Origin of the sequence: Rheinheimera fenheensis (assembly GCF_039871805.1) — a bacterium.
Classification (GTDB): Bacteria; Pseudomonadota; Gammaproteobacteria; order Enterobacterales; family Alteromonadaceae; genus Alishewanella; species Alishewanella fenheensis.
In genome coordinates this window covers 115344-160198 of record NZ_JBDPJM010000007.1, presented here as the reverse complement: position 1 = coordinate 160198, position 44855 = coordinate 115344, and the positions used below count along the sequence as shown (strand labels likewise).

The following is a 44855-nucleotide window of genomic DNA, read 5'->3' as shown; positions in this document are numbered from 1 at the left end:
CAACACTCAACACTCAACACTCAACACTCAACACTCAACACTCAACACTCAACACTCAACACTCAACACTCAACACTCAACACTTTTCGGCTCATCCCTGAGCACGTCGCTTATGGCGTTGGCAATTCATCCAACAGTTTCTCTACAAACACACTGATCTGCGGTTGCGCCCTGGTGTTGGGATGAATGCCATCTTGCATCATCAGGTCACTGTTGACCGCTATCTCGTCCATAAAAAATGGCCATAACGTTATGGCAAATTTTTCCGCCAGCGCCGGATAGATTGCGCTGAATTGTTGTCCATAACGTGGTCCATAGTTCGGCGGTATGCGTATTTGCATTAGTACTGGCATGGCATTATGCTGCTGCACTAAGGTAATGATTTGGCTTAAATTTGATTTAATGGTGTCGATGGCAAAGCCGCGCAGACCGTCATTGCCTCCCAGTTCAATTAATACAGCGTCTGGCTGGTGTTGTTTTAACAGTTGGGGTAAACGGGCCAAGCCGCCGGCGGTGGTTTCACCGCTGATACTGGCATTAACTAACTGCCAGTCGGTACGTTGCTGCAGCAGATGAGGCCAGCCTTCGTGCTGCTGCATGCCATAGGCTGCACTTAAACTGTCGCCCAGGATCAGCATTTTTTGCGCTAAGGCAGACTGGTTGAATAACACGATTAACAACAAGAAGATAATACGCATAATGAATACACCTGAAGTTCATATCAACGCGGTTCGGTTGGCTAAGAGTGTCAAACTGACCGAAGGTTCCTTAACTATCCTGCACGATATTAGCCTGACGATCAATCGTGGTGAGACGGTAGCTATTGTTGGCGCCTCAGGCTCGGGTAAATCAACGCTGCTCAGCTTACTGGCTGGGCTCGATGTCCCCAGCAGGGGGGAAGTGCACCTGGCAGGGCAAGCGCTGCACCGGTTATCAGAAGATGAACGCGCGGCCATCCGTGCTGAGCATGTCGGTTTTGTGTTTCAGTCGTTTTTGTTATTGCCCAGCTTGACAGCACTTGAAAACATTACGCTACCAGCTGAGCTTGCTGGCGTGAAAGACGCGCGCGAGCGGGCAATGACGTTACTGGCACAAGTTGGTTTGTCAGAGCGGGCCGATTTTTATCCGGCACAGTTATCCGGTGGGGAGCAGCAGCGGGTTGCTATAGCGCGCGCCTTTATTACCCGTCCGGCAGTGCTATTTGCTGATGAGCCCTCTGCCAACCTGGATGCGGCGACCGGGCAGAAAATAGAAGATTTACTTTTTCGGCTAAATGCCGAGCAGGGCACAACCTTAGTATTGGTGACCCATAATGATGAACTGGCCCGTCGTTGTCAGCGCCAATACCGGATGCAGGCCGGCCGTTTTATCGACACAACAACACAGGATTTAGCAGATGTGGGCTAGTATTGCATGGCGCTTGTTCTGGCGTGAGCTTAGCCGAGGTGAGCTGTGGGTAATCGCTTTTGCGTTATTTTTGGCGGTTGGTTCTGTGGTCAGTTTAAGTGGCATCACCGAAGGGGTTAAAAGCGCCCTGTTGCAGCGCAGTGCCCAGTTTAACGCCGCCGATAAAGTGCTGCGCTCCAGCCAGCCGTTTGATGAGCAATTGTTTGAGCTTGCCGAGCAGCAACACCAGCTTAGTACAGCCAGACAAATGCAGTTTGACTCTATGCTGTTTGCGGGTGATGCCATGCAGCTGGCGACCATTAAAGCCGTCAGTAGCAGTTACCCGCTGCGTGGAGATTTAGTGCTCTACCGCTCAGAGTTGGTAACAGCTGGCGAAACTGCTGAGTTAAAGCCTGGGCAGGTATTTTTTGAGGCGCGTCTATTCGACCTGCTGGGCGTTGAAGTAGGCGATGAGGTGGAGCTTGGCCTGGCCAAATTACAGGTGGGTGGGGTTATTGTTAATGAGCCAGATGCGCCGCTCAGCGTATTTGGTGGCTCGCCGCGGGTGATTATGCACCTGGATGATGTGCCGGCCACTGAGATAGTGCAACCCGGTAGTCGCATTGGTTATCGCTATCTGTTTGCCGGCGATACCGCCAGCCTGGCGCAGTTTGAGGCTGAGGTTAACGATAAACTGACAGTGCATCAGCGCTGGCAAAAAATGGACCGTGAGTCAGCCATTGGCGGCGCTTTGGAGCGGGCAGAGCGGTTTTTATTGTTAGCGGGCTTGCTGGGAATTGTACTGGCCGCGTGTGCTGCTGCGGTTGCAGCCAGCCGCTACAGTCAGCGCCATACGCAGGCAGTTGCCGTCATCAAAGCACTGGGCGCGACAACAGCGCAAATCAGACTGATCTACGGCAGCCATTTACTGTTAGTGGTGCTGTTTAGCCTGCTGTGTGGCCTAGTTGCCGGACAACTGGCGATTGCTGCCGTGCAGTGGGGTATTAATCTGTATATGCCGGACTACCGGGCCCAGTTCAGTATCCGGCCACTGTGGCTGGGCACGTTAACCTGTGTTATCTGTGCACTGCTGTTTGCCGCACGGCCAATGTGGCGCTTATCAAATACGGCGGCGATAGAGGTATTAAAACAGCCTGCAGCGCAATTTGTGCTGGATAAACTGCAATGGCTAACCGGTGCTGTCGCTATCTGGGCACTGATGTGGTTATTCAGTGGCGAGCTGGTACTGAGTATCGGGCTATTTTTACTGTGTGCTGGCTTCGCTGCGTTGTTAATAGCAACAGCAGCAGTGATTGTCCGACTAGTAAAACCTGCTGCCGCGGGGCAGGCCAGTGCGCCTAAACTCGCTATTGCCAATTTACGCCGGCGCTTGTGGGCTAACAGCTTTCAGCTGATTACCTTTAGCCTGGCCATTTTTCTGGCATTATTGCTGTACTTCTTGCGCGCTGAGCTTATCGGCCAATGGCAGCGGCAAATTCCACAAGGCGCCCCTAACCAATTTTTGGTGAATATTAATCAGCAGCAGCGCACCGTGCTTAATAACTTTGCCGATGAGCAGCAGCTGCAGCTGGATCAATATTATCCGGTCGTGCGCGGGCGCCTGATGTCGATTAACGATGAACAGTTACAGCAAGAGGCCACGAAAGAAGATCGCAGCCAGCAGCGGGTCGGTGTGGGGCGTGAGCTTAATTTAACCTGGCTGTCGGCGCTGCCAAAAAATAATCACATTTTACAGGGTGATTGGTTTGCTGAAGGCGCGACTGCGCAAGTGTCGGTAGAAGAAGAGATAGCTGAGCGACTGGAGCTTAAACTGGGCGACAGCTTGGCGTTTTCGATTGGCGGGCAGCAGGTAAGTGCAGTAGTGAGCAGCATACGTAAAGTAGATTGGAATAGCCTGCAGCCCAACTTTTACATGATTTTAAGCCCGGACCTGCTGGCGGAATTCCCGGCCACCTTTATCACAGCGTTTTATCTGTCGCCAGAGCGAAATGCCTTATTGAACCAACTGGCGCGCTTGCTGCCGACGGTCAGTGTGATTAGCGTAGATAATATCATCGCGCAGGTAAACGACATTATCGATCAGGTAACGGTAGCGCTGAGTTTTATTTTGCTGATCATTTGTCTGGCTGCTGCGCTGGTGTTGGTGGCTCAGGTGCAGGCAACGCTGGAGCAGCGCGAGCAAGAGCTGGCAATCTTGCGCACGCTGGGCGCGCGCTATGCGCTGCTGCGTAATGCCTTGTTGTTGGAGTTTGCGTTGCTGGGCGCGATGGCGGGCGGTTTTGCCACCATTTTGGCAGAGCTAATGTTGCTGTTGGTGCAACAACGGGTGTTTGAATTGCCCTTTACACCACATTACAGCCTGTGGTGGATGGGGCCGACGCTGGGTATCAGCATGGTAACCTTACTGGGTTGGTGGCAGCTGCGGCGTTTATTAAGCATTCCGGGCGCGCAGCTCATGCGCCGGGTTTTGCAAGGCTAGTTAAAAAGATGAGGAATGCAGAGCCTAGCCCTGCAAATCCCGTAGAGCAGGTTCAAGCGTTGTAAACTGAAACTCAAAGCCGGCTTTGAGCAAATTTGCTGGTAATATCCGCTGGCCGGTTAACAGTAAGTCGGCCATTTCACCCAATAACAACGTTAGTACAAAGGCCGGTACAGGAAACACTGCAGGACGGTGCAACACCTTAGCCAGTGTCTGGCTAAATTCTGTATTAGTCACCGGCGTAGGCGCCGTAGCATTGAAGGGGCCTGTTAGCGTAGGGTGCAGTAGTAAAAACTCTATTAATCGCAACATATCGCCTAAATGGATCCACGACATATACTGCTCACCACTACCGATCCGGCCGCCCAGCCCCAGTTTAAACGCCGGCAACATCTTAGCCAGGGCGCCACCTTTGGCAGAGAGCACTATGCCGGTGCGAAGCAGGCAAACGCGCGTTTTATCATTTTGCGCCTTAAGGGCAATGTGCTCCCAACGCTGACAAAGCAAATGGGTAAACTCACTGTGATAATGCGTGAAATCTTCATTGATTAAACTGGCGTCCTGCCGGCCATAGATGCCAATAGCTGAGCCGCTGATCAGCACTGAAGGAGGTGTATCAGCAGCGTTAATGGCCTGCACCAGCTGTTCGGTTAACTGCCAGCGGCTATCACAAAGCCGCTGTTTTTGGCGCTCAGTCCAGCGTTTATCGGCAATAGGTTCGCCTGCCAGATTAATTACTGCATCAAGTTGGTTAAAATCTACCTCGTTAAGGCTGCTTATCACCTTAACATGCTGGCCGAGTAGTTTTGCCGCTTTAGCGCAATCGCGGCTTAGCACCCAAAGCTGATGTTGATTAAGCCAGCGTTTTACTAATGCTGACCCTATCAGACCGGTACCGCCGGTGAGCAAAATATTCATTGTGATTACCGTTTGCTGTCAGACGCCTAACTCAGTATAGAAGTTATTTGTTTACCGACAGTGTCAATGAGACTGAATCGGCAAAGCGCAGCGCATGCGGTTTATCTATTTCGACTTCGGCATAACGCACACTGGGATGCTCACTGGCAATAGCCAGTACCTCAGCAGTAAGTTTTTCCAGTAACGAAAAGCGCTGATGCTCTACCAGGGCGATGATTTTCTTGGTGATAGTACGGTAGTTCAATGCTTTATCCATATCATCGGTATTCGCCGCGTCAGCTGCGCTGTAGTGGATCCTGGCGTTTATCACCACATCTTGCTTGTTATTAATTTCATCTTCTTTAATACCAATAAAGGTACGCAGGCGCAGGTTTTTTATTCTGATAATGGCGGGGTTTTCCAATTGCATAAAGCAGATTCCAATTTAGTTAATTTACAGCTAGATAATACGCCGCTTGCCGGGGGCAGGATCAATGGTCCTCGTTGCTCAGAGCGACAATTTAAAACGGGCACCACCGAGTTCACTGTCGTCCAGATTGAGTTTGCCGGAGTACGACTGTACCAATTCAGCAACAATCGCCAGACCAACGCCATGCCCATCTTTATAGGTGTCTAACCTGGCACCGCGCTCAAACAGCTGCTGACGTTTTTCAGCCGGTACACCGGGGCCATCATCTTCAATAGTAAGAAGTAAATGCTGATGCTCGGTTTGCACTGTCAGCTGTACCTGATGGTGACAGGCTTTACAGGCGTTATCCAATAAATTACCCAGTATTTCCATCAGGTCCGTCTCATCGCCACGAAACACGGCGTTGGTGGGGCAGTGTAATGAAATGCGCAGATCTTTGTGACGGTAAATTTTATTCAGCGCCGCGATCAATTTGTCTGCTACTGGCCTGATCTCAATTTGTTTTTTCCAGATATCCTGACCCGAGCTGGCCGCGCGTTTTAACTGGTGCTCAATCATCGAGGTAATGCGATCAAGCTGCTCTTTTAACTCAGGCTGTTGGCTAAGTGCTGAGGTATTAAGCACAGCTACCGGCGTTTTTAACGCGTGTGCCAGGTCACTTAAATGATTGCGATAGCGCTGCTTTTGCCGATTCTGATTGGCGAGCAGGAGGTTCAGGTCTTCTTTAATAATACAAAGCTCAGCAGGATAACGGCCGGTTAATTGTTCCTGACTGCCATTTTCTACCCGGCGGATTTCATGGTCCAGCCGTGACAGTGGTTTGGTGGTCCAGTAGTACGCCAGTAACATAATCAGTAGTAATACCAGGCCTATACCAATAAACCATTGCAGCAAGGTGGCGCGAAACGCCAACTGCGGCGCCATCAGGCGCTCATTTGTTTGGACAATATGCAGGGTGAGCGGCCGGGTGTATTCTTCGGCATCGAATAGCAATGACAACGATAATACCCAGAACTCACCGCCGGTTTGGCTAAGCGGCCTGAACAGATGTTCGCCCGGCGGCAGATCTTGCCCAGGAGGGCTAAATTGCTGGTTTAGTGAGGAGTCACTTTGCCAAACCAAATTTTGCTGATCGGTAATATAGGCACTTAAGCCAGAATCCGGTCGGTAGAAATCGGGTGCCAGTGCGTTATTGAGCAGTTCTACTTTGTCCTGCGACACACTAAGCTCTGAAAGCACCGAATACAGATGCACTTCCAGCTTTTGCTCAGTGTTGGTAACAAGTTGAGTAAAAAAGGCTCTATCAATAGCCACGAAGGAGCTGGGCAACAGGAACAGCAGTAAAAATATACTGACCAAAAGTTGCCGCAGCTTTAGCGATAAGGACATATCAGGCGACGGTCAGGGTAAAACGATAACCGCGTCCGCGCAGCGTTTCGATAGGCTTAATGTCACCCTCCGGGTCCAATTTCTTTCTCAGCCGCAGGACAAATACCTCTATCACATTGCTATCCAGATCAAAGTCCTGATCATAAATATGTTCGGTCAGCTCAGTTTTGGAAATCACTTTAGTTGGGTTCAACATAAAGTATTCCAGCACCTTGTACTCATATGCTGTCAGACTGACTTCTTCATCATGCAGCCATACCTGTTGTGTGCGACTATTTAGCGAAATAGGGCCGGCGGCCAGGGTTGGCTCTGGTTGGCCAGCTGCACGGCGGATCAGGGCATTACAACGGGCCAGGAGCTCTTCAGTGTGAAAAGGTTTAGTTAAATAATCATCGGCGCCTGCGTCCAGGCCTTCTACCTTCTCTTGCCAGCTACCGCGCGCAGTTAACACAATAATCGGCGTTTTTAAGGCTTGCTGCCGGGCTTTTCTAATCAGTGTCAAGCCATCCATTTTTGGCAAGCCAATATCGATAATGGCTAAATCATAGGGGTACTCTGATAATTTAAACCAGCCATCATCACCATCGCTTGCAACATCAACACTGAACTGCTGCTGTTGTAACTGTTCTTTTATCTGCTGCGCCAGCAGATGTTCATCTTCCACAACCAGTAGACGCATTAATTTCCATCCTTTTTGATACGGCCAGTCTTGCCATCGACCAAAACAGTAATGACCCGGCCGTCAGGTTGAACCAGTCTTATACGGTAAAATTCCCGCTCGGCTTTTACCTTAACAATACGTCCGGGATATTGCTGCTGGGCCAGAGCCGCAGCCTGTTCACGGCTTAGCTGCTTGCTATCATGCATGGTATTTGCAAAACAAGGGGCAGTGAGAACAAGTACAGCTGTTAGCAGTAATACTCGGGTGCCAAACATGGTTATCTCCATCGTTACAAGCGGTACTTTACCGGACAATTTTAGCAGCAGCAATGCTTTACATCGGCTACTACATAGCGCGGTAGGGCACGGCATCTTGCTATTGGCAGTAAGAGTAGGGGGTAGTGTCTTAATTAACGCTGAATATTAATTGCATTTAAAATGTGTCAAAAGTTGCAAAAATATTGCAAAAGTAAATTTGGTTGCTACTTTTATTGGGTTGGCAGTAAAACTTCCGAACACTGATAGTGTGACTTGCATTTTGGTTATCGCGCCAACCCAAAATTGCAGCTTGCAGTACAGAGTGTCGTCAGGGACCGGAAGCTACTTAAGGATGAAAGACCATGAAACCATTTTATTTTGCCGTTGGCATGACGTTGCTGAGTTTAACGGCCAATCTTTGTGCTGCTGAAACATCGCCAGATAAAATAACCAAGGCCAGTGCCCAAGCTCATGCGGCACAGAAAATATCGATTAACAGTGCGTCGTTAGAGCAACTGGACGCCATACCGGGCTTAGGACAGAAAAAAGCGCAGGCCGTTTTGGATTATATTGCGGCCAATGGCCCGATTAAAGACGAGGCACAGCTGACCCAGGTAAAAGGCATTGGCGAGAAGTTGGCAGCGAAAATCAGCCCATATCTGAGTTTTAATTAGGCGTTGGCCCTGGGTTAGTCACCCAGGGCTTTCATTTGCTCGTTAGCCCATTGCACAGCGGTATGATAAGCATCAGGTACTTTATCATTGGCTAATTGCAGCGTATTAATGGCCGTTGAGGCCTCTTGCCACTGGGCGGTCTCGTAAAACTGAATTAACTTGATGTAATCTGCCAAAGCGCCTTTTTTCTCTACCAGGGCTTCTTTAATTTCTTTAGCCAGCGGCAGCTTACTCATAACGCTGTCGATAGGCTCATCTAAAATCGCGTCCATCAACGACATTAATCCGGTAAGAAAGGCTTTGTCGGTATCAACTTTACCATGCAGCTGTGCCAGGCCTTCAGCAAAGCGGGCGCGGGTCATTGACATGCGCATAAGCTCAGCCGGTTTGTCACTACTGATTTGTGCAGTAAACAGCAGCGATAGAAACTTCTTCAGCTCAGCCTGACCAAGCACAATTAACGCTTGTTTAATGGTTTCTATTTCGGTGCGGCGTTTAAAAATGGCTGAGTTACTGTAGCGCAACAGCTTATAAGATAAATGCACGTCGCGCTGAAATACCTGCGTAATTTTATTCAGATCCATGTCTGATTTAGACGTTTCGTATAACAGCTCTGCCAGTGTCATCTGTGCCGGAGACAGGGCTTTTGATTGCATCATCTCGGGTTTAGAGAAAAAGTAACCCTGAAAATAGCTAAAGCCTAAATCCATTGCCAGCTGAAACTCTTCATTAGTTTCAACCTTCTCAGCTAACAGTTTGATATGACTAAAATCGGCGATCGCCGCTTTTATCTGGTTAATGGTGTCAGTAGAGGTAGAGCGAAAATCAATTTTAATAATATCGACAAAAGGGTAAAAATGGCGCCAAACCGGCTGATGAATATAATCATCCAGCGCTATGACATAACCTTTTTCTTTTAGCGCCTGACACTCTGCCAGCAAACGTTTGCCGGGCTGTATAGTTTCCAGTATTTCTACGACTACCTGCTCTTTTGGCAGCATAGAGGGATATTTTTTGGTCAGCGTGTCTAAAGTGAAATTGATAAAACCAGGCTTGTCGCCCAGAAAGTCTTCCAGACCAAAGCTAAGCTGGCTGCCCTCTACCATTCGTGAAGTTGCTTCATCGCCGTCAATATCCGGGAAGGCATTTTCCAGGCCGTCACGAAACAGTAACTCGTAGGCATAAAGTTCTTTGTTACGATCCAGAATGGGTTGGCGCGCAGCGTAGAAATACATAAATCATCTATCTCAAAAAGGCACACTAAAACCGTAATTTAGCAAAGTTATTGCGGCGGGGCACATAGTTTTTTATGCGCCCCGGCTAATTTTACGCAGGTACGAGCAGTCAGCTTTGTTTAAGCTGCTGCTGCATGTCGTCAAACAATGCCGTAACATCTTCTGCCGGCGCTTTGCTCAGCTTGCTCACCACAAGGATGCAAAGGGTACTGACAATGACGCCAGGGACAATCTCATACACCAGCGAGCTTAAACTCTGGCCATTGTCCAGCACGGGCGCATAGATCCAAAATAACACTGTTGCCGCACCACTGATGATACCACTTAAGGCGCCGGCAAACGTCATCCGCTTCCAGTACAGGCTCAGCACAATCAGCGGGCCAAAAGCGGCACCAAAACCGGCCCAAGCGTTGCTGACTAACGATAAGATGGTGCTGTTTCTGTCGTAGGCCAGTGCAATAGCTACCATTGCCACCACTAATACCGCTATGCGCCCGACCAATACCAGCTCTTTTTGGCTGGCATTGCGCTTAACGAAGGCTTTATAGAAGTCTTCGGTCAGTGAGCTTGAGGTCACCAGCAGCTGAGATGAGATGGTGCTCATGATGGCGGCTAAAATGGCCGCCAGTAAAAAGCCGGAGATCAGTGGGTGAAATAAAAACTGTGAAAAGACAATAAAGATGGTTTCGGCATCGTTCAGTGTCATTTTGGTGTTTTCCACGTAGGCAATGCCCACCAGGCCGGTCATCACCGCACCAATAATGGTAATTAACATCCAGCTCATACCGATACGGCGTGCAGTTTTAATATCTGCCACTGAGCGAATTGCCATAAAGCGCACGATAATATGTGGCTGGCCAAAGTAGCCAAAACCCCAGGATAACAACGAGATAATGCCCAGAACTGACATGGCTTGTGCAGTGTTAGCGTCGGTGAAGGGATCGATAAAGTTGCTGTCTATGGCTTTAACCTGCTCAAATACTGAACCTAAGCCACCCAGATGATCAATGGCTACCACTGGCACCAACACCAGGGCAACAAACATAATGCACCCCTGCACAAAGTCGGTGATGCTTACCGCCATAAAGCCGCCAAACAGGGTATAAGCTACCACCACACCGGCGGTAACATACAAGCCCAATTCGTAACTTAAGCCAAACGAGCTTTCGAACAACTTGCCGCCACCGACCACGCCAGAGGAGGTATAAAGCGTGAAGAAAATCACAATAACAATTGACGATACCACCCGTAGCAATCGTGTTTTATCTGCAAAGCGTTTTTCAAAGTAATCCGGAATGGTAATCGCATCATGAGCTACTTCGGTGTATACCCGTAGCCTGGGAGCGACAATCAGATAGTTGACATAAGCGCCAATCAGCAAGCCAACAGCTATCCAGGCACTGCTAAGACCTGACAAATACATAGCGCCTGGCACACCTAATAACATCCAGCCGCTCATATCAGATGCGCCGGCCGACAGAGCAGTAACGCCCGGGCCTAGTTTACGTCCGCCCAGCATATAACCAGATACATCGTCAGTAGAGGTTTTATAGCCGTAAAGACCAATAGCCAACATAACGAGAAAATACACAGCCAGCGAGATAATGGTACCTGTTTCCAAACCTGTTTCTCCTTTAGCAGATGTCTCTGTGCTTTGCTTAAGCCTGTCCTAAGCAAAACACAGGATAAAAAAATACCTGATGTGACATCAGGTTACAAAACAGCTTTATGCTAACAATTTGCAGCAGTTGATACCAGTGCTTCGCGCTGGTTCGTCTTTAGTAGGGGATAGCCAGCTACAACGCTAGGTGTTGGCAGGCTTGCGTTTTAGTTGGGGTAGAGCGGTTTTAACGTGCTCGCAGGTGCATCCTCCGGTTGGTTTCTTCGGTATTGCTGCCAGCATTGCCACAAGGCTTGCCCTTGCCAAGCTTCTGGCGTCTCGCCATACAGCGCCTGATTTAACTGCAAGATCTCATGTCTGAGCGCAGTATCGTGAATAAGTTGGCTAAGCGGCGTTAACGCCGATAAACGTTGATCGAGCTGTTGATGAGCAAAGCGCAGTAGCTCCGCTTTGGCTGCACGAGCATCATTTTGCTGACAGGCCTGTTGCAGCTTACTGGCATTAAACCGCACCCTGCTAGGTGCAGTGGCTGCAGGTTCATTGTGTTTGCTACGCTGCCACAATAAAAGCAGCAGCACGCTGCTGCATAGCCATAGCGCTGACAGTAGACTGCTAAGATAATTCCATGCCCAGGGCGAGGTGGCATTGATGCCAGTGCTAACTGAGGCTACAGCCTTATTACCGGCAGCAATCGTTGCCGGGCTGGCAGGCGCTGGGACCGAAGCCTGCGGCGCACCAGCGACTTTCAGGGTGCGGGCCGGTAGCGTGGCATAATCCAGCTGATTGGTTTGGCTGTTCCACCAGGGCAGGCGCACTTCGGGGAGCTCCAGCTCGCCGGCTTTATTGGCCACCACCGCGCTGGTAAAGATTTTTTGCGCCACTAAGCGGCCATTGCGCTCAGCGCTTTTGCTTTGCGGTTGTTCCTGATACAAGCGTAAGCCGTCAGGGAACTGCTGATTAAGCTCTGGCAATTGGTTCTCGGCCACATCAACGGCTGAAAGCGTAATAGTGCGGGTAACTGGTTCGCCTTGTTTTAGCTCACTTAGCTCTGGTGTCCATTCTTCTGTTAATGTCACCAGGCCTGCTACCAGCCAGCTGCCAGGAAAGTTAGCGGGTATGGCATTGACGCTAATATCAAGCGGCTGGCCTTGCGCTACCACGGTTTTCGTGCGGGCAAAGTAGTTATAGCGGGCGCTATCGCGGTCAACCATTTCGCCGTTAAAGGTGGGCGGGCTAATGCTAAAGTTGCCGCTACGCTGTGGGGTAATGGCATAACGGCGGGTAATGGTGCGATAGCGTATACCGTTTACCAGCTCTGTGCCCTCAACATCCTGCCCCACCTGGCTGATACTGGCGCCCTCTAATTGCGGCTCCGACAGTGAGCCGCGCTGTAAGTCGCCGTTAAAGTAAATAGTGACCTGATAATACGTCAGTTGCTGCACGTACAGTTTTTGCTGGTCGATACTGGCTTGTAAAAACAGCTCCTGGTTCTGTCCTCTGTTGGTCGGGGCTTCATCCAGCACTTCGAGCGTCATCGGTTCAGTTGACAGCCCCTGCACACTGAATGCCGGTATATTCAGGCGCCCGGTTTTTTTGGGTAATAGCACCACGTTCCAACGTGTACTTTGGCTGGCCTGGCCATTAATCACCTGCGAAGAGGTACTAACAGAAGGCAGCATCACGGTAAAGTCCGCTTCGAGCACACGAAAATTAATGGCATCTGCAGGCAGGCGCGCATCGGCTGTAACCTGCAGGGTGACCGATTCACCCCGCAGCGCCGGGTTTTTATCTAATTGTGCGCTTAACTGGCTTAAGGCGAAAACCGGCAAACTCGCCAGTAGAACTGTAAAAAACACAGCAGCTTTTACCATTGTTCATCAACTCCCACAGGCAAACGTTGTTGCTGGCGTTTTAAATATTCAAGATACATTTTATTGCGTAGTAGCAGTGCCGGGTCATCCTGCACTTTGCGCAGCAGGTTATCCAACTGCTGCTGCTCTTCAGGTGTGGCATTTGGCCAGGCTTCACGAATGGCCTGCTGTTCCGCCTCTGTTTGTTCAGCTTGCTGCTCTTCAGCAATGGCAGATTGGGGTTCTTCCTCTTGCGGCGTGTCCTGCGCTTCACTTTGCTGCTGCGCATCCTCTGGCTGTGCGGATGCGTCATTATCGCTTGCTTGCTGGTTATCGCCTTGCTCGGATTGACTGTCGGACTGCTGTTGTTCACCCTCTTGCTGCGGGTTGTTCTGCTGCTCGCTGTTTTGCTGATCTTTGCTTTGCTGATTTTGCTGCTGCTTTTGTTGCTGCTTTTGTTGCTGCTGTTGTTGCAGCAGCTGCTGCATTAATTCGGCATTTTTTTGTGCCGGGGTAAAGTCTGGTGTATGTTGCAGCGCCTGGTTATAGGCATTGAGCGCATCCTGATAACGGCCCTGCTGCGCCAGGCTGTTGCCCAGGTTGTGCCAGCTGTGCTGATTGGGCGCAGCTTCAACAGCGCGGCGAAAATCCTGCTCGGCGCCGGCATAATCGCCACTGCGATAGGCCGCATTACCTTGCCATAATGGTTGGCTGAATTTCTGCCGGGCGCTGTCAAACTCACCGTTGGCATAGTCCTGCCGCGCCTGTTGTTGCTTACTTTGCCAAAGATCGCGCCATTCAATAGCGTCAGCCTGATAGGGCAGCATTAGCACCAATCCAAGGCCAAGCAGCTGGCCGAACTTACGTTGTAGCAGCACCAGCGGCAGTAGCAGCCACACCAGATACACAGCATTATCCTGCCACTGATCGCCCTGAATTTGCCGGCTGGCGTCGGCTTCATTGAGTGCAGTGAGCGCTGGCTGTGCAATCAGGCTGGCGACAGCGTTGGGGTTGTTGTGCGCATCCAGATAGACACCGCCACTCTGGCGCGCTAGTTGGGCTAATTGTGCTTTGGGTAGACGGGGTAATACCACAGCGCCGGTGGCAGATTTTAGCAGCTCACCGTTTTCCAGTTGTACCGGAGCACCGTCGCTGCTGCCAAACCCGAGGATAGATAAGCGGTGCGGCCAGTTGTTCAGTTTATCCTGCATCTCGCGCAGGCTGTTGTTGTCAAAGCCATCGGTAAAGACGACGACATCGCCCCTTGGGTAGCCGGCCTGACGCAGCAGGTTATCGGCTTGCTGTAATGCCGCCAGCAGGTTTGAGCCTTGTGCGGGCATAATTTCGGGCTTTAAGTCCGGTATCAACAGGCGGATATTGTTATGATCCGGCGTTAGCGGCGATATAACAAAAGCATCGCCGGCAAAGCTGAGTAGGGCCAGCTCGCCTTCTTTTAACTGCTCGGTAAAATCCAGTGCGGCAAAACGCTGCTGCGTCAGCCGGTTTGGCGCCATGTCGGTCGCACGCATCGACATCGACATATCCATTACCAGTACAGTGGCTTTTTTTAGCGCAAACGCCGGCTGCGGTAACTTCTGCCAGGTGGGACCTGCCAGTGCCAGCGTGGTTAACAGCCAGCACAGTGCCAACAGTGGTAGCGCCAGTGGCTGTTTTTTCCGTAGTAAACGAGCGCCTAATAAGACCGGTTGCAGATGACTGGCAATAAGCTGGTGCCAGGGGCTATTAGCCTTACGATGCAGAAACAGTAGCACTAATAACAGTGCCACCGGCACCAGCGCCAGTAGCCACCAGGGGCGAAGAAAATGAAAGTCAGTCAGCATTAATTCGCACTCCGCGCCAGTGAATGTTAGATGCTGCCAGCACAAACGACAGTAGCAGAGCCAAACCCAGCGGCCAGTGTAACAAGCTGCGCTGCGGCCGGTAGCTAAGGGCATCGCGCTCAATCGGCTCTAACTGATCAATCAGCTGATAAATTTGGTTTAATTCGTTTAAATCGCGGGCACGGAAATAGCGGCCGCCGGTATCTTCGGCCAGTTGGGTTAGCAGACGCTCGTCCAGATCCTGTGACGGGTTTACCATGCGCCGGCCAAACACGCTTTGTTGCAGCATTTGCTCAGCGCCTACACCGACAGTATGTATTTTCACGCCGGCCGCTTTGGCAAGTTGCAGCGCTTCAAGCGGCTGAATATTACCGGCAGTATTGGCGCCGTCACTAAGTAGAATCAATACCTTATTAGAGCTGTCATAGGTGTTAAGCCGCTTTACGGCCAGGCCAATAGCTTCGCCTATTGCAGTGCGGGTGCCGACTAAGCGCAGTACACTGTCATCCAGCATTTTTTGTACGGTGACCAAGTCGAAAGTCAGTGGAGTTTGCTGATAGGCTGCATCGGCAAACAGGATCAGGCCAATACGGTCGCCCTGACGGCGCTTAATAAAATCACTGACCACCAGCTTCACCGCATCCAGCCGGTTTATACTCTGGCCCTGGTACTGCATATCGGCAATTTCCATCGAGCCGGATAAATCCAGTGCCAGCATCAGATCGCGGCCTTGCTGCGGCAGATTAACCGGCTCGCCCAGCCAGCGTGGTTGGGTGGCACTTAACACTAACAGCAACCAAATCAGCAGCGCCAGCAGCGATGACAGGCTGAATTGTCGTCCTGGCTGCTGCTCAGTTTGCTGCGCCAGTTTTGCCAGGGCAGGTAAGGTTAGGGCGCTGTCAGACGGAGCCTGGCGTTTTAACCTCAGTAACAACGGCGCTAGTGCCAGCAAACCAAGCCAGGGATAACTAAACTCCAGCATGCGTGCCCTCCGGCCAGCTGTTGATAGCGGCTTTACCCTTATAGGCCTTAAGCCAACCACGGGCGAACTGATAAAATTGCTCGCGCGCGGCGCTGTCTACTTTGCTATCAGGCGTATTGCCATACAACAGCGTGGTTAAATCCGGCAGCGGCAAGCTGTGCTGCTCAGACAGCCAGTGTTGCCAGTCGCGGCTATTGTAGCTGAGCGCCGGGTGAGTACTTTGATAGTGTTGCAGCACCTGTTTAATCAGTTGGTTAATTCGCGCCGGTGCATCCTGCTCAGTAGATAATGCTTCCAGTACACGCAGCGCCTGGCGTTTGGCGGCAAAGCGGCGCCAGTGCAGATAGGCTTTTAACAGGAAGAATATCGCAGCGCCCAGTAACATCAGCAGTAACCCAGCCATCGCCGGTGTAAAAGCAAACGTAGCGGGTTGCAGCGGTTCACTGATATCAGCAAGCTGCGCTAAGGATGCGGTGATTTGCGGCTGCGGTGTTGTCATAGTCCGCGCTCCTTCACGGTGCGGGCGAGTTGATTAAGCACCGGCTCTGCCGCGCTGACACTCAGCCATTTGCAACCGAGCTGACTGACTAATTGCTGTTTTTGCTGCAAGCTGTCACTTTGTTGCCGGGCATAGCGCTGCTGCAGGCTGCGGCTACCCAGTTCAATATAACCTGTACGGCTGCCATCGCTGACCGCGGCACTGCCATGGCCATTGGCCGGTAAGGCCAGATCCAGCGGATCGGTAACACAGCAACAGGTCACTTCGTTGTGCTGGCGTATCGCGCGAATATGACGCAGACCATGCTCATCAAAATCACTAAAGTCAGACAGGATATAAACCAGACTACCCGGGCGTACCAAGCGGCGTAACTGGCTTAGCGCTTCGGTTAAACTCAGGCCGCGCTGCGAATCGCTAGCCTGATGCACACTGGTGAGCGCATGGAAATAACGCAGCACGCCGTGGCTGCGGCTTTGAGGTTTAAGTTCCAGATGTTGTTGCTGGCTAAACACCAGGCCACCCAGTTTGTCACCGCGCTGTTTTACATGCCAGGCAATGAGCGCGGCTAAATGCGCTGCCTGCACCGACTTAAACAGCAGTGCCGAACCAAAACGCATACTGCTGCCCAGATCGGTTAGAATAAACACCGGCCGCTCTTTTTCTTCGCGAAACAGTTTGGTGTGCACCTTGCCGCTACGCGCGGTAACGCGCCAGTCGATGGTTCGCACGTCATCACCGCTTTGGTAATGGCGCACTTCATCAAACTCCATACCCCGGCCTTTACTTTTTGCCAGGTAAGTACCGGCCAGTTTGCTGTGTATAGCCATAGTGGGGGTTAAGTCCAGCACCTTGGTGTAGCGCTGATACCACAATAGTTCGCTAAGCCCCGGGCTTATACCATTGCTGCCGTTTTGTGCCAGCCACTCACTGGCGCTAAAGCCCTGGCTCATATCAGGCAGCAGGTACCAGGCGCAGAATCTCGGCCAGCACATCATCAGTGCTGATGCCTTCAGCTTCGGCGGCGTAGGTTAAAATTAAGCGGTGGCGCAGCGCATTATGAAACACCGCCTGCACATCATCCGGTGTAACAAAATCACGGCCGTCCAGCCAGGCTTTGGCTCTGGCACAGCGCTCTACTGCTATGGTGGCGCGCGGGCTGGCGCCGTAACCAATCCAGCTGGCCAGCTTGTCGCTGTAAGCTTTGGCGTTACGGGTCGCCATAATAAGCTGCACAATGTACTGCTCCACGCTGGGGGCCATATGCAGCGCCAGAATGGCTTTGCGCGCCGCAAAAATATCGCTTTGGCTAATCGGTGTCACGTCGACTTTTGCATCGCTTAAGGCTTCGCCACGGGTTAATCTGAGAATTTGCAGTTCGGTTTCAGCGCTGGGGTAATCGACCTTTAAATGCAATAAAAACCGGTCTAACTGGGCTTCGGGCAGTGGGTAAGTGCCTTCCTGCTCTAACGGGTTTTGTGTTGCCATCACCAAAAACAGCTCAGGCAGCGGGTAGGTATGGCGCCCTACCGTCACTTGTTTTTCTGCCATCGCTTCAAGCAGCGCCGATTGCACCTTGGCCGGCGCCCGGTTTATTTCATCCGCCAGAATAATATGATGAAACAGTGGCCCGCTTTGAAACTCAAACTGGCCGGTCTCGGGCCGGTAAATGTCGGTGCCGGTTAAATCGGCTGGCAGTAAATCGGGCGTAAACTGAATACGATGAAAACGGCCTTCCACACCCTGGGCTAACGCGTTTACCGCACGGGTCTTCGCCAGCCCCGGAGGGCCTTCTACTAACAAGTGACCGTTAGCCAGCAGCGCCAGCAAAATACCTTCGGTCAGTGCAGCCTGGCCTAACACCTGGCTGTCGAGATAGGCTTTTAAAGCAGAAAACGCGTTTACCATAATCTTATCAGTCTTAATTAATTGGATTTATTGATTGTTTTATCGCCATTCGCCACTAAAACGGGCTAGGCTAAGACGTTATAACCTAAATATGGTTCCGTTTGCATTAAAACAAGTGTTTTAATTTTCAACGACTGTCGTTACAATCGGGCGCACTGATACAGGTCAGACCTGTAATTTAAATAAGAGGAACGCTATGAGCTCGCCAATTAATCTTACTACCCGCAGCGGTGATCGCATCGCCATTGTTTCCGGATTGCGTACGCCTTTTGCCAAGCAGGCTACTGAGTTTCATGGCGTATCAGCGCTGGATTTGGGCAAGTTGGTGGTCAATGAACTGCTTATCCGCAGTGAGCTGGAGCCAAAATTAGTTGAGCAAGTGGTATATGGCCAGGTTGTGCAAATGCCAGAAGCGCCGAATATTGCCCGCGAAATTGTGCTGGGTACCGGGATGAACGTACATACCGATGCGTACAGTGTTACCCGCGCCTGTGCTACCAGTTTTCAGTCTGTGGTCAGTGTGGCTGAATCCATGATGGCCGGTATTACCCAAATTGGTATTGCCGGTGGTGCCGACTCCAGCTCAGTGTTGCCGATTGGCGTAAGCAAAAAACTGGCCCGCGCCTTGGTGGATTTAAACAAGGCCCGTACTTTTGGCCAGAAACTGGCAATATTCCGCCGGCTGGGGCTAAAAGATTTATTGCCGGTACCGCCGGCAGTGGCAGAGTACAGCACCGGTTTGTCGATGGGCGATACCGCCGAACAAATGGCAAAAACCCACAGCATCAGCCGTGCCGATCAGGACGCGTTGGCGCATCGCTCGCACACGTTGGCCACCCAGGCCTGGCAAAGCGGCGTAATGAAACAGGAAGTCATGACCGCGCATGTCGAGCCTTACTCCCGCTATCTGGATATCGATAACAATATTCGTCAGGATTCAAAGCTTGAGTCGTACGCTAAATTAAAACCGGTATTTGACCGCGTGCACGGCTCGGTGACTGCAGCTAACGCGACACCACTGACCGATGGCGCCTCAGCCGTACTGATGATGACGGAAAGCCGTGCTAAGGCACTGGGTTATGAAGTGTTAGGCTATATTCGCAGTTACGCTTTTGCCGCTATTGATGTCTATGACGATATGTTGATGGGGCCGTCTTATGCCACCCCAATCGCACTGGATCGTGCGGGCATGACGCTAAACGATCTGACCCTGATTGAAATGCACGAAGCTTTTGCGGCGCAAACCCTGGCCAACGTAAAAATGTTTGCCAGCAAAAAGTTTGCCGAAGAAAAACTGGGCCGCGCAAGTGCTATTGGCGACATTGATATGAGCAAATTTAACGTACAGGGCGGCTCTTTGGCTTATGGCCACCCGTTTGCCGCTACCGGTACACGCTTAATTGTACAAACGCTGAATGAATTAAAACGTCGTGGAGGTGGTGTTGGCCTGACTACCGCCTGTGCTGCCGGTGGCTTAGGCGCAGCGATGATCCTGGAGACCGAATAATGACAACAACGAATAGTTTCAGCCTGCAAATCCGTGACGACAATGTTGGTGTTATCACCATGGACATCGCCGGCGAGTCGATGAATGTGTTAAAAGCTGCCTTCGCTGATGAAATCAGCCAGCTGTTAAGCGAGATAAAGGCCAACAACCAGCTGAAAGGTCTGGTGTTTATTAGCGGCAAGCCAGACTCTTTTATTGCCGGTGCTGACATCAGTATGCTCGATGGCTGCAAAACGGCAGAAGAGGCGCAGGCCATTGGCCGTATGGGCCAGCAAATGTTCGACCAGCTGGAGCAGCTGCCTATTCCGTTAGTCGCAGCTATTCATGGCCCTTGTTTAGGCGGTGGTTTAGAGTTAGCCATGGCATGTCATGCCCGTATTGCTACCTCAGATAATAAAACCGTACTGGGCTTGCCCGAGGTACAGCTTGGCTTACTGCCAGGCAGTGGTGGCACGCAGCGTTTGCCTAAGCTGGTTGGCCTGCAAAAAGCGCTGGATATGATATTAACCGGCAAGCAACTGCGCGCCAAACAGGCGAAAAAAGCCGGCTTAGTTGATGATGTGGTACCAAAAAGTATTTTACTCGAAGCGGCGGTTAAGCTGGCACTGAAAGGCAAGCCTAAGCGCGACCCGATAAAACTCAATCTGGTAGGTAAGGTGCTGGAACGCACGCCGTTTGGCCGCAATATTCTGTTTAGCCAGGCGCGCAAACAAACGCTGAGCAAAACCCAAGGCAATTACCCGGCACCACTGAAAATTCTCGATGTGATTAAAACCGGGGTAGACAGCGGCATACAGGCGGGCCTTGCAGCTGAAGCGAAAGCCTTTGGTGAGCTTTGTATGACAAAAGAGTCGGCTGCACTGCGTAGCCTGTTTTTTGCCACTACCCAAATGAAAAAGGAAACCGGTGCCGGTGAGACCAAACCTAATAAGGTGCGTAAAGCGGCGGTATTAGGTGGCGGCCTGATGGGCGGCGGTATTGCGAATGTTACTGCGACAAAAGCAGGCATCGCCGTGCGCATTAAAGATATCAACGAGCAGGGCATTAGTAACGCGCTGAAATACAGCTACTCGTTGCTGGAGAAAAAGTTTAAACGCCGCTTTATCAGCAAAGCAGAAATGCAAAAACAATTGCTGCTTATTACCGGTACCACCGATTACAGTGGCTTTCATGATGCTGATATCGTGGTGGAGGCGGTGTTTGAAGATTTAGCGCTCAAGCAGCAGATGGTCGCTGATATCGAGCAGCACTGTAGCGAAAATACTATTTTTGCCAGCAACACCAGCTCATTACCGATTAAGCAAATCGCCGCCAAAGCGCAGCGGCCAGAGAACGTGATTGGCCTGCATTATTTCTCACCTGTAGATAAAATGCCGCTGGTGGAGGTGATTGCCCATGAAGGCACTTCAGCGCAAACCATCGCAACCACAGTGGCCTTTGCCCGTAAACAGGGTAAAACACCGATAGTGGTTAAAGATGGCGCGGGTTTTTACGTCAACCGGATTTTGGCGCTTTACATGAATGAAGCGGCTAACGTGTTGCTGGAAGGCGAACCGGTGGAAAAAATTGACAAAGCCCTGGTCAAGTTTGGCTTCCCGGTGGGCCCTGTTACCTTACTGGATGAAGTGGGGATTGATGTGGGGGCTAAAATTTCACCCATTTTAACCCAGGAGCTGGGCGAGCGCTTTGCCGCCCCAGCTGCCTTTGACAAGCTGTTGGCAGATGGCCGTAAGGGCAAGAAAACCGAAAAAGGCTTTTACCTTTATGGCAAGACAGCGAAAAAAGGCAAAAAGCAGGTGGATGACAGCGTGTATAACGTGCTGGGCGTAACCCCGGCACCACGGTTAAACAGCGATGAAATCAGCAGCCGCTGCGTGGTGCAAATGTTAAACGAAGCCGTGCGCTGCCTGGAAGAGGGTATTATTGCCAGTGCCCGTGATGGTGACATTGGAGCTATCTTCGGTATTGGTTTCCCACCGTTTTTGGGGGGGCCTTTCCGTTATATCGACCAACTGGGTGCCGATAAGCTGGTCGCACAGCTTCGCAATCTGGAAAGCCGCTTTGGCAGCCGTTTTGCACCTGCCAACCTGTTACTGCAAATGGCGGAACAACAGCAGCGGTTTTATCCGTAACGGTGTTAACCCTGGTTGGTGAAAATACAACCAAAGGTTAACAGTAATCTGCTTGTCAGGCCGGTATAATAACCGGCCTGATGTTTTATATGCGTTGTAAAGAGGATAACACGTGGTCGTATTACCGCTGATTTGGTTAGTTACTGCAATTGGTGTCTATATTGCCGCACTGCGCAGCGGTATGACTGCAGTGAAATGGGCGTTGGCGGCGGTGTTTACCGGCCCTCTGGTGTTGCCGCTGTTTAGCAGCCATAAACGGCTGACGTTACACAAAGCGCATGGCCGTGCTGCGGTGCTGTTCCGTCCCTGAGCAGGCACCGGTAGCAAGGTTTAGTTATGCGCCGCCTTAAGCATTTGGCTAAGCTGGGTAATCATGTCATTTAACTGCTGACGCTGCGCCGATTTTGGCAGCGACACCGCAAACACCTCCCGGCTCATTACCGGCGCATCCGTCATTAACTGCAAGCGCTGGCTGGCCAATAACTCTTTCACCATAGTATCAGGCAAGTACGCCGAACCGCCACATTGCTGAATAAGCTCCAGTGCAATACGAGCACTGCCGGTACGCAACTGTGGCGGCGGTAGGTCGCTAAAGCAGCGCGCGTGCTGCATATCAAAGGCTGTGCCCCAATCAACCAGAATATACTGTTGCTGCATAGCCTCCAGCGCGGTTTTGCCGCTAAAACTGGTCACCGGCAGTAGTCGAATATCGCCAAGCTTGTCTATTTGCATATCATCTATTTTTGGCGCATCAAATAAGATGGCTAAATCGACGTAGCGCTCCATTACCTGACGGGCTAACTGATCTTTGCCCAGCGATTCGGCGCGCCAGGACACACCAGGCAATGCTTGCTGCGCGTTAATAAAACCTTGCAGTAAAAACGCATCCCAAATATTGGCGGTAGCCGCGACAGACAGTTGTAAGGCCTGCTCGGCGCTGACCGCAACATCCTGCCGGGCACGCTGCAGGGCTAATAACATCGCCTCGGCATGCGGCAACAAACGCTCACCGGCAGCCGTCAGCTGAATATTGTTGCGATATCGGCTAAATAAGTTAACACCAAGTTGCTGCTCTAGCTGGCGAATGCGGAAACTGACCGCAGACTGAGTAAGGTAGAGATTTTCGGCCGCTTTACCAAAATGCCTTGTACGCTGAACTTCAAGAAAGGTTTTAAGCAGTTCGGTATCCAAATTGAATCCTTTAGTATTTTTATGGTCACGATAAAAAATATTTGTTTTACGACAGTAATTTTGTTAACCATACTCCGCACAGTTTAAACAGGCTGGCTTGATATTCAACGAGATTAGAGGAAAAAAGTGATGCAGCAAAGTTTTGTCGCTAACCGTCGCTTTTTCGATGACCGTAATTTCCCCAAGGGTTTTACGCGGTCCGGGCGCTTTACTCTGGCAGAAGGTAACATGCTGGAGAAACATGGGGTGGCAATGCAGGAGCTGGAGCAGGGTAGTCGTGCCCCGGTGAATGATGAAGAAACTCGCTTTGTGCAGGTGTGCAAAGGTGAAGCGGAAGCTTCCACCGTGTACGAGAAAACCTGGCTCAAGTATAAACAGCGACTGGCGGAGAAACGTAAGTTTCATACCGTATTTGGTAAGAAGCGTATTGCTGATGGCAGTGATGACTTCTCGTATGTCGAAACCGACGCTGACTAGTTGCTAAGCCCCGTTACTGGGGCTTTTTTCTGCCTGCGCTACAGCACAGCAGTTGTAGTATAACGGTGGTCTAGTTAAGACTGACCAACGTGGGTTTGCTGCGCTGCTTTTGCTGCTGTAAAAACTGAGTCAGCTCCTGCGCTGACAGAGGCTTGCTGTAGTAGTAACCCTGGATCACATCACAGCGCAGTTTACTCAGCTGTTGCAGCTGCTCACGCTGCTCAACCCCTTCAGCCACCACGGATAAGCTCAAATTGTGCGCTATGGTCATAATGGTATCGACCATATTACGGCCGCGGGCACTTTTCATATCGTCAATAAAGGCTTTGTCAATTTTCAGCGTGTTAAGCGGAAACTGTTTTAAATACGCCAGCGACGAATAGCCGGTACCAAAATCGTCCATCGCCAGGTGAATGCCACGGGCGCGCAGTTTTTTCATGGTTTCTATCGCCTGTGGTGGCGATTGCATAACGGTACCTTCGGTAATTTCCAGCTCTAAATGGTAGGAGGGTAGCTCAGTTTGCTGCAAAATATCGTCTATCTGCTCACACAAAAACGGCAGGCTAAACTGGCGTGATGACAGGTTCACCGCCACCCGGCCATGAAACAGGCCTTGATCAATCCAGCTTTTAACTGCCTGGCAGGCTTTGCGCAGTACCACTTCACCAATTTCGATAATTTGGCCGGTCTCTTCCGCCACAGGAATAAAACTGGCCGGGCTTATCACGCCGCCTTTAGGGGTAATAAAGCGCACGAGTGCTTCAACGCCGGCTAACTGGCCGCTGACAATATTCATCTTCGGCTGATAGTACACGGCAAAATAATCTTCTTTTAAGCCGTGGCGGATAAGGTTTTCCAACTGCAGCCGTTTCACTGCCTGCTTGTTCATTGAATCATTGAAAAACAAATAGCGGTTGGCACCCTGGCTCTTGGCATGATACATGGCCGTGTCGGCGTTACGCAGCAGTGCCTGTGGATCGGCACCGTCATCCGGAAACAACACTATACCCACGCTGCTGGTAATCGCTAGTTCCTGTTGTTCAAGCATAATCGGCTGGTTTATCAGGCTAAGTAACTCTTTAGCTACCGAAGTGATATGCAGCACATCGTTGGTGTTGTCCAACAGCAGCGCAAATTCATCGCCGCCTAAACGATATAGCCGGCTGGCATATTGGGTATAACTGCTCAGGCGCTGTGCCAGTTTGCACAGCAAATTATCGCCCAGTTCGTGGCCCAGCGAGTCATTAATTTTTTTAAAGTTGTCCAAATCAAACACCAGTAACGCATGCTCAGTACCGGTTTTAACCAAGTCGCCCAGGCGCTGCATAAACACGGCCCTGTTTGGCAGACCCGTAAGCGTGTCGCTGTTAGCAAGCCGGCTCAGCTGCGCTTCACGCAGCTTACGCTCGGTAATGTCGGAGAACACCGCAACATATTGCGTTACCTGGCCCTGCTCATCTTTAATCTGGTCGAAGGTCAGCTCAGCCTGATATATCTCGCCATTCTGACGCTGCTCTTCTATTTCGTCGTGCCAGCTGCCTTGCTCTGCCAGTGCCTGGCGAATGTCATGCATCAAGCGGCTGGGGTAAAGTGTTAGCTCAAAGCGCTGCTGTAAACATTGTTCGCGGCTTTTACCGGTAATGCGGGTAAAGGCGGGGTTAACCTCTAAAATGGTGAATTGGGTGTCACAGATCACCACCGCATCAGAAATGGTTTGCAGACAGCGGGCAAACAGCTGTAGCTGCTCTTCGGTTTGTTTTAGTTGATGAATGTTTTTTAAGGTGCCTGTCATACGGCTGGGTTTACCGTTCGCGGAAAATGATACGGCCTTGCCACGATCAAGCACCCAGGTCCAGTTGTTGTCACTGGTTTTTATGCGGTAAGTGGCTTCGAAATGCGCGGTTTTTCCGCTAAGGTGATCCTGGAGTAACTGGTCAACGCGCTCGATATCCTGCGGGTGAATTTGTGCTTTATTTGGCGGTACATCGGCCGTTTTCGGCTGCAGTACCACTGGGTGTAACCAGGAGCTGGAGCGGTACAGCTCGCCGCTTTCAATGTTCCAGTCCCACAGCTCATCACCACTGCCCCAAAGAGATAACCTTAGCCGCTCTTCACTGTGCTCCAGTTTCAGCTGATAACGGCGCATTCTGACAATACTCAGATGTGCCAGCAATAACGCAGCAAAGGAGCATAGCAGCACGGCGCTTAAGGTGTAGGGCTGTAGGGTGTGCCAGCCTATAGCGAACAGGCTAAAAGGCAAAATAGCCAGCAAAAACGCGCTGATTATTATAATTATTTTTAGTTTTAGTGACACTTATGGCAGCGTGTTAACAAGACCGGCCACCACGTTATATAACTTTAGTTGAGCTGTCAAAAGCATTTTGGCTTACCAGCAGTTGCTGCTTAATGTCCTCGCTATTGACAAAGCGCAAATGGCTATGCTTTGGTCTACTGTCGGTGGCAAGAAATATGGCATCGTAGCTGGGCAGTAATAACTGCTGTAAAAAGGCAATAAACTGTTCAAGCTGCAGTGTACTTAGTGCCGCTATGATGTTTTCGGTCAGGTTAAACCCGGTGTCATGTTGTCCCAATGCCAGCCACAACCGTTTTGCTCTGGCACCGAGGCTGTTGTCCCGTTCATAAAGCTGAGCTAACAAACCTTGTCTGGCTTCAGCAAATTCGTCCTCGGTCAGGTTGATGGTATCAGCCAGAAAGCCGCGGAAGAACATCACCGTAGCCTGATACAAGGCGTCGCAGTCAGCTTTAGGCGATTGAATATAAAAGGCAATGCCAGGTAGGGTGTTAATGGGCACGTAACCGGTACCCACCAGATAACCCAGCTGCTGTTCGGTACGCAACTGATGAAAATACTCCGGTGAGAGTAAATGGTTGGCCAGCATAAACAGCGCCATCTGCAGCGGGTTGGTGTGTTGCGCCGGCAGGTAAATGACCAGCGCGTGATCATTATGCTCTACCTCTTGCTGTAACCATACCGGACCTAAGCCTTGCGGCCGGCATACCGGATTTGCAGGGCGCTGGCCCAGGCTTGTCAGTTGTTGCTGCCACTGTTGTAGCAGGTGTTGTAGCTGCGTGGCTTGCTCGCTCGTCCAATTGCCGAGCAACAGGCTTTCGATATGCACCTGTTGAAACAAGCGTGTGTCAAACTGACAAAAGGTCGCAAAATCGAGCTGGTCGAGCGCATCGGCTAATTGGTCAATTTCGGGGTTTAACGGTTGTAGTAGCGCCGATAATTGGCTGAACAGCCTTGCCACTGGTTTGTTTTTGCTACTGTTGCGCCAGTGCCGGCTCAGTTGGCGTTTAAGCTCTTCAAAACGCTGTGGGGCAAAATCTTGCTGTAACAGCGCTTGTAGCATGTCGCTGAGCAGGCGCAGCTGGTTATTGGTCAGGCCGGTAGTATGAATACTGATACCCTGGCGTTGCACGTGCACGTGATACACCAGCCCTATGGTGGTCGCGGCGTAAAACTGCTGGTTAATATTATCCAGAAATAGCTCAACCCATAGCCGGGTTGCAGCCAGTTGCTGACAGCTGCCTATGCTGTTTGGCAGACTTAGCTGCACAAATACATGCCCTTTGGGGCTATTAAAGTCAGTATCAGCTTTGTACCACAGGCTTAAATGCGGATCCTGATACCAGGATCCTGGTTTATCCATGTGAGCGCTGCTATCCAGCAGTGTAATATCGCCTTTAAGGTACGGGTTTGGCTCAGGCAGGCGGATGTCAGGCAGTGGCTGACACTGCTGCAACTGCTGCAGCAGGGCGGCAGGCAAAGGCTCCACGCTATAAGGTGTCTGATACCAGCGCGCTTCCCGATTGGTGGCAACATCAGGCGCTATTAGCATCAGGCGCATGTTTGTGCTGTTAAAGTAGCTAAGTACCTGCTGGTATAGCGCGGCTGTTGGCGGCTCCATCCGGTAATCACCAAAAATAATATCTTCTACCGGATAATGCTGCATACTGACCGACAAATGGTTAGCCGTTTGCTGCGCTGTGGCTGGCTCCTGGTACAAATAGGCCCAGTGCAGCAGTTTCTGCCGCTCGGCAAATAGCTGCGCTGGAAAAGGCTGCTCACGTAAGTTGGCAATGGCACTAAACAAGGCCTGAAGAATGTGATCGCGCGCGGTTAGCCCCGCATCGGTAAGCTCAAAGGCGACAGTAAAATCTTTGTAATTGCTGCCATCTATACCACCACCGGCGCTGAGTTGATTGACCAGCCCCTGTTGTTTCAGATAGCTGAGTAACGAGCCAGGACCCTCATCGCCGAGTAAATGGGCAATAAAGCTAATCAGTTTATGCCGGTACCAGCGCTGAATATCGGGCATGGCAAAGCTTACCACCAGTTTCTGGCTGTGCCGGTGCGGCTGAATATTCAGCTGAATGGCCTGGTGTTCGGGCAAATACAGCGGCACGCTAAGCGGTGGTTTTGGCGGCAGCTGAGAGGGGATAGCGCTGAAATATTGCCGTACCAATGTTGCCTGCGCGCTCAGGTTCAGCGGCGACACCAACGCCAGTGTCATACGGCGGGCACTGTATTGCTGCTGAAAAAAGGTGCGCAGGGCATGTTGCAGGCTGGCATCGACGGTGTCGGCAAGCGTGGTTAAATTGCCAACGGAAAACTTGGCAAAAGGGTGCGCCGGGTTAATGGTTTCTTTATGTACCTGATAAATCCGCCGGCCATCGTCTTTTAGTTTCAGCGAAAACTCCGCTTCTATAGCGTGGCGTTCTTTTTCAACATAATCAGCGCTAAACAGTGGCTGCACAAACATATCGGCAAAACGCTCCAGCGCCTGAGCAAAGCTGCTGCTGTCGATATCAAAGAAAAAGCTGCTGTGCTCAGTGCCGGTCCAGGCGTTGTGGCTACCGCCATGATGATTGATGAACTGCTGATAATCGCCGGCGCCGGGAAATTTTACCGAGCCAAGAAACAACATATGTTCTAGAAAGTGTGCCAGCCCCTCGCGGTCGGCCGGATCATCAAAATGGCCAACGTTCACGGTCAGCGCCGCCGCGCTTTTTTCGGCATCAGTTTGCTGCACCAGTAACACGGCCAGGCCATTATCCAGCGTCAGATACTGATAATGGCGTGGATCGTTCGGGCTTTGCAAAATGTGGTTATATTCCAATCTGGCTACCTTCTTAAGCAGGCTATCAGGGCAGACAACGGCCTTATCATAGCGATAAGTAATAAACAGCTTATACGTTATGCGTTATTGGCAGTTACTCTTGGCGACAACTTTCATTATCATAGCGCACAATTTTTACCCGGCGTAGGCTTATCTGCCGTTGGCAAGTTAAGCTCGACCCCGAAGCAGTATGGTGTCAAGTACATGGTAAATCTCGTTATTATGCGTCACGGTGAGGCAGAGCCTGTGTCCGTACAGGACAGTCAGCGTCAGCTTACCGTAAGAGGCCAGCACGAAGTGAACCAGATGGCGCTGTGGTTGCAACAGCATTATGCTGCTTTTGACTGGATCTGGGCCAGTCCTTATACCCGTACCCGCCAAACTGCAGAGCTAATGTTAGCCAAGCAAGCACCGTTTAGCCAGTTAGAGATTATCCCTGAACTGGTTCCGGATGGTGATGCTGCGTTATTTAAAAGCTATTTAGATGCCCGCTTAGCTGATAAGCCGGATGCGCGGGTGCTGCTGGTATCGCATATGCCCCTGGTCAGTTTTTTGGTCGAGGCCTTTAGCCAGCCCGGTCAGGCGCCCATTTTCAGCACCGCGCAGCTGGCCTGTATCGATTATCGGCCAGAGCAGGGCGGGCGTTTACTCGAGCGGTTATCGCCACAAGAATTGGCGCTGTTAAGTGTGTAAGCCTGACTCAATACTGGCACAATCAGCGCCAGTGTTCATCCGGCGGCTGATCGGTTTTTAGCAGCAGTAACAGGGCGCCATGTTTACCCCAGCTTTTCGGCGCAGTGTGAAAAGCGCGCACATTGGGGTGCTGAATCAGCCAGTTCGGTACTTTTTGCGCCAAAATACCCAAGCCCTTACCATGCACCACACACGCACAGTTAAACTGCTGTTGCTGACAATAGGCCAACAAACCGGCCAGCTCTGTTTTGGCCTGTAAGGTTGTCATGCCATGTAAATCCAGCACCACTTGCGGCTGGCATTCACCGCGGCGTAAGCGACCAGCCAAATGCGGATCTTCGCCCGGCTGTACCCAGCTTAAACTGGCACCGTCGGCAACAAAACCTTCAAACTCGTCAGAAAACCAGAACAAATTTTCAGCAGAGTTTTGGCTTGAGACGTCTGTACGTCTTTTTTGCTTGCGGGGGGCGGCAACAGGCGGTATCTTGTCCTGCGCTATGGGCTTAGCGCCTGTTATCGACTGGCGAAACAGCTGGCTGTCTTCAATACTGATGCCAGTGCTGGCAGGGGCTTTCTTTTGCATGGCGCAAGTCTACTCAAACTAACCGGTTTTTACAAAAAGAGCTTACATTTATCATGTCTGATACTGGCGAGATGCTGTTTACCCCGCAACTGATTGACGATGCGGTTGCTGAACTTTATACCGTGCACGACTGGCTGCGTTTTGCCGTCAGCAAAATGCATCAGGCTGATGTCTATCTGGGGCACGGCACTGATAACCCCTGGGATGAAGCGGCAAACCTACTGGCTTATGTGCTGCACTTGCCACCACTGACCGATGATAAGCTGTTGCATGTGCGGTTAACCCGCAGCGAGCGCGAGCAGTATATTGCGCTGTTACAACAGCGTATTGAACAGCGTATGCCGGCGGCCTATTTAACCCATCAGGCTTATTTTGCTGGTTTACCCTTTTATGTCGACGAGCGGGTGCTGGTACCGCGCTCACCTATTGCTGAGCTGATTAACGATAAATTCAGCCGCTTACTGAAGGGCAAAACGGTAAAGCATATTCTCGATCTGTGCACCGGCTCGGGCTGTATTGCCATTGCCTGTGCTTATGCCTTTGACGAGGCACTGGTCGATGCGGTGGATATCAGCCCCGATGCCTTAGATGTGGCACAGCTGAATATTGAGCAGCATGGCCTGGAGCAGCGGGTCTTTCCTATTTTGTCAGATGGTTACACTGAGCTAAGTGGCGCCCAGTACGATTTAATTGTCACTAACCCGCCTTATGTCGATGCCGAAGACATGGCCGATTTACCAGACGAATACCGTCATGAGCCCGAACTGGGCCTGGCATCGGGCGAAGATGGTCTGGCACTGACCCGGCGAATTTTACGCGATGCTGCCGCCCATTTAACCGAGGGCGGTGTGCTGGTATGCGAAGTGGGTAACAGTATGGTGCAACTGCAACAGGATTACCCGGATGTCGGCTTTGACTGGCTGGAATTTAGCCACGGCGGCTTGGGTGTATTTGCCATTAGCAAAGCAGAACTGCTGCGCTGTCAGCACCTGTTTGAACAAGAAAACTGGTAACACGTCGTCGTAATTAAAGTGGTAATAAAAACAGCGGTAAGGAGAAGCAATGGCCGGTAACAGCATAGGGCAATTATTTAAGGTCACTACCTTTGGCGAAAGCCACGGCCCGGCAATAGGCGGAATTGTCGATGGTTGTCCACCGGGTATGCAGCTAACCAGCGAAGATTTACAGCATGATTTAGATCGGCGCAAGCCCGGTACATCACGTTACACCACGGCGCGGCGCGAAGAGGATGCGGTGAAGATCCTCTCAGGTGTGTTTGAAGATACCACTACCGGTGCCAGCATTGGTTTGCTGATTGAAAACACCGATCAGCGCTCGCAGGACTACGCCAACATCAAAGAGCAGTTTCGCCCGGGTCACGCCGATTATACCTACTGGCATAAGTTCGGCATTCGTGACTACCGCGGCGGTGGCCGCTCATCGGCGCGCGAAACCGCTATCCGGGTGGCTGCAGGCGCTATTGCGAAAAAATACCTGCGTGAGCAATGCGGTATTGAAATTCGCGGTTATTTAGCGCAGCTGGGGCCGGTGAAAATAGACAGCATAAACTGGGATGAAGTGCACAATAACCCGTTTTTTTGCCCGGATCCGTCCAAGCTGGAAGCCTTAGATGAGTATATGCGCCAGCTGAAAAAGGACGGCGACTCTGTCGGTGCCCGTGTCAATGTGGTGGCCAGCAATGTGCCGGTAGGTTGGGGTGAGCCAGTGTTTGACCGCTTAGATGCCGATATTGCCCATGCCATGATGAGCATTAACGCAGTAAAAGCAGTAGAAATAGGCGATGGCTTTGCGGTGGTAGAGCAGCGCGGCTCCACCCATCGTGACGAGCTAACGCCGCAGGGCTTTAGTGCCAATCATGCCGGTGGCGTGTTAGGGGGCATTTCTTCCGGGCAGGATTTGCTGGTCAGTATGGCGCTTAAGCCTACCTCCAGCATCAGCATTCCGGGTAAGAGTATCAACATTCACGGCGAGGTGATTGATATTGTCACCAAAGGCCGGCACGACCCCTGTGTTGGCATTCGGGCTGTACCTATCGCCGAAGCGATGCTGGCGATAGTGCTGATGGACCATTATCTGCGCCACCGCGCGCAAAATAGTGATGTTAAGGTGACAACACCGGATATTGCCCGCCAGAGCCGGGGCTAAGCCAAAGACTATGGCGCTGCTCTCTGCCAGGCCAGCCTTAGTGCTGGCCTATTTTACTTATTTTGGTGTGCTGGGCATCTTTGTGCCTTATCTGGGCCTGTTTCTTGATGGCCGCGGGTTAAGCTCGGCCGATATCGGTTTATTGCTGGCGATAGTGACTGCCAGCCGCATTGTCGGCCCTAATACCTGGGCCTGGGTCGCGGATAAAACCGCAAGGCCCCTCAGTGTAATGCAAACCGGTGCTGTACTGGCCACACTGGGTTGGCTGAGCAGTTTTGCTGATCTTGGTTTTTGGCCCTTGCTGGCCGGTTTTGCCCTGTTTAGCTTTTTCTGGACGGCTATTTTGCCGCAGCTGGAGCTAACCACGCTTAATTACCTTAACGACGATACCCGTGAATACAGCCGTATCCGCACCGCGGGCAGTGTGGGGTATATTGTGTTGGTAATGCTCGGTGGCTGGCTGTTTGAGCGCTATGGCAGCGAGTTTTTGCCACTGTCGGCGTTACTGTTTTTACTGTTGCTGGTGCTCACCCTGTTTATGCTTCCTAAAGTGACGTTGGCCACGGCAACGTCAGAGCACAGTGTGCGTTTTAGCCAGCTGTTAAAAAACAGCGTACTGCTGCGCTTTATGGCGGCGGCCTTATTACTGCAAATGAGCTTTGCGCCATTTTATGGCTTTTTTACCCTGTACAGCCGTGATTTAGGCTACAGCGGCAGCCAGACCGGTTTGTTTATTGCTATTGCGATTGCTGCCGAAATTGTGGCGTTTTACTTTGCCGGTAGCCTGATGCGTAACCGCAGTTACGCTAAGCTGCTGGGTATTTGCTACGGTGTCACCGTACTGCGCTGGCTGTTACTGGCCGAATTGGCCGATAACCTGTGGTGGCTCAGTTTCAGTATGTTGCTGCATGCCGGCAGCTTTGCTATTGCCCATAGCTGCGCTATGCAGTTTATCCAGCAGTTTTTCCCCAAACATATGCGCAGCCGCGGCCAGGCGCTGTATGCCGGTGTGATATTTGGCGGCGGTGGCGCTGTTGGCGCTTATGCGTCAGGTCTATTGTGGCAAGACGGTGCCGGCGCCAGCCTGACGTTTTATTTGGCCGCGGCGCTGGCTTTAATCGCAACGATTCTGGCTCTATCAATACCAACTAAGACGATGTAACTATCAGAACAAGGCTTCATCAGACATAGTATTCATAGTCTCTAACTCAGCTAAAGCTTGATTGAATTGATCAATAAAGCCGTCATCCGTCAGGTAGCGGTTGAATGCGACATGCAACGTGATGTGTTCAGACAAGGCGTTATTGAAAATCAAATTTCCGGTGTGGTGCTCGTTTAATTCTTTGTCGTGGACAATAAGGTGACGCATGACTCTTTTATCAATCACGGCGACATCGATATCACCATTTAATACCCGTACAAGATTCTGCCTGTCACTGATAGCAACAATTGGCTTAATTTGTTTATTTGCAATCAACGCGTCAATTTCTTGGGTGTTGACATAATCTTGTACCACACCGAGGCGATATTTTTGCAATGAGAGGGCACTATCGAGCTTTAGTGTGCGATCTTTACGTTGCACCAAGCCAACCTCGCTAATACCTACAGCATCAGATAACCTAAATTGCGTGTCTGAAAGCGGATACTCTGGGAAATACGCCTGATATTTTGGTCGGTCGCCATAAGTGCTTCTTACAGCGCGTGACCAGGGTAAAACATCAACTTTAGCAACGTATCCCATATGCCGAAATATTGTGACGACTTTATGCACAATTTCGCCGCCATTCTCAATCTTCGCGCTGCTATACGGCGGCCACTCCAATGTTGCCAGACGGACAGTTGCCACGCGCTTTGTTGCTCTTACATCCTGTAGATTGTCACTGCTTGTTGTCGTTGTTGCCAGTACTGTGTTAACAAGTAGGCAAATCATATAACTCATAACACTGACTATTTTTACTGCATTCATTTTTGTCATCTACCAAGACCACGTCTTGCTGACCGTCAATAAAATGGCCGCATCGCCCCAGCGCTCGTCAAGGCTGGTATCATGATAGCCAATAGCGATATCCAGCCCCTGATACTGGGTTTTAAGCATTGCCTGCCAGTGCATAAAACTGCTATCACCTTCCCAGCTGTATTTCGCTGTGTCAGTCGAGGTCGAGCGGTCAACCCCCAGCAGCAGTGACCAGTTATCACTCAACTCCAGGGTTTTGGTCAGCATAATCACATAATGGCCGCCGCCAAAGCCGAAGTAATCATAGCTGTACCACAGGTTTAGGTTATAGCCAGAGTGGCCGAACTTCAGGTAAATTTCCGGAAAATTCAGCTCCTTGCTCTGGCTCATACCATGATAAGTGTACTGGGCAAAACCGGCGTCAACGGCCAGGCCATTGTCCAGCTCAGTGTAATAGCCGATGTAGGCATCCCATTCCAGTTTGGTGCCCTCGCCAAAATCGACATTTGACGCCCAGCTGCCGGCATAAAAGCCATTACCGGCATCCCAATTCAGCCCGGGTTGCAGTGCCGGGTTTTTATCAGTTTGGCTAACGCCATTAAATAAATAGTTGCTGGCGCCGGTTAGGGTAAAACTCCAGCTGCTGTCAGCCAGTGCACTGTTGCTTAGCAGTAGCAGCGGTATTAAATAAGTTTTCATCAGGGCCTCCGCGCCTAGTCGCAGCGTAATTTGCTAAGTTGGCTATCAATGCGTTCGGTTACCTTATCAATAGCACTGCTGATACTCAGGTTATGCTGTGCCAGTTGTTCCAGCTCGCGGGTTGCATCGCCAATAGCGGTAATATTGCGGTTTATCTCTTCGCTAACCTGATTTTGCTGCTCGGCGGCAGCGGCCACCTGAAACGCATTGTCAGAAATGGCCGCCATGCCGGAAGTCGCCTGCGACAGCTTGTCATAGGCCACTTCGGCCTCGGTCACTGTTTTATCGACGCTGGCCGTGCTGATACTGATTTGCGCTACCGTGTCTTTTACCTGGCGCTGCAGGGCATCAATTAGCGTTTTGATCTGATCGGTAGAGCTATGGGTACGGGCGGCCAGCGAGCGCACTTCATCGGCCACTACGGCAAAACCCCGGCCTTGATCGCCGGCACGCGCAGCCTCTATGGCAGCGTTTAATGCCAGCAAGTTGGTTTGCTCGGCAATAGCCTGAATCACTTCAGTGATCTGGTTAATTTCCTGGCTGCTACTGGCCACGGCCGCGACTTTTTGGCTGCTGCTGTCAAAATCGCGCGCCACGCCTTTAAATTCATCCACGGTATTTTGTAGCAGGCGGGTGGCTTCATTTAAGGCCGTTATAGACTCTTGGGCGCCGCTGGCGGTGCTACTGGCCAGCGTGGCCACTTCATTAGCAGTGGCGCTCATTTGATGCATGGCGGTCACTACGTTTTGAATTTCGCTGGCCTGCACTGAGGTTGACTGGCTGGTTTTATCAATAGTGTTCACCAGTTGCCGGCTTTGTTGTTGCAGCTCGTCTGAGCCGGCTTTTAACGCACGGATCATCTCGCGCAATTTAGTGGCAAAAGCATTAAAACCCTCGGCCATTAAATTCAGTTCGCTGTGGCTATCGGCGGCCAATTTCACCGTTAAATCGCCCTCGGCGCCAGCCAGTTGGTGCATCACTTTGCTCATGCTGGCAATAGGTCGGGTAGCCGCGTTAAGCCACAGTGCCAGCAGCGCCATTATGGCCAGCAGCAGAATAACGCCAAAGCCGACCATGGTTAGCGCAGTGCTTTGGCCATCCTCGGCTAATTGGTTGGCCAGTTGCTCGGCCGCCTGCAACGCCAGCGTTTTCGGCACGGCGATAACGCTAAACCACTCTGAGCCGGACGCTTCTATCTTAATTGGGCTTTTTATTACCAGCTGGCCGTTATATTCAAATACGCCGCTGCTGGCCTGCTGCAGCTGCTGGTACAGTGCAGCATCCAGTTGTGGCAGTGCCTGGCCTAACTGATCGGCAAAGCGGTTACTGGCTAACAGCATACCGCGGCCTGTCAGCAGATACAGTTGGGCTTTGCCGTCATATAAATCGGCCGCCTGGCGCATTAAACCTTGCTGCAGTACCGGCAGATTCATATCGACACCGGCAACGCCACGAAATTGGCCCTGGGTCACCACCGGATACACTAAAGACGTAAGCAGTGCACTGTTGCCAGGTTCAATTTCAAAAATATAGGGTTCCATCAGGCAGGGTTTTAACGTGTCACGGCTACACAGGTACCATTCAGCCTCCCGCAAACCCAGCTCATTACGCTTATCCAGATATTTAATGCCCGGATCTTCGGTTTGAATAAATTTTAAGCCGGTGTTTTCTCTGATCCAATACACCTCCAGCGTGCCTTCTTTTGAACTATGTGCACTGCTGGCATCAAACCCGGCATCGCGGTTGTCGTAGCCATTGGGCTCGTATTGGGTATAAACAGAAGATATACCGGCGTTTGCCGCTAAGATATGGCCCGCCAGCGCTTGTACTTGTTCCCGGCTGTAAGGTGTCAGGCCGCTGCCATGGGCAGTGTTGGCCATAATGCTGGCCAGATTTTTAGCCACATCATAATTGCGGTTCAACAGCGCTGCAGTTTCAAGCGCAGTCAGCCGGGCCTCGGCACTTAACATGGCTTGAGCAGTTTGCCCCAGCGATTGGCGCACATTATCCACCGCCGATTGGCTGGAGCTTTGCATCGAGTACCAGCCAATCAGCGTCATACTGCCAATACTGATGGCGGTGAGCACTGCTATGCCGGCCGTTAGTTTAAATCTTAGGGAATTCAATAACATTGCTACACCTCATGTGCACATCGCCAGCGTCGGCTGCTGTTAATCAGTAAAGCTGAGCTGCAGCAGTTACGCAATTTTCGCCGCTAAAATTCTGTTGGCGGTAGCCACTTTGCCAGCAGGGCGTGCTAAGGCTACAATAGCCGCCGTTTTTAACTGGCTTAGGGTATTGCAGTATGGCGAATCGGTTTCGGCTGGGGCTTATTATTAACCCGTTGGCGGGACTTGGTGGCAGTGTTGGCTTAAAAGGCTCCGACGGTCAGGCTGATCAGGCACTGGCGCTGGGCGCCACCCCACAGGCGATGAACCGCGCCAGTACAGCACTTAACGAGCTTGCCGCCTTAGCGGACAAGTTCGAAGTGCTGACCGTAGCCGGCGATATGGGCGAGCAGCTTTGTCAGGCGCTTAACCTTAACTATCAGCTGCTGTATAGCCCACCGCAGTGGCCATCGACCGCTGAGGATACTGAAACAGCTGCCAGGCTGATGGCAGAGCAGGGTGTGGATTTGCTGCTGTTTGCCGGTGGCGATGGCACAGCGCGTAATATCTGTGCCGTGGTGGGCGAGAACACCACAGTGCTGGGTATTCCGGCCGGGGTAAAAATTCACTCCGGCGTGTATGCCATCTCGCCCCAAGCCGCCGGTAAACTGGTCGCCAAGCTCATTGCTGGTGAGCTGGTGTCGCTTAGCGAAGCACCGGTAATGGATATCGACGAGCAGGCATTTCGCCAGGGTGTGGTTAAAGCGCGCCGCTACGGTGAAATGCGTATACCGGCGCAGCTACGCTATGTGCAAAGTGTAAAAATGGGCGGGCGCGAGAGTGAAGAGCTGGTGTTGGCCGATTTAGCGGCCTATGTCGTCAGCCTGCTCGAAGACGATGTGCGTTATGTGATGGGCTCTGGCTCTACCGTGGCGGCGGTAATGGCCGAGCTGGGTCTGGATAACACCTTGCTGGGTGTTGATGTGGTGGAAAATGGCCAGCTTATCGCCAAAGATGTCAGCGCCAGCCAGTTACTTGAGTTGGTGCAGGGCTACCCGAGTAAACTGATTATTACCTTAATTGGTGGCCAGGGCCATGTATTTGGCCGCGGTAATCAGCAGTTGTCGCCGGCAGTTATTCGCGCCATTGGCCGCGACAATATTTTACTGATTGCCAGCAAAACCAAGTTGCAGCAATTAGATGGCCGGCCTCTGCTGGCCGATACCGGTGATGCCGAGCTTGACCAGCAACTTACCGGTTTAATGAATGTATTAACCGGCTACAACGACTATGTCATTTACCGTTTAGGCTACGAGGATGAGCTATAACATGACAACACTAACGATGCCTGAGCGCTTTATTGACGCCGTTGCCCAGCTGTTTGACGATCTGGTGCCGGTGGCAACTGATGATGAATTATTTGCCTCAGGCTACCTGCGCGGCCATTTTGATTTGGCGGTAGGCACCTTGCAGGTGGCGGACGAGTCTTTTGCTGCTGCCGATGTAGTAAAGCAGGTAAATGATACGCTTGAGCAAGCTATCACTAATGGTGAGCTAAGCGAGCAGGACCAGCAGCATGTGGCTGCTATCTGGCAGAGAATCCAGCAGCTAGCCGATTAACGCAATATCTTAGCCAGTTAGGCTGTAAGACCAAGCCGCCAATCCTAGCCGGCAAGACATTCGCGCGCTTATGCGCTAGTATAGGCGCACTTTTAACCCAAAGCCGTAAGGCTTTTCCAGCATAAGTGGAACTCATGTCAAAATATACAACGCTTGAACAGCACGCCAGCTATGGTATTGGTTTACAAATGGGCCAGCAACTGGCCGACAACCCGTTTGACGGCTTAGATATCGACGCCGTTGCCGCTGGCGTCATCGCCGCCTTCACTGAACAGGCTCCGGAAGTCAGCGACGAGCAAATTCGTGCGGCTTTTACTGTGATCAGTGAGCGCATGCAGGCAGAGCAAGCTGAAAAGGCCGAATTATTAGCGCAAGCCGGCGAAGCCTTCCTGGCTGAAAACGCCAAGCGCCCTGAAATCACCGTAACCGCTTCAGGTTTACAGTACGAAGTACTGGTTGCCGCAGAAGGCGAAAAACCAACGCACAATTCAACCGTGCGTACGCATTATCACGGTACCCTAATCGACGGTACTGTGTTTGACAGCTCTTATCAGCGTGGTGAGCCGGCCGAATTCCCGGTATCTGGCGTTATCGCCGGCTGGACTGAAGCCCTGCAACTGATGTCACCAGGCAGCAAACTGCGTTTATATATCCCGCACAACCTGGCCTACGGCGAGCGCGGCGCGGGTAATGCGATTGCGCCTTTTAGCGCACTGATTTTCGACGTTGAGCTGTTGGCTATTCTGTAATAGCTGGCTGGTTAAATGCGAAAACCCTGCGCTGCGGGGTTTTTTTATGGCTGTAGTTTCAACCGGTAACCAACACCAGGTTCGGTTTTCAGATACACCGGCGCGGCGGGGGTATCTTCAAGTTTTTGTCGCAGTTGCGCCATATGCACACGGACATATTCCGGCCTGCCGGTATAAGCATCGCCCCAAACCTGGCTTAAAATCTGGTTATGCGTGAGTACCTTATCGGCGTGGCGCAGTAGCAGCAGTAAAATATCATATTCGGTTTTGGTTAGATGTACGTCAGCACCGTCGCGACTGACTTTGCGTTGCACCGGATCTAACCGCACAGTGCCAAAACAAAATACCTGCTGCTGCACGTTTGTCTGACGCAAGTTGGCCCTGATGCGGGCTAACAGCTCTGCTGCGCTAAACGGCTTGGTAACATAATCATTGGCGCCATTATCCAGCGCCTGTACTTTATCTTGCTCACTCTGGCGGGCAGAAATCACAATCACAGGTGTATCACTCCAACTGCGTAATTGCCGCAGCCAGTGTTGACCGTCCATGTCGGTCAAACCCAAATCGAGTAAAACCAGATCGACCGTTTGCTCAGTTAACAGCTGTAGCGCAGCTATGCCATGTGCAAAGCTGTGGGTTTGATATTGTTTGCTGCAAAGTAGTGTGGTGAGAAAGCTTTGCATTGCCGGATCGTCTTCCAGCACCAATATGGTTTCAGCCAAGTGGCGCTCCTTTTGTGCTGCTGTCAGGCCAGCTTAGCCGGGCTGTAAACTGCGCTGATGCGCTATTTATCTCAGTAGTAAATTGGCCGCTATGCAGGTGCATTACCGCCCGGCATATCGCTGTGCCAAGGCCGGTGCCGCTATCGCGCTGCGTCATGCTGCTACCTAGGGCATTGGTCATACTTAACGTAAACAGCTTATCTTGTTGTGAAAACGCTATAGCGACCGGCGCGGCACCGTGTTTTACTGCGTTTTCCAGCATATTGGCTAGTGCGATTTCCAACAAGGTGGCATCGGCAGTGCAGTAAGGGGTAGCAAGCGCTATGCTGAGGTTAAGCTGAGCCAACACGGCAGCGCGCCTGGCGATGGCGGCTGAAATAATATCAGATACTGCAACCGGCTCAATTTTCATTGAGTTTTGCATCTGCTGCACCCGGCTTAACTCCATCACTTTATCGAAATGTTGGCTAAGAAGACTGCTTTGCTGATAAATATTGTTGGCTTGCTCGCGGATCTGCGTTTCATTAAGGCACAAATCTTTATCAGCCAACATGCTGGAAGCGCCCATAATGGTGGCCAGCGGAGTGCGTAAGTCATGTGACAATGATCGCAGCATCATCGCCCGACTGTACTCGAGCTCGGCCTGAAGTTTTGCTTGCCGGGTTTTGTTGTTTAACAGCTGGCGCTGGCGCATATACTTTTTCGCCCGCGCCAGCTCCAAACGCAAGCGGCCGGACAGGCGCGCAATAAAAATGCCCAGCAACAGCATGACAACAAAGGTAATAATATAATCGCCCTGATGCACCAACAGGGTGTAGTAGGGCTTAACAAACAGCAAATTCAGCAGCAATACACTGCAAATGGTGCTAATGATAGCCCAGCGCTGGCCGGCATATTGCGCCACCACGGTAACCCATAGCAGCTGCAACATTGCCACATCGGTGGTGGTTGCCATTGCCCTTGCTGGCAGTAATAGCAGTGCTAACAGCGCAGGCACAGCGACAGACAATAGCAACAGCTGCCAAAGACTAAGGTGTTTGTGATGGCGTAATCTCATTACAGGGTTTGCTCAGTAGCGCCAATACATCGGGGTAAATAACAATAACATAGTTAAAATTTCCAGTCGTCCCAACAGCATACCCAGGGTTAAACTCCATTTCGCGCCATCCGGCAAGCTGGCAAAGTTACCCGCCGGGCCGATAATATCACCCAGCCCAGGGCCAACATTACTCACAGCGGTCGCAGCTCCGGTAAGGGCAGTAACAAAGTCCAGCTCAAACATTGATAACACCAGTGCCAGTGCCGCTATAGTGGCAAAATAAATAAAGGCAAAGGCCAGTACAGCGCCAAGCAGCGCATCATCGACTTTTTTACTGCCGTATTTTTGCGTCCAGATAGCATTGGGGTGAATAAGCAAATTTAACTGTTTTAGCAGTAAATAACCGGCCAGCTGGGTGCGGAATATTTTCAGCCCGCCCGAGGTCGAGCCAGAGCAACCACCGCTAAAGGTTAAGTAAAAAAACAGCACCACCGCCATGCTGCCCCAGACTGAGTAATCTTCAGAGGCATAACCACAAGTGGTAATAACCGACACTACATTAAATAAACTGTGGGTCAGACCATCTAACAAAGGCCTGTCGTGGTGCCACATCTGATACAGGGTTAAAAGTAAGGTGACGGTAGCGACTATGGCCAAAAACGCCTTTACCTGCGGGTCGCGCAGCAGTGCCCATTTATCGCCTTTTGCCATACCGACAAACAACACAAAAGGCAGTGCCGCCAGCATCATCCACAGGCTTGCCAGCCAAAGCAGCCAGGGTTTGTCATTAAAATGGCCAAAAGAGGCATCGTAATTGGCAAAGCCGCCAGTAGCCGCCGATGTCATGGCATGGGTAATGGCATCAAACCACGACATGCCACCGATGGCATAACTGAGTGCCGCTGCCGTGCTAATGGCCAGATACACCAATAAGATATAGGTCGACAAGCTGCTGCTGCGCGGCAAAATCTTTTCTGAGATATCTGAGCTTTCGGTTTTAAATAGCTTCATACCGCCAATTTTTAGCGCCGGTAAGATTGCAATGGCCATGACGATAATACCGATACCACCAATCCACTGCAGAAGCGCGCGCCAAAATAATACCCCTTTGGGCATCGTATCCAGGCCACTTAATACGGTAGAACCGGTAGTGGTAATAGCGGAGACGGTTTCAAACCAGGCATCGGTAATGCTGAGATCCGGTATGCTCAAATAAAGTGGCAAGGCGGCAAACATGCAGATACTCAACCAGCATAGCGTGGTAAGTAAAAATAAATAGCGCTTTTTTAGCTGTACTGCACCACCGGAGCGCATTACTAGATACAGGCCAGTGCTAGCGGTAATAACAGCCGCTAACAAGAAATTCCAGAAAGCCCGTTCGCCATAGCCAAAGCTAACCGCGCTGGTTAACAGCTGCGCCAGGCTAAGGCTGAGTAACAGGTAACCGATAACCCGGTAAAAAAAGTGTTTGGTTTTAGTCTGGCTATCAGCAAACGAATAAGAATAGGTCGACATGGGAACGGCTGTGTTAATTCCGGTGCCGCATAGCCTAACGCCGGCCACTCCAGGCTGCTGTTAAGCTTTTCTAAAGATTACTGCAGGCGATATAAAGATTTTATAAAGATAAGTCTGTTATGCTGCGACGATTTCTTAGCTGAGGCGACATTATGTACCACATTCGTCCCTATCAACCCGGTGAAGAGCCGCTACTGCGGGAGCTGTTTTATCAGACTGTGCATAACGTTAACCAGCGTGATTATGATGAAGCGCAGCTTAATGCCTGGGCCCCGGCGCAGTACGATGAAAACGCCTGGGCCATGCGCATAATGCAAAGCGAGCCTTTTGTCGCGCTGCATAACGACACCATCGTCGGCTTTGCCGATGTGCAAAGTGATGGCTATATCGACTTTTTCTTTTGCCACCAGGCGTATCAGGGCAAAGGTGTGGGTAAAGCCTTAATGCAGCATCTGCTGAAAGCCGGTAAGCGCCAGGGTATAAAGCGCTTTTATGCCAACGTAAGTATTACCGCAAAGCCGTTTTTTCAGCATTATGGTTTTGTGGTAATAAAACAGCAGCAAAAAGAAGTGCGTGGGGTAGTGCTGACCAATTTTTTAATGGAAAAGAAGTAGTAACGGGCACATTGGTTTGTTGAAGTCATGATATTGCAAATAACTCTGACAACACCAGCGTTATGCCTTAGCGCTTAACCAAGCCCTTTAACCACTTCACGCCGGTATACAGCAGTTGCTTTAGGTTTACTGGTATTAACACCATTAGTGCTGTGCCGTTATCAAAGTTAGGGTTTAGCTGGCAGTAAAAAGCTATTTCGGCTTTGTTGCTGGCTTTTAACCGCGCTATGTCGTCTTTGCTGTAATTGGTGGCGCGGCCGACGGTTTTTAGGCAGTTAAGCCCGTGCCAGGTGCTGGGTTCGGCATCGGGTACCAGGGCGTGGTAGCGGGTGATGTCGGCGCTGCTCATGCCGGGGTTGGGGTAAATAAAGGCGACTTTTTTGCCAATTGCCCGGTACATGGCCGGGCTTAGCATGGTGTCGAGGTAATACACCTTATGTTTTGGCTGGCGCAGCCAGGTGCTAACGGCGGCGAAAAACGAAAAACCAAAGGTACTGTTGTTGCCGCGATAACCCGGTGTAAAGGCTGCCGAGGCGCCCATTATGATGCTGTTGCTGGCCACTTTACGAAAGGTCAGTAAACAGTAGCCTTGTAATACGGCGTCCTGATAAAACAGCCTTAATCGGCGTTGGTAATGCTGTGGGTTAGCAAAGTAACGGTTAAAATAGTCACGGCTGTCGACGCCGTTAAAGCTGGCGGCAATTAACGCGATGATCTGCTCTGTCTCTGTGGCCGTAAGCCAATGCTTACTGCTGTCTTTATCTAACTGATAGCGCTGCATAAGGCGATACAAAACAAAAAATTTGAGCGTAATCAGGCCAGCTTTTGCCGTTAAGCGCAATTATTTTTTGCCGGCACTTGCTATTGTACTGATTGGTACATATATAGGTTGCAGCCGCAGCGTTAGCTGCGAACACCACCATGCTGCTGTGCAGTAAAAGTTAATGTTAACCACAGGACTGACTATGCCAACGTTATTCGATCCTATTCAGGTAGGCGATATTCAACTTGCTAACCGTATTATTATGGCGCCACTAACCCGTTGCCGCGCCAGCGAGGGCAGGGTGCCGAACGATTTAATGCGTGAATACTATGTGCAGCGCGCCAGTGCCGGCCTAATTTTAACAGAAGCCACTTCAGTAACGCCGATGGGCGTCGGTTACCCCGATACACCGGGCATTTGGTCAGACGAGCAAGTTGCCGGCTGGCGCAAAATTACTGATGCGGTGCATCAGGCTGGCGGCAAAATTATGCTGCAGCTGTGGCATGTTGGTCGTATTTCAGACCCACATTATTTAAACGGCGAGCTGCCGGTGGCGCCAAGCGCTATTGCGCCAAACGGCCATGTTAGTTTAATGCGGCCGAAAAAGCCTTATGTTACCCCGCGTGCGCTGGAAACTGACGAGATTGCCGGTATTGTTGAGGCGTATCGTAAGGGGGCAGAGAACGCCAAACTGGCCGGTTTTGACGGTGTGGAAATACACGGTGCTAACGGTTATTTGCTTGACCAATTCCTGCAGGACAGCAGCAATAAGCGCACTGATAACTACGGCGGCAGCATTGAAAACCGTGCCCGTTTACTGCTGGAAGTCACCGATGCCGTGATCTCGGTATGGGGTGCCGGCCGGGTAGGCATGCATTTAGCACCACGCGCCGATGCGCACGATGTTGGCGACTCTCAACGTGCTGATACCTTTGGCTATGTTGCCACCGAGCTGGGTAAGCGTGGTATTGCCTTTATTTGTGCCCGCGAAGCACAAGCTGATGACAGCTTGGGGCCACAATTAAAACGCCAGTTTGGCGGTGTTTATATTG

41 protein-coding genes (1 of these 41 only partly in view) are annotated in these 44855 nt (G+C 51.2%); 16 read left to right on the top strand and 25 right to left on the bottom strand.

Annotated features, from left to right (window positions below):
- Positions 1–110: 110 nt before the first annotated feature.
- Positions 111–698: an arylesterase gene (locus tag ABGI61_RS11970; protein WP_347601363.1), complete on the bottom strand. Its 588-nt coding sequence runs from the start codon at positions 696–698 to the stop codon at positions 111–113.
- Position 699: 1 nt separating this feature from the next.
- On the opposite strand from ABGI61_RS11970, the gene ABGI61_RS11965 reads away from it, so the two are divergent.
- Both ABGI61_RS11965 and ABGI61_RS11960 read left to right on the top strand, forming a co-directional pair.
- On the top strand, positions 700–1407 hold the full coding sequence (locus tag ABGI61_RS11965) for an ABC transporter ATP-binding protein (protein ID WP_347601361.1): 708 nt from the start codon (positions 700–702) through the stop codon (positions 1405–1407).
- Positions 1397–3886: an ABC transporter permease gene (locus ABGI61_RS11960; RefSeq protein ID WP_347601359.1), complete on the top strand. Its 2490-nt coding sequence runs from the start codon at positions 1397–1399 to the stop codon at positions 3884–3886. The genes ABGI61_RS11965 and ABGI61_RS11960 overlap by 11 nt, the downstream gene beginning before the upstream one ends.
- Positions 3887–3910: 24 nt before the next feature.
- Here the strand turns inward: ABGI61_RS11960 and ABGI61_RS11955 are convergent, their stop codons facing one another.
- The 5 genes from ABGI61_RS11955 to ABGI61_RS11935 form a co-directional block, all read right to left on the bottom strand.
- Complete coding sequence (locus ABGI61_RS11955) at positions 3911–4804, bottom strand: TIGR01777 family oxidoreductase (RefSeq protein ID WP_347601357.1); 894 nt, start codon at positions 4802–4804, stop codon at positions 3911–3913.
- A 43-nt stretch (positions 4805–4847) separates the two neighbouring features.
- Positions 4848–5213, bottom strand: a complete 366-nt coding sequence (folX, locus tag ABGI61_RS11950) for a dihydroneopterin triphosphate 2'-epimerase (protein WP_347601355.1) — start codon at positions 5211–5213, stop codon at positions 4848–4850.
- A gap of 78 nt (positions 5214–5291) precedes the next feature.
- The gene (locus ABGI61_RS11945; protein WP_347601353.1) at positions 5292–6602 is read right to left on the bottom strand and encodes an ATP-binding protein; all 1311 of its coding nucleotides are present in this window, start codon (positions 6600–6602) and stop codon (positions 5292–5294) included.
- A gap of 1 nt (position 6603) precedes the next feature.
- Complete coding sequence (locus ABGI61_RS11940; protein ID WP_347601351.1) at positions 6604–7281, bottom strand: response regulator transcription factor; 678 nt, start codon at positions 7279–7281, stop codon at positions 6604–6606.
- A complete protein-coding gene (locus ABGI61_RS11935; RefSeq protein WP_347601349.1) occupies positions 7281–7538 on the bottom strand; it encodes a PepSY domain-containing protein in 258 nt (85 codons plus the stop codon). Before ABGI61_RS11935 ends, ABGI61_RS11940 begins: the two co-directional genes overlap by 1 nt.
- Before the next feature lie 344 nt (positions 7539–7882).
- Here ABGI61_RS11935 and ABGI61_RS11930 point away from each other — a divergent pair, with 344 nt between their 5' ends.
- Positions 7883–8194 (top strand): ComEA family DNA-binding protein, encoded by a 312-nt coding sequence (locus tag ABGI61_RS11930; protein ID WP_347601347.1) that lies wholly within the window; start codon positions 7883–7885, stop codon positions 8192–8194.
- 14 nt (positions 8195–8208) lie between these two features.
- Here ABGI61_RS11930 and ABGI61_RS11925 read toward each other — a convergent pair whose 3' ends face one another.
- The 8 genes from ABGI61_RS11925 to ABGI61_RS11890 form a co-directional block, all read right to left on the bottom strand.
- Entirely contained in the window at positions 8209–9429 is a 1221-nt protein-coding gene (locus ABGI61_RS11925) for an EAL and HDOD domain-containing protein (protein ID WP_347601345.1), read from the bottom strand.
- A gap of 109 nt (positions 9430–9538) precedes the next feature.
- The gene (gene putP, locus ABGI61_RS11920) at positions 9539–11050 is read right to left on the bottom strand and encodes a sodium/proline symporter PutP (RefSeq protein WP_347601343.1); all 1512 of its coding nucleotides are present in this window, start codon (positions 11048–11050) and stop codon (positions 9539–9541) included.
- Between the two features lie 206 nt (positions 11051–11256).
- Positions 11257–12921 carry a BatD family protein gene (locus tag ABGI61_RS11915; protein WP_347601341.1) on the bottom strand — a complete coding sequence of 555 codons (1665 nt, stop codon included), beginning with the start codon at positions 12919–12921 and terminating at the stop codon, positions 11257–11259.
- A complete protein-coding gene (locus ABGI61_RS11910) occupies positions 12915–14741 on the bottom strand; it encodes a vWA domain-containing protein (RefSeq protein WP_347601339.1) in 1827 nt (608 codons plus the stop codon). The genes ABGI61_RS11915 and ABGI61_RS11910 overlap by 7 nt, the downstream gene beginning before the upstream one ends.
- Complete coding sequence (locus ABGI61_RS11905) at positions 14731–15723, bottom strand: vWA domain-containing protein (protein WP_347601337.1); 993 nt, start codon at positions 15721–15723, stop codon at positions 14731–14733. The genes ABGI61_RS11910 and ABGI61_RS11905 overlap by 11 nt, the downstream gene beginning before the upstream one ends.
- On the bottom strand, positions 15710–16222 hold the full coding sequence (locus tag ABGI61_RS11900) for a DUF4381 family protein (RefSeq protein WP_347601335.1): 513 nt from the start codon (positions 16220–16222) through the stop codon (positions 15710–15712). Before ABGI61_RS11900 ends, ABGI61_RS11905 begins: the two co-directional genes overlap by 14 nt.
- Complete coding sequence (locus ABGI61_RS11895; RefSeq protein WP_347601333.1) at positions 16219–17172, bottom strand: DUF58 domain-containing protein; 954 nt, start codon at positions 17170–17172, stop codon at positions 16219–16221. The genes ABGI61_RS11900 and ABGI61_RS11895 overlap by 4 nt, the downstream gene beginning before the upstream one ends.
- Position 17173: 1 nt before the next feature.
- The gene (locus tag ABGI61_RS11890) at positions 17174–18127 is read right to left on the bottom strand and encodes an AAA family ATPase (protein WP_347601331.1); all 954 of its coding nucleotides are present in this window, start codon (positions 18125–18127) and stop codon (positions 17174–17176) included.
- A 196-nt stretch (positions 18128–18323) separates the two neighbouring features.
- On the opposite strand from ABGI61_RS11890, the gene fadI reads away from it, so the two are divergent.
- From fadI to ABGI61_RS11875, 3 genes are all read left to right on the top strand, one after another.
- Positions 18324–19634, top strand: coding sequence for an acetyl-CoA C-acyltransferase FadI (gene fadI, locus ABGI61_RS11885; RefSeq protein WP_347601329.1), 1311 nt, complete (start codon positions 18324–18326; stop codon positions 19632–19634).
- Positions 19634–21766: a fatty acid oxidation complex subunit alpha FadJ gene (gene fadJ, locus ABGI61_RS11880; RefSeq protein WP_347601327.1), complete on the top strand. Its 2133-nt coding sequence runs from the start codon at positions 19634–19636 to the stop codon at positions 21764–21766. Before fadI ends, fadJ begins: the two co-directional genes overlap by 1 nt.
- 112 nt (positions 21767–21878) lie before the next feature.
- Positions 21879–22076, top strand: a complete 198-nt coding sequence (locus tag ABGI61_RS11875) for a hypothetical protein (protein WP_347601325.1) — start codon at positions 21879–21881, stop codon at positions 22074–22076.
- Positions 22077–22096: 20 nt separating this feature from the next.
- Here ABGI61_RS11875 and hdfR read toward each other — a convergent pair whose 3' ends face one another.
- On the bottom strand, positions 22097–22957 hold the full coding sequence (hdfR, locus tag ABGI61_RS11870; protein WP_347601323.1) for an HTH-type transcriptional regulator HdfR: 861 nt from the start codon (positions 22955–22957) through the stop codon (positions 22097–22099).
- A 129-nt stretch (positions 22958–23086) separates the two neighbouring features.
- Here hdfR and ABGI61_RS11865 point away from each other — a divergent pair, with 129 nt between their 5' ends.
- A complete protein-coding gene (locus ABGI61_RS11865) occupies positions 23087–23434 on the top strand; it encodes a MaoP family protein (RefSeq protein ID WP_008223417.1) in 348 nt (115 codons plus the stop codon).
- A 70-nt stretch (positions 23435–23504) separates the two neighbouring features.
- Here the strand turns inward: ABGI61_RS11865 and ABGI61_RS11860 are convergent, their stop codons facing one another.
- Complete coding sequence (locus ABGI61_RS11860) at positions 23505–25706, bottom strand: putative bifunctional diguanylate cyclase/phosphodiesterase (RefSeq protein WP_347601320.1); 2202 nt, start codon at positions 25704–25706, stop codon at positions 23505–23507.
- Positions 25707–25782: 76 nt separating this feature from the next.
- Entirely contained in the window at positions 25783–28578 is a 2796-nt protein-coding gene (locus ABGI61_RS11855) for an insulinase family protein (RefSeq protein WP_347601318.1), read from the bottom strand.
- Between the two features lie 204 nt (positions 28579–28782).
- Between ABGI61_RS11855 and sixA the strand changes: the two genes are divergently transcribed.
- The gene (gene sixA / locus ABGI61_RS11850; RefSeq protein ID WP_347601316.1) at positions 28783–29271 is read left to right on the top strand and encodes a phosphohistidine phosphatase SixA; all 489 of its coding nucleotides are present in this window, start codon (positions 28783–28785) and stop codon (positions 29269–29271) included.
- Positions 29272–29293: 22 nt separating this feature from the next.
- Here sixA and smrB read toward each other — a convergent pair whose 3' ends face one another.
- The gene (gene smrB / locus ABGI61_RS11845; RefSeq protein WP_347601314.1) at positions 29294–29854 is read right to left on the bottom strand and encodes an endonuclease SmrB; all 561 of its coding nucleotides are present in this window, start codon (positions 29852–29854) and stop codon (positions 29294–29296) included.
- Between the two features lie 53 nt (positions 29855–29907).
- On the opposite strand from smrB, the gene prmB reads away from it, so the two are divergent.
- The 3 genes from prmB to ABGI61_RS11830 are packed head-to-tail and all read left to right on the top strand — an operon-like array spanning position 29908 to position 33182.
- On the top strand, positions 29908–30867 hold the full coding sequence (prmB, locus tag ABGI61_RS11840) for a 50S ribosomal protein L3 N(5)-glutamine methyltransferase (protein WP_347601312.1): 960 nt from the start codon (positions 29908–29910) through the stop codon (positions 30865–30867).
- Positions 30868–30916: 49 nt separating this feature from the next.
- Complete coding sequence (aroC, locus tag ABGI61_RS11835) at positions 30917–32020, top strand: chorismate synthase (RefSeq protein ID WP_347601309.1); 1104 nt, start codon at positions 30917–30919, stop codon at positions 32018–32020.
- Positions 32021–32030: 10 nt separating this feature from the next.
- Complete coding sequence (locus ABGI61_RS11830; RefSeq protein ID WP_347601307.1) at positions 32031–33182, top strand: MFS transporter; 1152 nt, start codon at positions 32031–32033, stop codon at positions 33180–33182.
- A 3-nt stretch (positions 33183–33185) separates the two neighbouring features.
- Here ABGI61_RS11830 and ABGI61_RS11825 read toward each other — a convergent pair whose 3' ends face one another.
- The 3 genes from ABGI61_RS11825 to ABGI61_RS11815 are packed head-to-tail and all read right to left on the bottom strand — an operon-like array spanning position 33186 to position 36805.
- Complete coding sequence (locus ABGI61_RS11825) at positions 33186–33995, bottom strand: substrate-binding periplasmic protein (protein ID WP_347601304.1); 810 nt, start codon at positions 33993–33995, stop codon at positions 33186–33188.
- The gene (locus ABGI61_RS11820; RefSeq protein ID WP_347601302.1) at positions 33996–34673 is read right to left on the bottom strand and encodes a TorF family putative porin; all 678 of its coding nucleotides are present in this window, start codon (positions 34671–34673) and stop codon (positions 33996–33998) included.
- A gap of 14 nt (positions 34674–34687) precedes the next feature.
- The gene (locus ABGI61_RS11815) at positions 34688–36805 is read right to left on the bottom strand and encodes a methyl-accepting chemotaxis protein (RefSeq protein ID WP_347601300.1); all 2118 of its coding nucleotides are present in this window, start codon (positions 36803–36805) and stop codon (positions 34688–34690) included.
- A 173-nt stretch (positions 36806–36978) separates the two neighbouring features.
- Between ABGI61_RS11815 and ABGI61_RS11810 the strand changes: the two genes are divergently transcribed.
- From ABGI61_RS11810 to bamJ, 3 genes are all read left to right on the top strand, one after another.
- Positions 36979–38109 (top strand): ATP-NAD kinase family protein, encoded by a 1131-nt coding sequence (locus ABGI61_RS11810; protein ID WP_347601298.1) that lies wholly within the window; start codon positions 36979–36981, stop codon positions 38107–38109.
- 1 nt (position 38110) lies between these two features.
- Positions 38111–38401, top strand: a complete 291-nt coding sequence (locus ABGI61_RS11805; RefSeq protein WP_347601296.1) for a YfcL family protein — start codon at positions 38111–38113, stop codon at positions 38399–38401.
- A 134-nt stretch (positions 38402–38535) separates the two neighbouring features.
- On the top strand, positions 38536–39150 hold the full coding sequence (bamJ, locus tag ABGI61_RS11800) for a BamJ family beta-barrel-assembly machinery protein (RefSeq protein WP_347601294.1): 615 nt from the start codon (positions 38536–38538) through the stop codon (positions 39148–39150).
- Between the two features lie 44 nt (positions 39151–39194).
- On the opposite strand, the gene ABGI61_RS11795 is transcribed toward bamJ, so the two are convergent.
- The 3 genes from ABGI61_RS11795 to ABGI61_RS11785 are packed head-to-tail and all read right to left on the bottom strand — an operon-like array spanning position 39195 to position 42426.
- Positions 39195–39872: a response regulator transcription factor gene (locus ABGI61_RS11795; protein WP_347601292.1), complete on the bottom strand. Its 678-nt coding sequence runs from the start codon at positions 39870–39872 to the stop codon at positions 39195–39197.
- Positions 39865–40929 carry a sensor histidine kinase gene (locus ABGI61_RS11790; RefSeq protein WP_347601290.1) on the bottom strand — a complete coding sequence of 355 codons (1065 nt, stop codon included), beginning with the start codon at positions 40927–40929 and terminating at the stop codon, positions 39865–39867. The genes ABGI61_RS11795 and ABGI61_RS11790 overlap by 8 nt, the downstream gene beginning before the upstream one ends.
- A 12-nt stretch (positions 40930–40941) precedes the next feature.
- Entirely contained in the window at positions 40942–42426 is a 1485-nt protein-coding gene (locus ABGI61_RS11785) for a TrkH family potassium uptake protein (protein WP_347601288.1), read from the bottom strand.
- Positions 42427–42578: 152 nt separating this feature from the next.
- Here ABGI61_RS11785 and ABGI61_RS11780 point away from each other — a divergent pair, with 152 nt between their 5' ends.
- Positions 42579–43040, top strand: coding sequence for a GNAT family N-acetyltransferase (locus tag ABGI61_RS11780; protein ID WP_347601286.1), 462 nt, complete (start codon positions 42579–42581; stop codon positions 43038–43040).
- A gap of 67 nt (positions 43041–43107) precedes the next feature.
- Here ABGI61_RS11780 and ABGI61_RS11775 read toward each other — a convergent pair whose 3' ends face one another.
- Positions 43108–43821, bottom strand: coding sequence for a hypothetical protein (locus tag ABGI61_RS11775; protein ID WP_347601284.1), 714 nt, complete (start codon positions 43819–43821; stop codon positions 43108–43110).
- 184 nt (positions 43822–44005) lie between these two features.
- Here ABGI61_RS11775 and ABGI61_RS11770 point away from each other — a divergent pair, with 184 nt between their 5' ends.
- Positions 44006–44855 carry the 5' portion of an alkene reductase gene (locus tag ABGI61_RS11770; protein WP_347601282.1) on the top strand. The gene runs 206 nt beyond the window's last position, so only the first 850 of its 1056 coding nucleotides appear in the window; it begins with the start codon at positions 44006–44008; its stop codon lies beyond the right edge, outside the window.

Excerpts from the sequence above, each read along its gene's own strand:
- folX (WP_347601355.1), bottom strand. The coding sequence starts at position 5,213 with ATGCAATTGGAAAACCCCGCCATTATCAGAATAAAAAACCTGCGCCTG.
- sixA (WP_347601316.1), top strand. The coding sequence starts at position 28,783 with ATGGTAAATCTCGTTATTATGCGTCACGGTGAGGCAGAGCCTGTGTCC.
- ABGI61_RS11940 (WP_347601351.1), bottom strand. The coding sequence starts at position 7,281 with ATGCGTCTACTGGTTGTGGAAGATGAACATCTGCTGGCGCAGCAGATA.
- ABGI61_RS11945 (WP_347601353.1), bottom strand. The coding sequence starts at position 6,602 with ATGTCCTTATCGCTAAAGCTGCGGCAACTTTTGGTCAGTATATTTTTA.
- ABGI61_RS11815 (WP_347601300.1), bottom strand. The coding sequence starts at position 36,805 with ATGTTATTGAATTCCCTAAGATTTAAACTAACGGCCGGCATAGCAGTG.
- ABGI61_RS11895 (WP_347601333.1), bottom strand. The coding sequence starts at position 17,172 with ATGAGCCAGGGCTTTAGCGCCAGTGAGTGGCTGGCACAAAACGGCAGC.
- ABGI61_RS11890 (WP_347601331.1), bottom strand. The coding sequence starts at position 18,127 with ATGGTAAACGCGTTTTCTGCTTTAAAAGCCTATCTCGACAGCCAGGTG.
- fadJ (WP_347601327.1), top strand. The coding sequence starts at position 19,634 with ATGACAACAACGAATAGTTTCAGCCTGCAAATCCGTGACGACAATGTT.
- ABGI61_RS11830 (WP_347601307.1), top strand. The coding sequence starts at position 32,031 with ATGGCGCTGCTCTCTGCCAGGCCAGCCTTAGTGCTGGCCTATTTTACT.
- ABGI61_RS11955 (WP_347601357.1), bottom strand. The coding sequence starts at position 4,804 with ATGAATATTTTGCTCACCGGCGGTACCGGTCTGATAGGGTCAGCATTA.
- ABGI61_RS11965 (WP_347601361.1), top strand. The coding sequence starts at position 700 with ATGAATACACCTGAAGTTCATATCAACGCGGTTCGGTTGGCTAAGAGT.
- prmB (WP_347601312.1), top strand. The coding sequence starts at position 29,908 with ATGTCTGATACTGGCGAGATGCTGTTTACCCCGCAACTGATTGACGAT.
- ABGI61_RS11925 (WP_347601345.1), bottom strand. The coding sequence starts at position 9,429 with ATGTATTTCTACGCTGCGCGCCAACCCATTCTGGATCGTAACAAAGAA.
- ABGI61_RS11780 (WP_347601286.1), top strand. The coding sequence starts at position 42,579 with ATGTACCACATTCGTCCCTATCAACCCGGTGAAGAGCCGCTACTGCGG.
- ABGI61_RS11930 (WP_347601347.1), top strand. The coding sequence starts at position 7,883 with ATGAAACCATTTTATTTTGCCGTTGGCATGACGTTGCTGAGTTTAACG.
- ABGI61_RS11790 (WP_347601290.1), bottom strand. The coding sequence starts at position 40,929 with ATGAGATTACGCCATCACAAACACCTTAGTCTTTGGCAGCTGTTGCTA.
- ABGI61_RS11905 (WP_347601337.1), bottom strand. The coding sequence starts at position 15,723 with ATGCTGGAGTTTAGTTATCCCTGGCTTGGTTTGCTGGCACTAGCGCCG.
- ABGI61_RS11820 (WP_347601302.1), bottom strand. The coding sequence starts at position 34,673 with ATGAAAACTTATTTAATACCGCTGCTACTGCTAAGCAACAGTGCACTG.
- ABGI61_RS11970 (WP_347601363.1), bottom strand. The coding sequence starts at position 698 with ATGCGTATTATCTTCTTGTTGTTAATCGTGTTATTCAACCAGTCTGCC.
- ABGI61_RS11915 (WP_347601341.1), bottom strand. The coding sequence starts at position 12,921 with ATGGTAAAAGCTGCTGTGTTTTTTACAGTTCTACTGGCGAGTTTGCCG.
- smrB (WP_347601314.1), bottom strand. The coding sequence starts at position 29,854 with ATGCAAAAGAAAGCCCCTGCCAGCACTGGCATCAGTATTGAAGACAGC.
- fadI (WP_347601329.1), top strand. The coding sequence starts at position 18,324 with ATGAGCTCGCCAATTAATCTTACTACCCGCAGCGGTGATCGCATCGCC.
- ABGI61_RS11785 (WP_347601288.1), bottom strand. The coding sequence starts at position 42,426 with ATGTCGACCTATTCTTATTCGTTTGCTGATAGCCAGACTAAAACCAAA.
- ABGI61_RS11960 (WP_347601359.1), top strand. The coding sequence starts at position 1,397 with ATGTGGGCTAGTATTGCATGGCGCTTGTTCTGGCGTGAGCTTAGCCGA.
- ABGI61_RS11810 (WP_347601298.1), top strand. The coding sequence starts at position 36,979 with ATGGCGAATCGGTTTCGGCTGGGGCTTATTATTAACCCGTTGGCGGGA.
- bamJ (WP_347601294.1), top strand. The coding sequence starts at position 38,536 with ATGTCAAAATATACAACGCTTGAACAGCACGCCAGCTATGGTATTGGT.
- ABGI61_RS11935 (WP_347601349.1), bottom strand. The coding sequence starts at position 7,538 with ATGTTTGGCACCCGAGTATTACTGCTAACAGCTGTACTTGTTCTCACT.
- ABGI61_RS11865 (WP_008223417.1), top strand. The coding sequence starts at position 23,087 with ATGCAGCAAAGTTTTGTCGCTAACCGTCGCTTTTTCGATGACCGTAAT.
- ABGI61_RS11910 (WP_347601339.1), bottom strand. The coding sequence starts at position 14,741 with ATGCTGACTGACTTTCATTTTCTTCGCCCCTGGTGGCTACTGGCGCTG.
- ABGI61_RS11775 (WP_347601284.1), bottom strand. The coding sequence starts at position 43,821 with ATGCAGCGCTATCAGTTAGATAAAGACAGCAGTAAGCATTGGCTTACG.
- aroC (WP_347601309.1), top strand. The coding sequence starts at position 30,917 with ATGGCCGGTAACAGCATAGGGCAATTATTTAAGGTCACTACCTTTGGC.
- ABGI61_RS11900 (WP_347601335.1), bottom strand. The coding sequence starts at position 16,222 with ATGACAACACCGCAGCCGCAAATCACCGCATCCTTAGCGCAGCTTGCT.
- ABGI61_RS11805 (WP_347601296.1), top strand. The coding sequence starts at position 38,111 with ATGACAACACTAACGATGCCTGAGCGCTTTATTGACGCCGTTGCCCAG.
- ABGI61_RS11825 (WP_347601304.1), bottom strand. The coding sequence starts at position 33,995 with ATGACAAAAATGAATGCAGTAAAAATAGTCAGTGTTATGAGTTATATG.